This window comes from Deinococcus psychrotolerans (genome assembly GCF_003860465.1).
GTDB lineage: Bacteria > Deinococcota > Deinococci > Deinococcales > Deinococcaceae > Deinococcus > Deinococcus psychrotolerans.
This window is the reverse complement of the sequence record NZ_CP034183.1, coordinates 1,666,271-1,722,641: the sequence shown is the minus strand read 5'-3', so window position 1 is coordinate 1,722,641 and position 56,371 is coordinate 1,666,271. Positions and strand designations below refer to the sequence as shown.

Sequence of the window (56,371 nt, the reverse complement as noted above, 5' to 3'; positions counted from 1 at the left end):
TGCGCGGCAGCGTATTCGAGCGCGGCGTTTTGCTGATGCTGGACGAACAAAATGGAGCGCTGGGGGTCATGCTCAACCAACCCAGCGGCGTGCGTATTGGCGAGTTGCTGCCGGAGGCTGGGCCGTCCGCCGCCTTCCTCCCGGCCTACAATGGCGGCCCGGTGGAGCGCTCGGCGGGCTGGTGCCTTTACACCCAGCCGACGGGACAACTCCAAGAACATCAGCTGGCGGACGGGCTGTGGCTCTCGCGTGACCGCGACGTGCTGGCCGAGCTGCTTTCGGGCGATCAGGCGTTTTACCTGCTGCTCGGCTATGCGGGCTGGGCACCCGGCCAACTCAAGCGTGAGGAGCAAGAAGGCAGTTGGTTGTGGGGCGAAGTCAGTGCTGAAGATTTAGCCGAACTGCTGTGGCGCACTTCCGACGAAGCCAAATGGGACGCCGCGCTGAAACTTCTCGGTACGCCGCCGGAAAACGTGGTGGGTGGAGCGCAGGCTTAGCAGGCTTGGTCACAAAGGAGTGGCCAACTTGCCGCGCACTCCAGTTCTTATCACCACTTTGGGCGCAAGATTGAGCGGCACCAAGAGCAGAAAAAGGAGAGCAGATGACCTTAGAACAAATCAAACTGGGCACGCAGGGGCTGGTGGTCAGCCGTTTGGGACTCGGCTGCATGGGCATGAGCCAGTCGTACGGCACGGCGGCTTCGGGGAGCGCCGACGAGGCCGAGAGCCTGCGGGTCTTTGAAGTGGCGCTGGACGCGGGGCTGACCTTTTTTGACACCGCCGACATGTACGGCGTCGGCAAAAACGAAGAACTGGTGGGCCGGGCGCTCGGCAAAGTCAGAGACCGGGTCATTATCGCCACCAAGTTTGCCCTGATGCGCGGCCCTAACGGTGAAATGCTGGGCATCAACGGACGGCCCGAGTATGTGCACTCGGCAGTGGACGCCAGCCTCAAGCGGCTGAACATGGACTACATCGATTTGTACTATCAGCACCGGGTCGACCCCAACGTGCCGATTGAAGAGACGGTGGGCGCGATGGCCGAACTGGTGCAGGCGGGCAAGGTGCGTTACCTGGGCCTGAGCGAGGCCACCCCCGAGCAGATTCGCCGCGCCCACAAGGTTCACCCGATCACCGCCCTGCAATCTGAGTACAGCTTGTGGAACCGCCAGCCCGAAGAAGAAATTTTGCCCACCGTAACTGAACTGGGCATCGGTTTTGTGCCGTACAGCCCGCTGGGACGCGGCTTCCTGACCGGCGAACTCAAATCGCCGGACGATTTTTCCCCCGACGACTTTCGCCGCAATAATCCGCGTTTTCAGGGCGAGAACTTCCAGAAAAATCTCAAATTGGTTCAAGCGGTCGAACGGATGGCCAAAGAAAAAGGCGTCAGCACCGCGCAACTGGCTCTGGCATGGGTGCTGGCCCAGGGCCACGACCTCGCCCCGATTCCCGGCACTAAGCGGGTCAAGTACCTTGAAGACAACCTCGCTGCCCTGAAAGTGGAGCTGAGTGAGGGTGAGTTGCAGCGCCTCGCTGAGATCGCGCCGGTGGGTGTGGCGGCGGGAGCGCGGTACTGAGGAAAGAGAGTGGCAAGGGGGCGGAAACGGCAACTCTAAACTGACCCTTGAATTTTTCATCAATGGATTAAGTGCCGGGTTGCTGTTTTTTAACCTTCCCGCTTGAGAGGGGAAGTGAAAGGAGAGAGCGCCTCTCTCGCAAGACTTTGAAGACGTTTTTCACGTCCGGCGTACTCCTGCTGCCTGCCGCTCCGAACTGACGCCAAATGAGAGGATCGTCAGGCATTCGCCAGGCCGGGGCGGGGTATGCTGGAGGACGCTTATGGACGACTCCCAACATGCGACAGTGATGTACGGCGGCAACGCGGCTTTTGTGGAAGCGCTGTACGAGGCTTACCTCACCGACCCGGCCAGCGTGGATAGCGACTGGCGCAGTTATTTTGACGATGTGCGCGGCGGGATACGTGAAACCGCCCACACCGAAATTCAGCAGCGTTTCTATGACTTGGGCCGCAACCGCTTAAGAGCGGGCGCGGCACCCACCGAAAGCGGCGGCGAGAATCTCAGCGCGGCCCAGCAAGCGGCGGGCGCACTGATCAGCGCTTACCGCGTCTACGGCCACATCAGCGCTTCCAAAAACCCGCTGACCATTCGCCCGCCCGCCGTCGTGCCGGAACTGACGCCGGAGTATTACAACCTCAGCGCCCAAGATTTGATGACGCCGGTCAAGGAAGGCCACTTCAGCGGCAGCTTGCAGGGCGTCATCGATCAGCTCGAGCAAAGTTACTGCGGCCCAATTGGCTTTGAGTTTTCCTACCTGCCTTCCGCCGAGCGCGAGTGGTTTCAGCAGCGTATCGAAGCCTCCAAGGGGCGGGGCAGCTACACCACCGAGCAAAAAAAGCGCATCTACGACAAGCTCAACGCCGCCGAGGGTTTAGAAAAATACCTCCATCAGCGCTACGTGGGCCAGAAACGGTTTTCGCTGGAAGGCGGCGAAGCCTTTATTCCGCTGATGGACGCTCTGATTCAGGGCAGCGGCCTTCTGGGCATCAAGGAAACGGTCATCGGTATGGCCCACCGTGGCCGCCTCAACGTTTTGGTCAATATTTTCGGTAAAAAACCCGCCGACCTCTTCGACGAATTCGAAGGTAAAAAAGTCCTCTCGGATGACCCCGACGTGGCCGGTGACGTGAAGTACCACATGGGCTTTTCCAGTGACGTGCGAACCAACGGCGGCCCGATGCACCTCGCGCTGGCCTTTAACCCCTCGCACCTCGAAATTGTCTCGCCAGTCGTTCACGGCAGCGTCCGCGCCCGCCAAGATCACCGCGACGACACCGAGCGCAAGCAGGTCTTGCCAATCACCATTCACGGCGACGCGGCGGTGGCCGGGCAGGGCGTGGTCATGGAAACGCTCAACCTCTCTCGCCTGCGTGGGTTTTCCACTGGCGGCGCGGTTCGGATCGTCATCAACAACCAGATCGGCTTCACCATCTCCGATCCGCGCGATACCCGCAGCAGCCGCTACTGCACCGACATCGCCAAAATCGCCAACGCGCCGGTGATGCACGTCAACGGCGACGACCCCGAAGCGGTGGTGTACGCCGGTGAGCTGGCACTGGCTTACCGTCAGGAGTTCGGCAAAGACGTGTTCGTCGATTTGATCTGCTTTAGGCGGCACGGCCACAACGAAGGCGACGATCCGACCATGACCCAGCCGATCATGTACCGCGAAATCAAGACGCACCCCGGTACCCGCGCCCTGTACGCCAAAATCTTGGAAAAAGAAGGCGTGCTCAGAGCGGGTGAGGAAGCCGACATGATCACCAACTTCCGCGACAAGCTCGACGCGGGCGCGTCGGTGGTCACCGAAGTCGCCAACGAGGAGCAGAGCAAGCTGGCGATCAATTGGGGCCGTCACCTCGGCACCCATTGGACGGACGACGCCGAAACGCAGGTCAGCGCTGAGCGGATTGCCAAGCTGGGCGAATCGCTGAGCAGTGTGCCAGAAGGCTTCGTGCCTCACCGCGCGGTGGAGCGCGTGCTCAAAAACCGCCGTGAGATGAGCCTCGGTGAGCAGCCGGTGGACTGGGGCATGGGCGAAACTCTGGCCTACGCCACCCTCTTGGAAGACGGCTTCGACATCCGCTTGGACGGCCAGGACGCTGGGCGCGGCACCTTCGTGCATCGCCACGCCGTGCTGCACGACCAGTCGGCCACCGACACCCAAAACGAAGAATACATGCCGCTGGCGCATTTGCCCGGCACCACTTGCCGCATCGAAGTTATTGACTCCACCCTCTCGGAAGAAGCGGTGCTGGCCTTCGAATACGGCTACTCGACCAGTGCTCCCGAAAGCCTGGTGATCTGGGAAGCCCAGTTCGGCGACTTTGCCAACGGCGCACAAGCGGTCATCGATCAGTTTGTCAGTGCCGGCGAAAGCAAATGGCAGCGGCTCTCGGCCCTGACCCTGCTGCTGCCGCACGGCTACGAAGGTCAAGGCCCCGAACACAGCTCGGCCCGCTTGGAGCGCTATCTCCAGCTGTGCGCCCAGAAAAACATGCAGGTGGTGGTGCCCAGCAGCGCTTCACAGATTTTCCACTTGCTGCGCCGCCAGATGATCCGGGCTTACCGCAAGCCGCTGATTATCATGTCGCCCAAGAGCCTCCTGCGCAACAAAGCCGCCATGTCGCCGCTTTCTGACTTCACCGACGGCAAATTCTATGAAGTCATCGGGGACACCAGCAAGCCTGCCGCCCGCCGGGTGGTCATCAGCAGCGGCAAGCTGCACTGGGAGCTGACCGAAACCCGTCAGAAGGCCGAGGACGATGGTCAGCCGCTCGACGTGGCGCTTATCCGACTCGAGCAGCTCTACCCTTTCCCCGGCAAGCTGCTGGCGCAAGAACTTGAGAAATACCCCGGCGCGGACGTGATCTGGGCGCAGGAAGAACCACAAAATCAGGGCGCGTGGCTGATGCTCCGTGACGACTTGGACGCCGCCCTGCAACCCGGCCAGACCCTGACCTACGCCGGACGCTCCCGCAGCGCCAGCACGGCGGTGGGGTACAAGCAGATGCACGACAAGCAGCAGGCCCAACTGATTCGGGACGCTCTCGGCGCTCAGGTCGAAGTCGAGCAGAGCCGTCCCAAAAAAGAAGCCACGCCGCAGTCGTAAGGCTTACGCCGCCGCTCAGTCTTCACCCTATGAATGCGGGGGCTGAGCGCTGGTTTGCTGACGTATCATGGCTTCGCGCCGCCTTCAGAACCCGCCCCGACTTACCCAAGGAGTTTTCATGCCCGAGATCAAAGTTCCCGTTTTTTCCGAATCCGTCAGCGAGGGCACCCTGCTTTCGTGGAGCAAAAAGCCCGGCGACGCGGTGACACGCGGCGATATTCTGGCCGAAATCGAAACCGACAAAGTGGTGCTGGAAGTCACTGCCCTGCAAGACGGCGTGCTGGAGAGTATTGCCAAGCAAGAAGGCGACACCGTGCTGAGTGAGGAAGTCTTGGGCGTGCTGGGCGAAGCGGGGTCGGCTCCTGCGCCTGCCGCCGACCCTGAGTCCGGCCCGATTGCCGGTGAAACGAGCGCGGGTGGCACCGCCAGCCAACCCGATAGCCAACCGAGTGGGCAAGTGGCTGGAACGCTCGGCGGCACCGGCACTTTGCCGCCCGCTGTCCGCAAAATCGTGGCGGAGAACAATCTGGACGCCGCGCAGATTCAGGGCACCGGCCCCAAAGGCAACATCACCAAGCAAGACGCTGCGCTAGCATCGCAGGGCGGCGGCACCGACCAAGGCCCGCAGTCTGCGGCTGAACCCGCTTCGGCACGGGTCAGCGAAGCCAAAGCGCCTGCTGCTTCCGCGCCTGTTCCCAGTGGCCCCCGCGCCGAGCAGCGCGTGCCGATGACCCGCATTCGCCAGCGCATCGCCGAGCGCCTCAAGGAAGTCCAGAACACCGCCGCCATCCTGACCACCTTTAACGAAGTCAACATGCAGCCGAGCATGGATCTGCGTAAAAAGTACCAGGATCAGTTTGTGGCCAAGCACGGCGTCAAACTCGGCTTTATGAGCTTGTTTGTGCGGGCCGCCACCGAAGCGCTGAGGGCCTTCCCCAACGTCAACGCCAGCATCGACGGTAAAGACATCATCTATCACGGCTTTTACGATCTGGGCATCGCGGTGGCCTCTGAGCGCGGCTTGGTCGTGCCGATCTTGCGCGACACCGACGCCATGAACCTCGCCGACATCGAAAAAGCCATCGCTGCTTTTGCCGCCAAAGCCAAAGCCGGCAAGCTGACGATGGACGACATGTCAGGCGGAACGTTTAGCATCACCAACGGCGGGACGTTTGGCAGCATGATGAGTACCCCGATCATCAACCAGCCGCAGAGCGCCATTTTGGGAATGCACAACATCATCGAGCGCCCGATTGCCCAAAATGGCCAAGTGGTAATCGCCCCGATGATGTATCTGGCCCTCAGCTACGATCACCGGATCATTGACGGCAAAGAAGCGGTGCAGTTCTTGGTGCTGATCAAGAACTTGCTGGAAGACCCGGCCCGGATGCTGCTGGATTTGTAGTTTTGAGGAGTTAAAGCCGCCAACTGCTGAGTAGGGGTTGGCGGCTTTTTTGTGGATGTTTTGGGGTACGCTATTTGGCTCAAGTTGCCGCTCAGCGCCGCGCTCTATCCTGCCTGCATGACTGCGCCGCCCTTTGATCTCGCCCCACTTATGGCCCTCTACGGTCTGTTACATGCCCAAATCAGCGTCTTGCAACACGTCGGTGATCTGGTGATGAAAGTCGAAACGGTGGGCCAACGCTACAGCTTGCGCGTCCTCACGGCTGACAGTGATGAGACACGGCTAAAACTGGAATTGGCGTGGCTGAGCGCTTTGGCCCGCGATACGGAGCTGAATATTCCCTTGCCGCTGCACAATGTGGATGGCTGCCTGATCACGTACTGGACACCGCCCCACGAAACAGCGGCGCGGGCCTGCGTGCTGTCAAACTGGATTGAAGGCGAGCGGGCCAGCCGGCAGATGGGAATACCGCTCGCAAAGCAGCTCGGCCACCTCACAGCGCAGCTCCACCAACACGCCCGGCACCATCCCCAATTGTGGCAACACTACACGGGCCAGCGCTGGGACGCCGAGCGCTTTTACGGCCCAAATTCGTGGTGGGCGCGGCAAGCCCCACGCGATCTGGGGGAACACCACCAGGCGCTCATACCTGCCGTCAGCGCTTTGAAAGCGGCTTTAGCGCGGTTGGCTGAGACGCCCGAACAATTCGGCCTGATTCACGCTGACTTGCATTTTGGCAACCTCATCAGCGGCCCGCTCGGGCTGGGCGTGATTGACTTTGCTGAGGCTGCGCCGGGTTATTTCGCCTTTGACTTGGCGCTCACGGCAGGCGAACTGATGGATTATCCCGGAGGTGAGCAGTACGTCGAGGCCTTTTATGCCGCTTACCAGCAGGCCGCTGCCCCATACACCGGGCCGCTGACCGAGGTGGAAGTCTTTGGGGTGGCGACGGGCCTGGCGTTTCTGGCCTGGGTGTACGGATTGCCCGAAGGCCCGAAGCGGCAAGACAAATTGCGCTGGGTGCCTAACCTGATCTCCAAATTGCGAGATTTCGGGAACTCCTAAACCCTTCTCCCCGTATCTATCCCCGTGAACCAACCTCGCCTGACCGCCCGCCGCTCCCTATCCCCGCTGGGCCGTTTCCGCGCCGTGTGGCGAGACGCGCTGGCGCTGCTGCTCTCGCTGACCGACAAGCGCACTGGTGGCCAAGCCAAACTGATCGCGGCGCTGGCCCTGCTCTACGCCATCAGCCCGATTGACCTGATTCCCGATGGTATTCCGGTGCTGGGCGTCACCGATGACCTGCTGATCGTTCCGGCGGTGCTGGCCTTCGCTGCACGTAACTTGCCCGCGCCAGTGCTGTATCAGGCCAGAGGCAAAGTGAACCGGCTGCCTCGTATCTGGCCTTACGTCCTTGGCGCTGTGCTGGGAGTGGTGGCACTGTTCTACGGCTTAGCGTGGGTGCTGGCTAGAAACTAGCTCACGGCTGGTCGATTGTTGGTGTTGAGATTCGAGAAAAATGGCAATAAAAAATCCGCCTTCGCGGGCGGCTGCTTGCGTTTGATTGATAGGGAAACTATAGCGCGATATGCGCCGAAAGTCAACTTCATGCCTTTGAGCTTTGAGTTACATTGAATCGACTCAAAATTCGGTGTCTCAGACGCACTTTTCGCTCCTCTGCTCTCCTCGTAAGTGGTCAGGTCGAGGCGGCTTATGCAAGAACTCAAGCAATCAAATACTTGTCAGGAACTGCTTCAGCTCATCGGCGTTTCGTCTCATTTTGGACTCGTTGCCTCTGTCCGGCCAAGAACCCACCGCTTCCCGCTCCCAGTGCTACCCTGCGTTTCATGACTGGTCAGCAAAATGTGAGCTGGAACGCCGTTGTTCTTGGCGGAGGCGATCCCGGCGACGCTTTTGCCGCCGCGCACGAAGTAGACGTCAAACCCCTCATTGAAGTCGCGGGCCGTCCAATGGGGGAGTGGGTTTTGCGGGCGCTGCAGGAATCAGGCCGAGTCGCCCGCATCGCTTACGTGGGGCCGTTGGCGGGCGAGATGGCTGAACTGGTCAACGTGCGCGTGACCGACAGAGGCACCTTGATCGCCAACTTGGAAGCGGGCGTGGCCGCCCTGCGCGAACCCGGCAATGCTCCGCAGCGCCGCGTGTTGGTGGTCACGGCAGACATTCCCATGCTCACTGGCCAGCAAGTGCGGGACGTACTGGAAAGCGCCCCCGATTCGGGGTTGGTCTATCCGGTGGTCAGGAAGGAAGTCTGCGAGGCCGCGTATCCGGACGTGAAACGCACTTATGCCCGGCTCAAAGACGGCACCTTTACCGGCGGCAACCTGTTTCTCCTTGACCCGGCCCTGATCGGCAAATTTTTGCCGCGCCTTCGAGCAGTGCTCGACGCCCGCAAGCAGCCGCTCAAGCTGGCGGGCATCGTCGGCCCCGCTTTTCTGTTCAAGATGCTGCTGGGCCAACTCCGCATCAGCGAACTGGAAGCGCGGGTCAGTCAGATTTTGGGGGTGCAGGCGCGGGCGCTGATTACGCCGCACGCCGCTGTCGGCACTGACGTGGATAAAGAAGGCGACTTGGCGCTGGCTGAGAAACGCCTGGGTGGGGGCAAGGCTTAAGCCAGCGCGGGGTTGTGGGCTTTGGCCCTTGCCAAGCTGCGCCCAATCGGGCAATATGGCAGACATGACCCATATCATCACCAGCCCCTGCATCGGTGTCAAAGACCAAGCCTGCACCGAAGTCTGCCCCGTGGAGTGCATCTACGACGGCGGCGACCAGTACCTGATTCACCCCGACGAGTGCATCGACTGCGGCGCGTGCGTCCCGGCTTGCCCCGTCAGCGCCATTTTCCCCGAAGAAGACGTGCCGGACGGCGAAACCGCCTTCATCGCCAAGAACCACGAGTTTTTCGGGCTGTAAGAAAACCCATCAAAGAAGCGCTCATCCGAGATTTGGGATGGGCGCTTTTTTTGCTCACTCTTCCTCACTCCTCAAAAGTCAATCGGTGCTTTCTGATCATGTACAAATACAGCTCTTCTACTTTGGTTCTGGCCCAGGGGGTTTTGCGCAAGAACTTGAGGCTGCTGCCCACGCTGGGGTTGTCCTGAAAGCAGCGGATACTGACGCGCCGCCCCAGTTCTTCCCAGCCGTAGTAATCTGCGAGCCGCGTGACAATGTGCTCCAGCGTAACGCCGTGGAGGGGATTCGGGTTGGTCATGGCCCTGAGTGTATGATACCTGTCACCCGCGTGGGTTGACACTCGGCACTGCCCGGCGCACAGGAGCGGGCGTAAGCTCTGGGCATGAACGAATCACTCTCCAGCCAGCCCAGCGGGCGTCCACAAAACTTTGTCCCCGGCCTTTCAGGGGCGCTGGTGTTTCTGGTTCTGGCAGTGGCTTTCACGGTTGATGACAGCTTGGGTGACAGGGCAGGCGGTATTTATCTGCTCATTCCGCTGGCCGCCGTGCTGGGGCAGGCCATCAATTTGATGCTGAGGCTCGGCTATTTGCCCAGAAGCATGTACGGCGCTCTGTTCGGCGTTTGCATTCCCGCTGTCATCGGCCTGAGCATCATCTTCCCGTTTTCGCTGAATCATTTCTGGCTGCCCATACTGTTCGTGGGGCTGGCCTTTAGGCGGCTGATTCCTACTCGCCGCCTGCGCCGCTGAGTTCAGTTCCTGGATTGCCCAGCAGCGCCGAAAGTAAAGTGTCCATGCTCCGCTTGAGTGCGGGGCATGGACATCTGGCGTCGGTCATTCCTCTGTTGTGAAGGAGTCTCACGCCTCGGCGGCCACCAGTCCCAGCAGGCCGTCCAAGCTCAGCGCCAACAACGCCGCCAAGAGCGCTCCGATCACCACCAAGCCCGTGTTTTGCTGCGACAGCCCTTCAATAATCGGGGTGCCCAGCCCGCTCGCGCCCAGCGCCGCGCCGATGGTGGCGGTGCCGACGTTGTAGACAGTGGATGTCCGCACGCCCGCCAGCAAAATCGGCAAGCTCAGCGGCAATTCGACCCGCATCAGCCGCTGAGAGTCAGTCATACCCATGCCGCGTGCGGCGTCCAGCGTGGGTTTGTCCACGGCCAGCAGTCCGGCAATGGCATTGGACACCACCGGAACCAGACCGTAGAGCAGCAGGCCCAGCAAAGTTGGCTTGATCCCGAAGCCCAGCGCCGGAACTGCCAGCGCCAAGATCGCCAGCGTCGGCACGGTTTGGCCGAGGCCGGTCAGCGCTTCGGCCAGCCGCATCAGCGAGGCGCGGCCCGGACGGGTCACGGCCACCGCCAGCGGCACACCGATCAGCAGCACCACCGCCTCGGCACTCAGCACCAAGCCGAGGTGCCAGAGGGTCAGTTTCCACAGCGGGGTATCGAGTACCGGCACTTGCCCCGCTGACAGCGAGGACACGGCGCGGTTGAGCAGACCCGGAATCAGGCAGATCAGCAGCAAGGCGGGCCAGATGAAAACCGGCCAGATGGAGCGCAGGGGCCGCCGCGAACCGGGGGCGGCCAGGGTCACGCCCGCTCCGAAAGCTGGGCTCGCGGGGCAGTTTGCTCCAGATCATGAAACGACAGCACGCCGCTGATCTGGCCGTCCTCGCCGGTGACGGCCACCGCTTCGGCCCGCTCGCGTAGCATCACGCTCAGGGCGCTGCGGGCGTCGAGCTGGGCGCTGACCTGCGGCAGGCCGGTGCCGTCGCCTGCGCGGGCCAGTGTTCCGGCCCGCACGCCGGCCAGTTGGCGCAGCAGCGCGTCGTCGCCCAGAAATTGCCTCACGAAGTCGCTGTTGGGGCGGCGCACCAAGTCGTCGGGGGTGCCGAACTGCGCCAGCGATCCGGTGTTCAGCAGCGCCACCTTGTCACCGAGTTTGAGCGCTTCGTCAATGTCGTGCGTCACCATCACGATGGTCTTTTTGAGGTTGTGCTGAATCTCGCGGAAGGCTTCTTGGAGCTTGTCTCGGGCCAGTGGGTCGAGCGCCCCGAACGGCTCGTCCATCAGCATTACAGGCGGGTCGGCGGCCAATGCCCGCGCCACACCCACCCGCTGCTGCTGCCCGCCCGACAGCTCGCTGGGGCGCTTGTCGGCAAACTGGCCCGGCTCCAGACCCACCAGTGCCAGCAGTTCCCTGACTTTGGCGGCAGTCTGGGCTTTGGGCTGTCCCAGTAAGTCCGGCACGGTGGCCACGTTCTGAGCGACGCTCAGGTGTGGAAACAGGCCAATTTGCTGAATGACGTAGCCGATGCGGCGGCGTAGCACTTCGGGCTTCAGGCTCATGGCGTCTTGGCCTTCCAGCAAGATCTTGCCCGCCGTCGGCTCAATCAGGCGGTTGATCATCCGCAGCGTGGTGGTCTTGCCGCAGCCCGACGGCCCCAGCAGCGCCGTGATCTCGCCACTCGGAAAGACGATGCTGAGGTCTTTGACGGCGTAAAAGGGCTGGCCGGTCAGGGGGTCGTCGTAGCGCTTTTCCAGATGTTGCAGTTCAATCATGGTTCTCCATGCGGGCGGGCGTGAGGGTTGAAGCGGACACGCCTGTATGTATCTCCTTCACGCCCGCCCCAGCCGCTGCCCCAAAAACGTTTCCAGCCCGCGCAGGCCAGTGTCCAGCACGATGGCCAGCAGGGCGGCGGGCAGTGCACCGAGCAAGATGAGATCGGCGGCTCCACTTTGCAGGCCGCTGAAAATAAAGTAGCCCAGCCCGCCCGCGCCGATCAGCTGCGCCACGCTCGCCACACCGACCAGCATCACGGCGGCTTGCCGAATGCCGCTGAGCCACACCGGCAGCGCCAGCGGCAGTTGCACGCGCCAAAAGCGCTGATTGTCGGTCATGCCCATGCCGCGTGCCGCGTCGAGCACCCCCGGCAGCACGCCGCGCAGAGACACCACGCCGTTACGCAGAACCGGCAGCAGCGCGTACAAGGTCATGGCGGTCAGCGCCGGGGCCAGCCCGATGCCGCTGATGCCCAGACTTCTCAGCGCGGGCACGGCGTTGGCCAGCGCTGAGAGCGGCGCAATCAACAGGCCCAGCAGCGCCAAACTCGGCACGGTTTGCACGCCGCCCGCCAAGCCCAGCACCACGCCCGACACCCGGACACTGCGCGAGGCCCAGACGGCCAGCGGAGCGCCGATCAGGGTGGCCAGGCCCAGCGCCACCAAAATCAAATACAGGTGCCGCCCGAGTTCCTGTAAAAAGCGGTTGTGCTGCACGGTGTATTCGGCCACCACCGACCAACTGGCAAAATGTCCGGCGAGCGCCATCACCAGCACGGCGGGCAGCCACAGCCACGCCAAAAGCAGCCCCGCGCCGCCCATCCATCTCCCCACCAATCTGGCGGCGTACACCGAAATGCCCGCTCCGAGCAGCCACAGCCACAAACCGCTGCTGGCGCTGGCCCGCGCAAACTCGGCCTGGCCGCTGAGCGCCGCACCCGTGCGCGACCCCAACCACCACGCGCCCACACCGAGTGCGAGGCTGGCCAACAGGGGTACAGCCCTCGGCAAGAATCGGCCTGCCAAGGGCACGGCCAGCGCCAGCACCAGGCCCACGACAATGTCCAGCGCAGGCAAGTGCAGCGCCTCGCCCGCCGCCAAACGGTTGGGGCGCAGCAAGACCCACGGCAGCCAGCACGCCGCCAGCATCGGCACGGCTGCCAGCCACAGCGCCGCCGTCAGATCGGCTGGCAGCCCAAGGACAGACGAAGGGGCAGGGGAGACGCGCTCTCCCACTGCCCCTGCTGAAGGCCCGGCGTTCAACGGATTAACTCCGTGTAGACGCGGGCGATCAACTTCAGATCGAGTTTCATTACTTAATTAAGTTCTTGGATTTGAGATAAGCGCTGGCCACGTCCTGAGCGCTGCGGCCTTGCAGGGCCACTTCGCCGTTGAGCTTTTGCAAAGTGGGCTGGTCAATGCTGGCAAAAGCTTTGTTGAGAATGTCGGCAATTTGCGGATTGGCTTTGAGGATGTCCGTGCGGATGGTGGGCGCGGGCTGGTAGACCGCCTGAGCGCCCTTGGGATCGGTCAGGGCCACCAAATTCAGGGCGCTGAGGGTGCCGTCGGTGCCGTAGGCCATCGCCGCGTTCACGCCGTTGGTGCCGCTGGACGCCGCTTGCTGGGCCTGGGGCGGAGTGGCTCCGGCCAGCACCAGCTTTTGATCGGCGCTGAGCTTGAAGCCGTAGACGCTTTCAAACATCGGCATGGTGTCGGGGCGGTTAAAGTATTCGGGGCTGCCGGCGATCTTGAAGCTGCCGCCGCCTTTGAGGTAGCGGGCGAGATCGGCCACGCTCTTCATTTTGTTGTCGGCGGCCAGCTTTTGCGGCACGGCAATCACCCAGGTGTTGTTGACTTTGGCGGGCTTGAGCCAGGTGACGCCGTTTTTGGCGTCCAGCTTTTTGGCGAGGTTGTAAATGGTGCCGGAGTTGCCAGCCTGCTTGGAACCGATTTTGGCGTCGGGAAACAGGTAGACAGCGTTGCCGGTGTACTCGGGATACACGTCGATTTCACCGGCCATGATGGCCTTGCGGTTGACGCCGGTATCGCCGAGGGCAGTTTTGTCGGTGACCTCGAGGCCCGCATTTTTGAGGGTCAGGTAGATGATCTGGCCCAAAATCTGCGCTTCGGGGTCGAGTTTTCCGCCGACCACGATAGGTTTGGCGGCGGCGCTGCTGAGCAGGCCAGAGAGCGAAAGAACCAAAACACTGCCGATCAATTTACGCTGAGAAGCTTGAATCTTCATGGGGAAACCTCCAAATCAGGGACTGCACACTTCAGCTCGTAAAGGAGCAGGAAGGCTGACTTTATACAGCCTGTGGCGTGCCCGTTGTGTGACTTATCTTTAAGTTGTGGGCTGTGCCTGATTGACGACAAAACCACTTTACTCCCGACTGGAACGCCATGTTGCTCAATTCTGCTTAGCTTCAGCATAAGAATCTCAAAGGAATGCATAAAAGTTAAATGAGTGCGCTCTCTGCTTCATTTGTCTGTTGGACTTTTGTGGCGGCCTCTCTATGCAAAAAGCCGCCGCTTCCTCAACAGGCAAAGCGGCGGCTTAAGTGGGTGGGCGCTCTTGTTAGAGGTTGCCCTTGAGGGTGCTGGCGACTTTAAAGCGCACCTTTTTACCGGCGGGAATGGTGATCTTCTCGCTGGTGCCGGGGCGCACGCCTTGACGGGCGGCGGTTTTGGCCACGCTGAAGGTGCCGAGGCCGGGTAAACCGACGCTCTTGCCTTCTTTGAGGGCTTCGACCACGACATCGAGCATGACGGCCACGGACTCGCCGGCCTGCTTTTTGTTGAGGCTGGTGCGGTCAGCGACCATATCGATGATCTGGGTCTTGGCAATCTTTTCGCTGGTCTCGGCAGCAGCCTTAACAGGTGCTGGTGCTGCTTTGGCAGCGGGCGCAGGTTTGGCCGCCGCTTTGGTACTTTTAGCCATGGAAGACCTCCAAAAGTGAAGTTTGAGCAGGTTGTCGGCTCGGAACAGACACTAACACACATTTGGAAGTTTGTGAACGTCCCCGAAGCCCTCTAGCAGCGTCTTGAGCGTTCTTGGGCGCTGTTCCTGAGAGGACGAAACGCTGCTAAAATCGGAAAAACAGCGTTCCGGACGGCCTTTTATAGTGAGTAAATTATGTAAAAAGAGTTAATTTATGTCTGGGATGAAATTGCGGCCGTCAAGCGCACCACCCGCACACGGGCGCTCAGGGCGTCGTATGTCCACAGCCGATTGACAAGGGTGTCCGGTTGCCCGGTCAGCACCTTGAGGGCTTCCATGGCCATCACGCCGCCGATCACACCCAGCAGCGGCCCCATCACCCCGATCTCGTCGCAGGACTCGGCTCCGTCTGGGGTGGGAAAGACCTGGCGCAGCCCAAAAGTGGGGTCAAAGACGCTGACCATGCCTTCTAAGCCGCCCGCTGCGCCCCAGACCCACGGCAGTCCGGCGGCGGTACACAAGTCGTGGACGAGGTAGCGGGTGACGAAATTGTCGCTGGCGTCGATGACCAGATCAATGCCGCTCAGGAGTGCGGGGGCATTGTCTTGGCTCAGTGCGTCGCAGCTTTCGACCCTGACATACGGATTGACTTGCTGGGCGCGGGCGGCGGCAAGCTGGGCTTTGCTTTTGCCCACATCTAAGGTGGTAAAGAGTGTTTGGCGCTGCAAGTTGCTCAGCCCCACCGTGTCGCCGTCGGAGATCCGCAACGCGCCCACGCCCGCGCCCGCCAGGTAAGCGATAACGGGGCAGCCCAGCCCACCCGCGCCGATGACCAGCACGTGGGCGGCTTTGAGGTGTTCTTGCTGGCTGGCAAATTCGGGCAGCAACAGTTGACGTCCGTAGCGCCGCAGTTCGGTGCGGGTCAGTGCATTGGGGGCCGGGTCACTGCCAGAAACCGGGAGAGGAGAGGGCGGCGCAGTCATGCTGAGTAGTCTGGCGCTTGGCACCGGCGCTTTACTGTGCTGCTTGAACGGTAGAGGGAATTTGAAAGATCAGGCCCGTATGATGATGAGGTGATGAGTGATCAAATCGCCCAAGCCCTTCTCGTTCTCGACGCGCAGCGCGGCGACCACCAAGCGCTCGAAGACGCCGATCCCCGCGCCGCCGACGCCCGCTTGGGGATTTGGCGCAGGGCCGTGACGCAGGCCCGCGCGGGCGGCGTGCTGGTGGTGTTTTTGCAGCGCGACGGAGCAGTGGGCAGCGACCACGAACCGCTGACACGCGGCTGGACGCTGCACCCCGATTTCCGCGTGGAGGAGCGCGACGTGCTGCTGAGGGTGGAGAACGACGACGCCTTTACAGGCAGTCCCTTGATTCTCGAACTCCGCAGCCGGGGCGTGAGCCGCCTGAGCGTGCTGGCATTGCCGGGCAGCGCCGCCGAAGAAGCCACCCAGCAAGGAGCGCAGCAAGCAGGCTTTGCGGTGAGCCGCTGGCCAGAGGAAGGTCAATGATGAGCAATGAGCTCAGCGATTTCTTGCTTCAATTACTCAATACCCCCAGCCCGACGGGCATGACCGAGCAAGCCGTGAGTTTGATTGAAGCGGAAGTGAGGGCGCTCGGCGTAGAAACGCGCCGCAGCCGCAAAGGTGGACTGTCTTGGACGCTGCCCGGTGCGGACTCCGGCGCGGGGCATCTGGCCCTCAGCGCCCACGCGGATACCCTCGGCGCGATGGTCAAAGCGGTTTTACCCAATGGGCGGCTGCGCCTGACCCAGCTCGGCGGCTACGACTGGGCCAGCATCGAGGGCGAGTACGTGACGGTTCACGGCCAACACGGTGTCAGCGTCACCGGCACGGTGGTCAACGACTTCCAGAGCTTTCACGTGTTTGCTCCGCAACTGCGCGAACTGCGCCGCAGCGGCGATAACTTGGAAGTGCGGCTGGACGCCCTCACCTTCAGCCGCGAAGACACCCGCGCTCTGGGCTTGGAGGTGGGCGATTTCGTCAGCTTTGAGCCCCGCGCCGTGCTGACACCGGCGGGCTACCTCAAGAGCCGTCACATCGACAACAAAGCCAGCGTGGCCATTTTGCTGGAGGTGACCCGGCAACTTCTCAAAACCCCCGCGCCGATGACGGTGGGCTGCTTTATCACCACCTACGAGGAAGTCGGGCACGGAGCGGCTCCGGGCTTTGGCGAGGCCAGCGAAGTGATCGCGCTGGATATGGCGGCGGTCGGGCGCGGGCAGACGAGCAGCGAACACCACGTGACGCTGTGTGTCAAAGACAGCAGCGGCCCTTATGATCACGCGCTCGGCAACCGCCTGCGCCGGGCGGCTCAGAGTGCAGGCATTGACCTCAAGATGGACATTTACCCGTACTACTCCTCGGACGCCAGCGCGGCCTGGGGAGCCGGACACGACCTGCCCGCCGCGCTGATCGGCCCCGGCGTGGATGCCAGCCACGCCTATGAGCGCACCCACCTGGACGCGCTGGAGGCGACTGTGGCGCTGGTCTTGGCGTACTGTCATGCCTAAGGACTAGGCTAGAGGACATGACCAGTCCTGAAGTTCAACCTGAGCTGCGGCCCGCCCTCGCCGACGTGCAAGCCGTGTATTCGCGGGCGGCGTTGCGCGACCCTTACCCACTTTACGAACGTGCCCGCAGTCACGGCGAGGTCGTGCCGATACCGGAATGGAACGCGGTGGCGATTTTCGGCCACGAGGAAGTCTCTGCGGTGCTGCGCTCGCCCGCTGCGCTCTCGGGGCAACTGATGGCGGTGGAAGCCAACGCTGCTGCCCAAGGCCAGGTCAGCGAGGCCATGCAACTGCTCAGGCCAATGATGCTCTTTCACAACGGCCCCTCGCACGCCCGTCTGCGCGGCTTGGTGAGCGCTGCCTTTACGCCCCGAGTGGTGGCTGAGCAGGAAGAACTGGTGCGCGGTCTGGTGCGCGAGATTTTGGCGGCGCATCAGGGCGCTCCGTTTGACCTCGTCGACAAGCTGGCCGTGCCGCTGCCGGTGGCGGTCATCGCCGGAATGCTGGGCTTGTCCAAAGACGACGAGCAGCAGTTTCGCATCTGGACGCAGAGCGTGGCCGAGCTGCTGGGCGGCATCGACACCACCCCCGAACTGCTGGCCCGCATCGAGGCAGACGCCCGCGAGATGCGCTCCTACTTCCGCAGCCTTGCTGACGACCTCCGTGCCAAGCCGCAACCGGGCCTCCTGAGCGCCCTCGCCGCCGCCGAAGATGAGGAAGGCCGCCTGAGCAGCGACGAACTGCTGGCCAACGCGGTGCTGCTGCTGGCCGCTGGGCACGAAACCACCAGCAACCTGATCGGGCGCGGCGTGCTGGCGCTGCTCCAGCAAGAAGGCGCGTGGGCCGAGTTGGCCGCTCTACCGGAACTCACCAACACCCAAGCTGATGAGCTGCTGCGCTTTACCAGCCCGGTGCAACTGACGGGCCGCGTGCTGGGAGCGCCGCTGGAGATCGCTGGGCAGAGCTACCCTGCCGGAACCCACACCATGCTGCTGTTGGCCGCCGCCAACCGCGATTCTCGCACCTTCACTGACCCTGACCGTATCGATTTGACGCGGGCCAACGCGGGGCGGCATCTGGCCTTTGCCAGCGGGCCGCACTACTGCCTCGGCGCGAGCCTCGCCCGCTTGGAAACGCGGGTGGTGTTCGGTGAACTGGCCCGCTACCCGCAGATGCGCGTGCTGGAAGACAAGCCGCAATACCGCCCCAACATCGTGCTGCGCGGCTTGAGCAAGCTGATGGTGGAGCTTTAGGGATTGAGGTCGGAAAAGTAAACGACTCGCGCTCCCGGCCCAGCTTGCAGAATTTGACGTTCTTCTGTACTGAGGCCAGTGTGCCGCGCTTTGCGGGTGTCCGCAATTCTTTCACGGAAGGCATTGCAGCGCCGCACACAGCCGCACCTCACTTTCTGATCACTTGCTCAGTGCTGGCTCAGGGTCAGTTGAACGCCCCGGCCCGTCTTTCTCAGGTGGGCGAAGGCTCAGGCCCCAACAATGGAAGGGTAAAGCGCCCGTCGCCAGATCAGATGCGGCGCAAGGAGAATCCACCATGACCATGACCACCGATCAAGTGAACGATAAACTGCAATACCTCCTCGGCACGCTGCGCGACGGCGAAAAGGGCTTTAATGAAGCCGCCGAACATGCCCACGATGCCAGCCTCAAGCAACTGTTTCAGACCCGCAGTGCTCAGCGCTCCGAGATGATCAGCGCCATCGAAACCCACCTGATGCAGGGCGGTGAAAAGCCCAAGTCGGGCGGCAGCGTGGTCGCCGCGCTTCACCGCACCTGGATCAACGTGCGTGACGCCGTGACCGGCAAGGACGACACTTCGGTGATTGCCGAAACCGTGCGCGGTGAGGACGCGGCCATCAGCAACTACCAAGACGTGCTCAAAGAAACCGAGCTACCCAGCGAAGTGCGCTCGCTCGTCGAAGGCCAGTACGCCCAGATTCAGTCCAGCGACGCCGAGCTGAAGGCTCTCAAGCAGCAGTACGAAGCCAAGAGCTGATTTTACAGCTTCTCAAATAAACAACAAAACGCCGCGTCTCCTGATTGGGGCGCGGCGCTTTTTATTGACTCAAACAAATCAGATGACGAACTCGCCCGCCCGCATCACGGGTTCGCGGCTGCCATCTTTGGTAATCCCGTCCACGTTCATCTCCGGGCTGCCGATCATCCAGTCGACGTGCAGCAGCGAGTCGTTCCCGCCCTTGGCGTCAAAGGTGTCGCTGTTTTCCACGCCGCCCTCGATGTTAAAGCGGTAGGCACTGCCGATGGCGATGTGTGAGGCGGCGTTTTCGTCGTAAAGGGTGTTATAGAAAAACAAGCCGCTCTGGCTGATCGGTGAGGAATTCGGCACCAAAGCGACTTCCCCGAGGCGGTGGCTGCCCTCGTCGGTGTCGATGAGTTGCCGGAGCACGTCTTGCCCGCTCTCGGCGCTGGCTTCCACCACCCGCCCGCCTTCAAAGTGGACGCGAATGCCCGACAGCAGCACGCCGTTGTAGCTCAGCGGTTTGGTGCTGACCACCGTGCCCTCGGTGCGCAGGCGGTGCGGGGCCGTCCAGACTTCTTCGGTGGGCATGTTGGCAGTAAATTCGGTGCCGCTGGGCGTGAAACTGGTGCCGCCGCCCCAGATGTGGTCATCGGCGAGGCCCACTGTCAAGTCGGTTTCTCCCCCCTTGAAGTGCAGCGCCGCGTATTGCTTATCGGTCAGGATTTGCTTGCGGGCGTGCAGCTTGCCCAAGTGCTCTTTCCATGCGCCCACCGGGTCAGCTTGATCGGCGCGGGTGGCTTTGAAGATGGCGTCCCAGTACAGCTGGACAGCTTCTTCGGGGCTGGCTTCGGGAAAGATCAGCTGGGCGCTTTCCGGCAGCGGCGCGGTGATCAGGTTCCAGTTGAGCTGGTTGGTCATGACCTGCAGGCTGTACGGTTTGCGGTAAGTAGACAAGGCCCGCTGATGGGTGGCGAGGTTTACAGGATTTGCCCCCGCGTGCAAGTTGGGATTGGTGGCCCGAATGGCGATCACTGCGCCGCCCGCGTTGGCGGTTTCCAGCTCGGCGTCCACCCGCCACTTGCTGATTTCACCAAAGCTATCTTCTGGGGCGAGTTCAAAGCGGGCTTTTTGAACGTCGTCGTCGTCCCAGCGCACGTCGGCAAAGCTGGCTCCGGCCTTATAAGCGCTTCTGACGATGGCGCGGGCCAGGGGCGCACTGTCCACTGGCGACTGCACCAGCACCCGCTGGCCTGCGCTCAGGCCCAGTCCCACCTGCACGGCGAGGTCAGCGTAATTCTGAAGTTTTTGCTCGAAGCTCAGTTCACTCGAATTTGGTTGGGTCATGCTCGGCAGCATACGCCGCTTTGGGGGCAGCGTACCCCCAGCCCGCCTTCAGTTTGAAGTATCGCTCAATGGCCTCCCAGTAAGGCTGAAGGCAGATTGAAAACGGGGCCGCTTGACCCGGCTCCCAAACTCCGCTACACTGCCCGTCGCTGGTTTGACGAGGCGTAGCGCAGCTTGGTAGCGCACTACCTTGGGGTGGTAGGGGTCGCAAGTTCAAATCTTGTCGCCTCGACCAGCACGGAACTTCCTCTGAAAGGGGGGAGTTTTTTTGTGTTTGACGGATTTGGCTTGAACCGTATGGATCTTCAATTGGTGCCTTCACTCACTAAGCCATCCGGCGCACACTCACGCCCGCGCCCGCCTTTATACTGAGGGGCGTGCCGTTTGATGCCCACGCCCTAGAAACCTTAGATTATCCCCGCGTCCGCGCCGCCCTCAGCGAGCGGGCCGCCACCCGCATGGGCGTAGAGCTGGCCCAGCGCCTTTGTCCAGTCTCCGACCAGACGCAGATCAAGCGCGAACTCGACGAACTCGAAGACGCCCTGTTCGGTGTTGCCTTGTCTCTGGGCGGTATCGGCGACGTGCGCGAACTGCGCGAGCGGGCCAACGAAGGCCGGGTGCTGTCCGGCTCGGAGTTGCTCGAAGTCGCTTACGCCTTAGATGCCGCCATGTCGGTGCGCCGCAGCATCACCAGCAACTCGCGGGGGCCGCTGCTGCGGCTGGCCAACCTGCTCGGCGAACACAGCCTGCTGGTGCGCCGGGTGCTCGAAAGCCTAGACCGCGACGGTCAGGTGCGCGACGACGCCTCGCACAAGCTGCGTGAGATCCGGCGCAAAGTCGAGCCGCTGCGAACCCGCATCCGCGAGAGATTAACCAACAGTCTCGAAAAATGGGCCGACGTGCTGCAAGATAACCTGATCACCATCCGCCGTGACCGCTACGTGCTGCCGGTGCAGGCCAGCCGCGTTGGGCAGGTGCAGGGCATTATCGTGGACGCCTCGGCCACCGGGCAGACCTACTTTGTCGAACCGGCCAGCGTCACTCCGCTCAACAACGAACTGACCCGCCTGCTGCTCGACGAGGAAGCTGAGGTGCGCCGCATCCTCACCGAACTCAGCGGCTTGGTGGCCTCCGACAGCGAAATTGCCCTGACCATCGTAACGATTGGCGAGCTGGACTTGATCGCAGCTAAGGCAGCCCTGGCCCGCGACTGGCGGCTGAACCGGCCCGAAATTGCGCCCCAGGCCGTCTACGCCATGCAGGAAGCCCGACACCCCCTGATCGAAAATCCGGTGCCGAACGACCTGAGCCTGGGCGAGAACGGCACCAACTTGCTGCTGATCACCGGCCCCAACATGGGCGGCAAGACCGCCACCCTCAAAACGCTGGGCCTGGCCGTGCTGATGCACCAATCCGGCATGTACGTGGCCGCCAGCCGCGCCCGCCTCGCTGTCGTGGACGACGTGCTGGTGGACGTGGGAGACGAGCAGAGTCTGGAAGAGAGCCTGTCCACGTTTGCGGCTCACTTGCAGCACCTGCGTTACGTGCTCAAATATGCCTCGCCCAGTACCCTGATCCTGATCGACGAGCTGGGCAGCGGAACCGACCCCGCCGAGGGCGCGGCGCTGGCCCAGGCCATGATCGAGCAACTGCTGACCCAGGACACGCGGGGCGTGATCACCTCGCACCTCGCGCCGCTCAAGCTGTTCGCCTTGGAGACGCCCGGTCTCAAAAATGCCAGCATGGGCTTTGATCTGGAAGCGCTCGCGCCGACCTATCAGCTTCAGGTGGGACAGCCGGGGCGCAGCTACGCGCTCTCGATTGCCCGCCGCATGGGCATTCCCGGCAACGTGATGACCCGCGCCGAAACCATCCTGGGGCCGGAAGGCGGCTTACTGGAGCGCCTGCTGGAGAATCTGGAAGTCGAGCGTCGCCAGCTTTCACAGGAACTTGAGGTCGCCAAAACGGCCCGCCGTGAAGCGGTGATCGAGCGTGACCGGATGCACAGCCAGCGCCAGGACATCGAGACGCGCCGGGGTGAATTGCTGGCCGAGGCCTCGCAAAAAGCTGAGGCGGCGTATTCGCAAGCGCTCGAACAGGTGCGGGGCCTGCGTGCCCGCGCCCGTGACGAGTCGGCCCGTCCCCGCGTGATGCAGGAACTGCGCGATTTGCGCCGTGCTTCGCAGCAAGAGCGCCCCCAGCAAAGCCAGCCCCCCGAGCCGAAGGGCGATCCGCTGAAAGTCGGCAGCAGCGTCAACGTTCCGGCTTACGGCGCGGCAGGGCAGGTGATGGAAGTGCGCGGCGACGAACTGGTGGTGCAGCTCGGCGTGATGAAAGTCAATGTGCGCCGCCGCGATGTGCGCCTCAAAGAAGAAATCAACCCGGCGATTCTTGCCCGCAGCTTTAGTGGCCGCACGCCCAGTAACTTCCAGACTGAATTGCAACTGCGCGGCCAGCACGTCGAGGAAGCCATCGAGGAGCTTCGCAGCACCATCGGCGAGGCGGCGGCGCTGCGCGAAACGCCCTTGCGGGTGGTTCACGGCAAGGGACAGGGCGTTCTTCGCCGCTTAATCCGCGATTTCCTCAAGGCCGACAAGCGGGTGGAGAGTTTTCACGACGCCGAGCCGAATCAGGGCGGGCACGGCGTCACGATTGTCAATTTGAAGGTGTGAGTACTATTGATACAGGCAAAGATTCAGGTTGCTTTCAGCCAACGTAGACATGGAGGAGTATGTCCAGCACGGGGCATGCCCAAAGCGGGCAACTCAGATTTAAGTCGTTATCAATAGAGGCTGGACGGTGCCAATAGCCTAAGCGTTCAGCGTTCGCTTCTGCTGCCCCACCCCCCAGCCCCCGCCCCAGTGGGGCGAGGGAGCGAGTCGCTGCGCTCGGCATGGAGCTTCCGGTATTCCGGTAGGCCACTTGCGCCAACATTCCAGACTGTGGAGCGGTCAAGTTGTGGGCACTGTGGTCAACGGGTCGCCCAGCCAGCAGAGCTGGAAAGTGGTATTCGTTTCAGGTTTTTGCCTCTTCCGCTTGAGCGGGGAGGCTGGGACTCGTAGAGCTGCGAAGCAGAGGGGGTGAAACGTGAATGCCTTCTCACCTGCCGCTCTAAGCCTGCGGCAGCCGTGCCTCGATCTTGGTGCCGCGTCCTTCGCCGCTTTCTACTCGGTACTGACCGCCGCGCGTTTCGACCCGTTCGCGCATCTGGGTCAGGCCCAAGCCGCCCGCGCTGCTGACCCGTCCTGAAACCTGCGAGAAGTCAAAGCCCTGTCCGTCGTCTTCCACGGTCAGCCGGACGCTGTGGTTGCCGATCAAACTGACCACCACGTTGGCGGCTTTGGCGTGCTTGGCGACGTTGTTGAGACTCTCCTGCAAAATGCGGAAAATCACGGCCTCGTCGCCGGGTGCGAGGTGAATGTCACCTTGAATGTCGAGCTGCACTTTGACGCGGTGCTGTTCGCCAAAATCCAGCACATAGCGCCGCACCGTTTCGAGTAAGCCGTAGCGTTCTAAGTCGATGGGCCGCAGCGCGAATATGCTGCGCCGCACCTCCCGAATCTGCTCGCGCAGCAGCGCTCCGGCTTCCTGCACGCCCAGCAGCGCCTGAGCGGGGTTGCTGCTGATCTGGCGGCCCACCACGTCCAGCTTGATGGCGCAAAATGCCAGCGACTGCGCCACTCCGTCGTGAATTTCGCGGGCGATGCGGTTGCGCTCCTCACCGATGGCCAGCTCTTCCGAGTAGAGGTAAGCGCGGGCATTTCTAACTGCCAACGTCGCCTGTGAAGCCAGCAGCGCCAGCAGCGGCGTGCGCTCCTGCTCGAGGCCGTCACCGCCCAGCACGATCACGCCCACTAGGCCGTCTTCGGCGTGCAGGGGCAGGCCCAGCGCCGCCTTCACACCGGGAAACATCTCGGCCGCCTCTGCGGGGCTGGCTACACCTGGCTGCCCACCCTCGGCCACCCGCCGCACGAAATCGGGGAGCGGGCCGCCGCTGCGGATGACGCCGCTCGGGTCACGGGCATATTCGAGCCGCAGCACGCCGTCTTGATCCGTCAGAAACGCGGCGCGGGCGCTGGCCTGTACCCGTCCGGCGATGGTGCCGGTGACGCGGGCCAGTAAGCGCTGCATATTGCGCTCGGCGCGGATCGACTGATCGACTTCAAACAGGGTAATCAAATCGCGGGTACGCCGCTGGGTGCTGACCACCGCGCTGCCCAATTCCGAACTGATCGCCGAAATCAGTTCGCGGGTGTCGCTGCTGGGCGGGGTGTCAAAGCTCAGGGTCAGTTCGCCCAAGTGCTCGCCGCTGACCCGCAGGGTTTCGTTGACGAGGTAGCGCCCCCCTTCACCGAGTTGGCGGCTCAGTCCTTCCTGAGCGCTGCGGCTCGCCACGCCCTGCTCGTCTTGAACGTTGCCGCGCAGTTTGGCCTGCACCGACACCGCGCCGGTGGCTGCCTGAGTGCCGCGCACCGCCACGTCCAGTAAGCTTTCGAGGTCGGCAGGTTCGGAGACCTCGCGCATCAGGTGTTGCAGAGCGCTCATGCGCTGGTGCGAGGCGCTGAGCTCGGCGTACAGGCCGCGCAGCTCGCCCTCGGCTTGTTCGCGGGCCTGCACACCCTCGGCGATCCACTGAATGGTAAAAAAGGTGACCAGCGGCCCGGCGAGGCCGTAAAACGCCAGGTGTGCCAAGCGGCCAAAGTTGGCGTCGCCCAGCGGAATAAACCACTCCTCGTAAGTCACCACCACCAGCACGATCAAGAGCGGCATCAGGTTGCGGGTCAGCAGCACCGTGCGCGACAGCGGTGTGTGCTCGGCAGTTTCTAAACCGCTGGCAAGGTATTCGGGGGCAGAGGGAGGCACGCTCACCCCCCGACTCTACAGCGGCCCACTCGCCTTGACCGTAGCCGGGGCGCGTTCAGGATGAACTTTGTGGAGTTTCTGTTTGCGGCTCGGTGGGCGCGTCTTGCACTTCTTCTGGCTCGGCTCCCTCGGCCTGAACGCGCCCGACTTTCCACTGAACTTGCCGCAGCAGTCCACGGGCCAGCCGCACTTCCGCTGAGCTCAACGCGCCCCGGTCAAGCGCCACCCGCCAGAGCCGCAAAGTGTGCCGCGCCCGCACCGCGTCGGTATAGCCGGTGAGCATCATCACTTCTCGGAGGTGGCTGTACAGCCCTTCCATCTCGCTGCTCAGCGCCGTTTTGCGGCTTGGAAACGCTAGTGGAGTGTCCTCCTCCGTGAGTGTGGTGGGGCCAGCCACTCTGGGACGCTCGGCCTGCAAAAACTCGTAGCAGGTCAGCAGCACCGCTTGGGCGAGGTTGAGGCTGGCGTAAGCCGCTGTCGGCACCAACATCGTGACGCGGCAAAGTTCGAGGTCGGCATTGTTCAGGCCCGATTCCTCCGGCCCGAACACCAAAGCCGCCGACTGTGCGGCCAGCACCAGAGGCCGGACTTGGGCCGGGTGTTGCGGCGGGGCGAGGTCGGCGCGGATGCGGGCACTGGTACCCACCACCAGATCACACTCGGCCACCGCTTCTTTGAGGGTGGCGTAGATTTTGGCGCTGTCGAGCAGGGAGGCGGCGTGGACAGCCATCGCCCGGCTGGCCGAGTCTTTGTAATCGCAGCGGGGCGCGACAATTCTGAGATCGCTGGCTCCCATGTTGAGCATCGCCCGCGCCGCCGCGCCGACATTGCCTGAAGTTTTGGGAGAGACCAGGACGACGGCAAGGTTCAAGTTGGGCACAGTCACGCTGGGCATGGTAGCGCTTTGGGATTCCATTGGAATGGGTCTTTTCAAACTGGGCTGGAAGGCTATCTTCACGCTTTGGCTTTTGGTTTCCGCTTTGGCTTCCCCACCCCCAGCGGGCAGGGGGAGCAGGTCGCTGCGCTCGGCATGGAGCTTCCAGCATTCAGGCAGGCCGCTTGCGCCGACATTCCAAACTGTGGGGAGGTCAGGTTGTGGGCGCTGTGCAAAAGACCTGCCCATACTGGGCGAGCTGGAAGGCGGTATTCGTTTCAGGTTCTTTGGTCGCTCCCATTTGATGGGGGAGGTTGGGACTGACACGGCTCGCAGAGAGGGGGTGAGTGAGCGCCAGCAGTTGCTCTCCCATCTCCGCCCTACTCCGCCGCCACCTGCTGGTAAATCTCCAAGTAGCGCTTGGCTGGCCCCTTCCACGAAAAGTCTAATGGCAAGCCGCGTTTGGCGCGGGCGTTCCAGATTTTGGGCTTGCTGACAGCGGCCTCGGCCCGGCCCAGCGCTTCCAGAAAGGCGGCGGGGGTGGGGTCGTCAAACAAAAAGCCGATGTCCCCCGGTACGGTGTCAGCAAGCCCTCCGGTGCGGCGGGCAACCGGGGGAGTGCCGTAGCGCAGGGCGATCATCTGCGACAGCCCGCACGGCTCGAAGCGGCTGGGCATGGCAAAGGCGTGCGCCCCGGCGTACAGGCGGTGTGACAGGCTTTCGTTCATGCCTTTGACGTGCCGCACGCGGGGCGAACTTTGCGCCCACACCGAAAATGCGGTTTCGAGTTGAGTATCGCCGCTGCCCAGCAGCACCAGATTCCACTTTTTGACGATCTCCGGCATGGCCGAGAGCAAAATGTCGAGGCCTTTTTGGGTGGCCAGGCGTGAGACGCAGCTCAAGATTGGGGCTTCGTCGAGGTGAAACTCTTCCCTGAGGGCGGCGATGTTGGCTTCTTTGGCGGCCACCGTGCCGTAGGGCAAGACGTGGCCGTCGGTGCGCGGGTTCCAGCGTTCCTGATCGAGGCCGTTGATGACGCCGGAGAGCTTGCCCTCGGCCAACCGGTCTTGCAGCACGCCTTCTAGGCCCTCACCAAATTCGGGGGTGGTAATTTCTTTGGCGTAGGTCGGGCTGACGGTGGTGACGTGCCCGGCGTAGACCAGTCCCGCTTTCATCAGGTTGAGGTCGCCGTAAAATTCAACGCCCTCGGGCGTCTCGGTCCATTCGGGCAGGCCCGTCCAGCCGAAGCTGTCTTTGATGTTCCAGCGGCCTTGATACTGCAAATTGTGGATGGTAAAGACGCTGGGCATGTGGCGCAATTTGGCGTGGGCCACCACCAGTCCGGCAGCCCAGTCGTGGCCGTGCAGCACATCAAAGCGGATGCCCGCTGCGGCCAGAACCGGTAAGGCCAAGCGTCCCCACGCCGAAAAGCGCTCGACATCGTTGTTGTGGTAGATGCCGGGGCGCTTGAAAGCGGGCGTTTCCAAAAACAAAAAGCGCACGCCGCCCTCATTGATTTCGCCCAGCCGCACATTGCCGCCGCGCCAGATCTCGTGGGGCGTGCCGACGATGTCGGCGTACCAGGGTGACAGCACGCTGGCTTGGTGGCCCATGCGGGCGAGTTCGGCGGGCAGGGCAGCCATCACATCGGCCAGTCCGCCGGTTCGGGAAAATGGGTAAGCCTCAGAGGCCACGTGAAGGATATGCATAAAGGTATGCTACCCCGCTCGCCGCGCCGCTTTGGAACATCAGCTAGGCGGCGTGGAGGGGTGGCAGCGAGAAAGCGCCCATAGGTTTTGACAGCTCACGCTTTTCTTGCTAGTATTCATGCCGCTGGGAGAAACGGGCCATGCGCCCTGCCCCACACGGCGGCGCTGTAGCCAAGTGGTAAGGCAGAGGTCTGCAAAACCTCCACCACCGGTTCAAATCCGGTCAGCGCCTCCAAACTTCTGTGCCCCCTCTTTTAGGTTTAGATCCGTAGCTCAGGGGTAGAGCACTACATTGACACTGTAGGGGTCAGCAGTTCAAATCTGCTCGGGTCTACCAATCAAAGCGCTCCTAGAGGGCGTTTTTCTTTTTTGCAATCTTTCTATTGAAGTGCTGGCAGCAACGAGCAACAAAATGAAGTTATCCACAGCCTCAACTCAGGGCTGTGGATAACTTTTTGGCGACCTTCTTGCGTGGAAAGATCGCCTGATATGAGAACGGCCCCAGCACTCGTCTCTCAGGTCAGTGCTTGGGCTTACTGATCACTTCAGGTCGCTGGCATTCACTGTGGCGATCTTGGTCATCTTCGTTTGCAGCATGTCGTCATACTTCATCACCAGCACTGTCGATTTCTGGCGCTCTCCGGTGCTGCTGAATGCAATCGCTCCGCTGATGGTCTGGCACCTGCTCTTGTCCACGTCGAAGCAGGCTGGGAGATCGATGTTCCGCACAGCACCGCTTACCTGCATGCGGGTTGGAATACCTTTGGCGCTGATGACTGCTGCCTTCAATCCACCCAGCAGCGCTTCGGCAGCGTCGTAGGCGTAAGCGGCCACGCCACTCGCCGGAGTCTTGTAGCGAGCTTGGTAGCGGGCACTGAAGTCCCCGCTGTTTGAAAACAGTGAAAGCGGCCCGAAGACTGTCGTGTAGGCGATATTGGTCGCCCGACCCGAAACCTGCCGGATGAAATTGGGCGAGTCGATCCCGTCACTGCCCATCAGGTTGACTTTGACCTTGGCTGTGCTGAGTGCATTGACCAGCCGTCCGCCCACATCGTCTGTACCGCCGAAATACACGGTCTTTACGCCGCTGGCCTTGATCCGTTGGACGGCTCTAGCAATCTCGCTATCGGTGCTGACACCACCGTACCAAGCGACCTTGACACTGCTCCCTCCGAGCTGCTGCACCAGACTTTTGGTCAGGCCATTGCCGTAGGTGGTGTTGTCGGAGATGACGTAAATGGTTCCAGATTGCTGATCAATCAGGGCGCTGGCTGCCGCGACGCTCTGTGCGCCGTCGGGGGCCACCACCCGGTTGAAATGCGTCCAGCCGTTCTTGGTCAATTTGTCATTGGTGCTGATCGTGACGATGGCCAGCTTACTGGGCGCAAAAGCTTCGCCCAGCACGTTGGAGACACTGGAGTTGTATGCTCCGACGACACCCAAAATGCTTGGGTCGCTGGCAATCTTCTGGGCCAGCGGCTTGGCGGCGACGGGTGAACCCTGGTCGTCGAACGAGACGAGGCTCAGTTCATAACCGAGCGCCTTGAATTCCTGAAGATGATGCTCGACCGAGAGTTCCGCGCCGCGCTTGAGTTCGGTGCCGCTGCCAACCAAACCGCCGCTCAAGGGACTGACTGAAGCGATCTTGATAGGCGCTGCGCTGACAAGGGTACTCAGTAGATTCAAGGTGAGGACGGCCAGTGGTAAAGCAAGGCGGGATCTGAGCATGGGATTCTCCTTGGTCGAGAGGCGAGACAGGGAGAAATGCGCCAGATCATATGATCTAGAACAAGGTCAAGTGACTTACGCTCCTGCTTTGACCGCCAGTCTCCGACTTGCCATGTCACGCTGCGCTTACATAACAACTATTTTGGCCCGAATGGAAAAAGCTGCCGCTTAGCGTTTGCGATTTGACCGCTTGGGAATTAGGCATCCACATTTGCTCGTTTCTCCCCATACCTTCTGCTGCAGCAGGTTTTTCTTTTTGTACGCTCCTTACAGGGTGTACGAGCGTGATTACATCGTAGCGGCCAATGCCTTTGCCTCGCGCTCCGGCGGCAGCAGTTCCCGCGAGTCCAGCACACTGTCGGGGATGCCTGCCAAAGCGTCGGCCAGCACCTCTAGACCCGCGCCGTCCTTGAAGGCCCGCTCGCTGATGGTGCGCTTGTAGTGCCGCGCCCCGCTGTGTCCGGCAAACAGGCCCAGCGTGTGCTTCAGCATTCGGCTCAGGTACACGCCCTGCTCAAGTTGCTCGGCAAGGTAGGGTCTGAACGCCTCGATCGCCTCGCGGCGGCTGGGCGGCAGGGTGTCAGTGCCAAAGACATCGCGGTCAGCAGCGGCCAGCAGATACGGCGTTTGGTACGCGGCGCGGCCCAGCATCACCCCGCCGGCCCAGGTCAGGTGGTTTTGGGCGTCGTCCAGCGTTTGAATGCCGCCGTTCAGCACGAAGGTCAGCGCTGGAAAGTCGTCCGTGAGCTGGCGCACCAAGTCGTATCTCAGCGGCGGCACTTCGCGGTTTTGTTTGGGCGACAGGCCAGTGAGCCAGGCTTTGCGGGCGTGAACGATAAAAGTCTGGCAGCCCGCATCGGCCACCGTCTGAACAAAGCGGTATAGCAGCTCATAGCTGTCGAGGTCATCGATGCCGATGCGGTGCTTGACCGTCACGGGCAGATGGGTCGCGCCGCGCATAGCGTCTACGACGCGGGCCACCACCTCGGGTGTGGCCATCAGGCAAGCGCCGAAGCTGCCGCTCTGCACCCGGTCAGACGGGCAGCCGCAATTCAGGTTGATTTCGTCATAGCCCCACTGCTCAGCCATGCGGGCGCACTCGGCCAGTGCCAAGGGGTCGCTGCCGCCGAGCTGCAACGCCAGCGGATGCTCAACGGGCGAGAAGTCGAGGTGCTTTTTGGCGTCGCCGTGCAGTAGCGCTCCCGTGGTAATCATCTCGGTATACAGCAGCGCTCTCTTGCTGAGGGTGCGGTGAAAGACCCGGCAGTGGCGGTCTGTCCAGTCGAGCATCGGGGCGACGCTGAAAGTGTGGGGAGGCAGCAGGCCGGCAGTCATCTCAGCCGGAAAATATAGCGCTTATGGGCGGGTAACAAGGCGGTCTGGGCTGCTTTGCGGCGGTGCTTAGGCGCTGGAAACAGTTTCAGCGTCCATGTTTTTGTGGTCGGGAGGTTGAAGCCGTGAGCGCCGCTCAAAACGCTTCTGCTCAGTGCCACGCCGAACTTTGCTGGAGAGCGCTTAAACTGACTCCGTGACTTTGTTCGCTGCTCTGGCCGTGTTCGCCGCGACGCTGTTTTTGGTGATCGTCCGTCCCTTTAAGCTCAATATCGCGCTGGGCGCTGGGCTGGGCGCATCGGCGGCGCTGCTGCTGGGCTTGGTGCAGTGGGCAGACGTGTGGGTGGTCTGGCAAGCCACTTGGAATGCCACCTTCACCCTCATCGCGCTGATTGTCCTCAGTCTGCTGCTCAGCGAAGCGGGGCTGTTCCGCTTTGTAGCGCTGCACTTGGCGCGGTGGGCCGGTGGAAACATGGCGCGGCTGTTCGTGCTGCTGATCTTGTTTGGGGCGGTGCTGGCCGCTCTCCTCGCCAATGACGGCGCGGTGCTGATCCTGACGCCGGTTGCTCTGGAGTTATGTGAACTGCTCGAACTCAAGCGCCCGGCTGGGCTGGCTCTGCTGTTTGCCACCGGCTTTATCGTGGACGCCGCCAGCTTGCCCCTGATCACCTCTAACCTCACCAACCTCATCAGCGCCGATCAGTTCAAGCTGGGTTTTGCGGCTTACGTCGCTGTGATGGGGCCGGTCAATTTGGCGGCGGTGGCGGCGGGGTTGGCAGCGCTGTGGTGGCGCTTTCATAAAAGTTTGCCAGCCGGGTACGCCGTACAGGGTTTGCCTGCGCCCAACTCAGCGCTGCAAGACACAGCGGTATGCGGGGTGGGCGCGGGGTTGCTGGCAGCGCTGCTGATCAGTTTTTTTCTTGCGCCGCGCTGGGGCATTCCTGAAAGTCTGCCCGCGCTCTTGGCGGCGGCGGCGCTGCTGCTGACCGCTTGGGCACGGGGCCGTCCGGCGGTGGCCGTGCTCAAAAATGCGCCGTGGTCGGTGGTGGTCTTTTCACTGGGCATGTATTTGGTGGTCTACGGCTTACGCAATGCCGGAGTCACCGACGCGGCGGGAAGCGTCTTCGCGGCGCTGTGGCAGCGCGGTTCTTGGGCGCTGACCTACGGCCTCGGCGGGCTGATGACGCTGGCCTCAGCCGTGTCCAACAACCTTCCGGCCTTGCTGATCGGAGCGCTGGGCATCGAACAGGCCAAGTTGCCGCCACACGCCGAAACGCTGGCGGTCTACGCCAACATCGTGGCGGCCAACCTCGGCTCCAAACTCACGCCGCTGGGCAGTCTGGCGACGCTGCTGTGGCTGCGCCTGCTCGCGGCGCGGAAGTGGCAGGTGTCTTGGGGCGAGTATCTGCGGCTGGCTTGGGCCGTGACTTTGCCGACCTTGCTGCTGACCTTGTGCGCATTGGTGCTGCTGCACCATTGACGCGCCAAGTCAGCCATCCTGCGACCGCATGAGTCCGCTGCTGTCGCCACTCAATCAGATCATTGAGAGAGGCTGTAGAGCACACGTATGACGCGGCTGAATTTCCAACAGTCAAGCCGGAATGTTGAAGCGCCAGACGGCGGCTTTACTTGGTGTTTAGCAAACTCTGAAACGATTCCGGAGATGAACACAAATCAGCGTTTGAGTGCGGTTGTTCTGCTTGCTCTTTCCACCGCGCAGGCGGCTCCGGCTCCGTTTGCCGTTGCCTTTTCCGCTGGTGATACCGCTCTCAAGTGCGGCGCGGCCACCACACCTGTGCTCACGTTCTCCGGCACGCCGCCGAGCGGCACCAAAAGTTACGCCGTCATCTTCTGGGATCAGCGCTCCAGCGCACTCAGCGGAAGGTGGCTGATCTTCGACTTGCCGCTGGGAACGACTCAGCTCAAAGCGGCGTCGGCCCGTTCGCTCAGCGTCGCGGGCGGCAAAGCGGCCACCAACGAAGCCAACCAAGCCGGGTACACGGCGGTGTGCGCCAAAGGCCGACACGACCTTTATATTGATTACTACGCGCTGGATGTCGCCTCGCTCCACTTGCCTGCTGGTGCGCCGCTGCAAACTTTACACTCGGCCATCAAGCGCCACAAGCTGCAAGAAGCCAAAGCCCACTTGGTCTGGCCGGTCAAATGAAGCTTGTGCGGCGCTTGGCGGTGGTGCTCAGCTTAGCGGCGTTGAGTCCGTCACACGCCCTCAATCTCTACGCCCACACCGCTGCGGGAATGCTCAGCCCAGCCGTAAAGGGCATTCCCGCCCGCGTCTACGTGCCCAATGGTCTGGACAGCACCGTCAGCGTCATTGATCCCAAAACGTTCAAAGTCCTGTCCACCTTCCGGGTCGACACTGAGCCTCAGCATGTGGTGGCCGCGCACGACCTCCAGACGCTGTACGTCGTCAGCGACAAAGGGCGGCAATCGCTGACCCCGATTGACCCGCGCAGCAGCCAACCCGGTAAGCCGGTTCCCACGCCCGATCCTTACAACCTCTATTTTACGCCGGACGGTAAATACGCTTTGGTGGTGGCTGAAAATCAGGCCCGCTTGGACTTTCTGGCCGTCAAAACCATGACGCCCGCTTTCTCCATCGCCGTGCCGTGTCAGGGCGTCAACCACATGGATTTCAGCCCGGATGGTCAGCACCTTCTGGCCGCCTGCGAGTTCAGCGGCGACCTCATCAAACTTGACCTGACTTCCCGCAGCGTTACCGGGAAGCTGCACGTCGGCGGAATGCCGCAGGACGTGCGAATCGCGCCGGACGGTAAGGTCTACTACGTGGCGGACATGATGAGCAATGGGCTGCACGTCATTGACGGCTCAGGCCCGGTTCCGAAAAAGATCGGTTTCATTCCCACCGGCAAAGGCGCACACGGGTTGTATCCCAGCCGTGACGCGACCCGCCTGTTCATCTCCAACCGCGACGAGGGCAGTGTCAGCGTGCTGAATTTTGCCAAGCGCAAGCTGATCGCCAAGTGGAAGATTCCCGGTGGCGGCAGTCCCGATATGGGCAGCGTCTCGGCAGACGGCAAGCAACTGTGGCTGTCGGGTCGGCGCAGCAACGTGGTTTACGTTTTTGATACCCGAAGTGGCAAGCTGCTCAAGAAAATCAAAGTCGGCAACGGGCCGCACGGCTTGACCTTCTTTCCGCAGCCGGGCCGCTATTCGCTGGGTCACACTGGAAATTACCGCTAAGCCCGACACGAAACAGCCCGCTTCCACAATGTCTGGAAGCGGGCTGTTTCGTGTGGAGCGGTTTACATTTTCGGCATCAGTACCGTGTCAATGACGTGAATGACGCCGTTCGACGCTTTGATGTCGGTCTTGGTGACGTTGGCTTTGTCTAACATCACGTTTTTACCCATCACATTGATTTTGACGCTGGAACCTTCCAAGGTCTTGGCGGACTTCATTTTGACGACGTCAGCGGCCATCACGTCGCCGGCGACCACGTGGTAGGTCAGCACTTTGGTGAGTTCCTTTTTGTTTTTGAGCAGGGCGTCCAGAGTGGCTTTGGGAATCTTGGCGAACGCTGCGTTGGTCGGTGCGAACACCGTGAACGGCCCCTTACCGGCCAGCGTCTTGTCGAGGCCAGCTGCTTTGAGGGCCGCGAGCAGAGTGCTGAACTGCGCGTCTTTGGTGACGATGCTGGCGATGGTGTCTGTACCCTGAGCTGAAGCGCTGCCGAGAGCGAGGGCCGCAAAAAGAATTACAGTTGTATTTTTCATGGTGTCTCCTGTCCTGCTTAAGCAGTCTGAAGCTCTAAGATAAAATCTAAGTATATCTCGAACTCTTGTTACTCAGTATTGTTCGGTAGGATACGATTTCAATCTGGGTATCTTATGTTTAGCTCATGGAAGAGTTGAATGACTGAAATCAGAGCATTTATAAAACCAATGGCCCAGTTGAGGGAATTTCAATCGAACTTCCGCCATTTTTTTGACTATACCGTGCCTTAACCAAATGTTTTTAAGCTGGCCCTGAAGGTGCTGCCCACTGCTGAGCAGTCCAAAGGAGACCCGTATGAGCTTAGGAACCCTTGATCAGAACACCACCCTCAAAACCATGCTTTGCAAGGTGCCGGAAGTCACGCTGTTTTTCTGGATCATCAAGATTTTGTGCACCACCATCGGCGAGACAGCGGCGGATTTTTTGAATACCAATCTGAATCTGGGCTTGACCGGCACCACGCTGGTCATGGGCGCGGTGCTCGCGGCGATCTTGGTGGTGCAGTTCCGGTCGCGCCGCTATGTGCCGGTGGTCTACTGGCTGGCGGTGATGCTCATCAGCGTGGTCGGCACCCTGATTACCGACAACATGACCGACAATTTCGGCGTCAGTTTATGGGTCTCCAGCGGGATTTTCTCAGTGGCATTGGCTGCGACGTTTGCGGCTTGGTATGCCAGCGAGAAAACGCTGTCCATCCACAGCATTTTTACGTTCAAGCGCGAAGGGTTTTATTGGCTGGCGGTGCTGTTCACCTTTGCGCTCGGAACGGCGACGGGCGATTTGGTGGCTGAGAAGCTGGCGCTGGGCTACTGGCCTTCAGCGCTGATTTTTGGCGGTATTATCGCGCTGGTGGCGTTTGCCCACGCCTTCTTACGCTTGGGCGCGGTGCTGGCCTTCTGGATCGCTTACATCCTGACCCGGCCTCTGGGCGCGTCCATCGGCGACTTTTTGTCGCAGCCCAAAGATGCGGGTGGCCTCAACCTCGGTACGCTAACCACCAGTGCCATTTTTCTGGTTTTAATCGGCGCGGTGATTATCTACCTCACCACTACCCACCGAGACCAGATTCAAGCTGCCAGTACGTTCTAAACGGCTGCCGAGTCGGGTAGAAAGGCCAAACGAAAAAACCCGCACTGGGCGGGCTTAAATTTGGTGGGCGGTATAGGACTTGAACCTACGACCTCTCGCGTGTGAAGCGAATGCTCTACCACTGAGCTAACCGCCCATACTGTGTACGGCACGTCTTGGTGGGCCTTGCCGGATTTGAACCGGCAACCAATCGGTTATGAGCCGACTGCTCTAACCGTTGAGCTAAAGGCCCAGGGCGAAGCGAGTGGAATGATAGCAACGCAGTGGGGGGTTGTCAAACTGTCTACCTTGCTTCACTATATAGGCAAGCAAGGAAGTTGTGCTTCAGGAGGCGAGAACGTGGATACCAATAAGCTTAGAGGCCACCTTGATTTGGTGCTGCTGGCCACATTGGAAGGTGGGCCACTGTATGGCCTAAAGATCATTCAGGAAGTGCAGGGGCGCACCGAGGGCGCGTTTTCATTTAAGGAAGGCACACTTTATCCGGCGCTTCACCGATTGGAGAAACAAAAACTGATCGCGGCGAGTCAGCAGCCGAGCGATATTGGCGGCCCACCGCGCAAAGTCTACCGTTTGACCGAAAGCGGCGAGAAACGCCTGCGCGAAGAGCAAACCGGCTGGCGCACTTTTGCAAAGGCCATGCAGCCGTTTGGCGGCGTATGAACGAGGTTGAACGCTATCTCAAGCGGGTCACCAGAGGACTGGCACGTCGGCAACGGATAGAAGTCCGCGCTGAATTGGAAAGCCACATTGTTGAGCGGATGCAGGCACTCCAAACGCAAGGACTGGAGCCGGGTGACTTCGCAGCGCGGGTGCTGAGTGAGCTGGGATCGCCGGACGAAGCCAATCAAGCGCTCAGGCGAGTGCATTACGTTCATCCTGCGCTGAATGTCGTGGTCGCCGTCGGCGTGCTGGCAGTGACGTGGATGGGCTGGCAGTTGAGGATGATTTCGGCCTTTCCTATCACAGATACACCCAGCAGTTTCGCTGATCCCCGCTACCCACTCAGAATCGTTTCAAGTGGAGACTCCGGCGACCAGATAAAGAGTCTCCTGAGCTTCTCGGAAGTCGCGGGCATATTTAAAGGGACGCCCATAAAGATTGTTGGAAATGACGAACGCGCTCAACTTGTTTTTTCCAACCATGTCTCTTTAGATCTTGGTTCTGCGGTAAGACGTAAGGTTGAGGGGATGGAGCTTCCTAAAAAATACGGTTTTTACGTCACTCCACCTGCATTTGTCGACTTTAATGAAATGACGCTTTTGATCTTGAAATCGGCATGGCCAATTAGTATGGACATGTCTAACACCGCAGTGAAGATCTCGGTTGATGGCCAAGCTTTCAATATGCCATCTGAACTGGCTGGAATGAACACCTTTCCTTTCTTGGAGTTGTGGAATCAGCAGATTGCAGAATTATTGAGTCGACCGGTTCAAGGCAGTGGATTCATAGATTGGGATCCTCTCCTCAGCACGAAAGGGAAACACATTCCTTTGATTGTTCATGACTTGATTCCAAAACAAATCTACGCTCTGGCTATCAAGCGTATGAATATAAACGACAGTACTATGCCTAAAGGGAAATACGTCAGTTCGATGATGACTCACGCTGATGCTTCCGGCACATCAAATTTCTTCAATTTGAATTTCTCTGGCAAAACATTGATCAAAAGCTTTCATTTTGCCGATTCCGTTAAAGCTTGGCAAAAAGCTCCGGCAAATACGGCGATTCTTCTCAAGCTTGATCCGACGCTCAAGAGCCCACCCGAAGTCATCCCCAGAACAGGCATTCTCACTGCCAAATAGCCACAGATAAAAAGACTGCTGCCGACCCTACAGAGGTCGGCGGCGGTTCTGTAGTTATCTTACGCCCGCGTCTGATACCTTTCCAGCAACTCAGCCTTCAAGTCGTCGAAGCCCACGCCCTTGCGCTCCTTGTGGCCTTCCGGGGTGCGCTCACGCACGCTGACGGCCCGCTCCTCTTGCTCCTTGTCGCCCACGATCAGCATCACTGGAATCTTGGACAGTTCAGCCTGACGCACTTTGGCGTTCATCCGGTTGCTGGAATCGTCCACCTCAGCCCGGAGGCCTGCCGCGTGCAGCTCGGCGCGGAGTTCTTCGGCATAAGGATTGTGGCGATCCGCAATAGGGATGATGGCAATCTGGCGCGGGGCCAGCCACAGCGGAAAGTCGCCGCCGTAATGCTCGATCAAAATGCCCACGAAGCGCTCCAAGCTGCCAAACGGTGCGCGGTGAATCATCACGGGGCGGTGTTCCTGACCGTCCTCGCCGGTATAGCTGATGTCGAAGCGCTCCGGCAGGTTGTAGTCCACCTGAATGGTGCCGAGCTGCCACTCGCGCCCGATCACGTCGCGCACCACGAAGTCCAGCTTGGGGCCGTAGAAGGCGGCGTCACCCGGCTCGATGCTGTACGGCAGGCCCACTTCGCTCACCGCCTCGATAATCTGAGCCTCGGCAGCCGTCCAGTTTTCGTCGCTGCCCACGTACTTATCGCCCCCTTCGTCGCGGGTGCCCACGCGGAAGCGCACGTCGTTCATGCCAAAGGTTTTCAGCACCAGCACCGTCAAATCCAGCACGTTCAAAAACTCGGTCTTGAGCTGGTCGGGGCGGCAAAAGATGTGGGCGTCGTCTTGGGTAAAGCCGCGCACCCGCGTCAGGCCGTTGAGTTCGCCAGACTGCTCGTAGCGGTAGACCGTGCCGAACTCGGCCAGCCGCACCGGCAGATCACGGTAGCTGCGCGGCTTGGCGGCGTAAATGCGGACGTGGTGCGGGCAGTTCATCGGCTTGAGCATGTACTGCTCGTCGTCTACCGTGATCGGCGAGAAGTTGCTGTCGCTGTAGTTCTGATAATGGCCCGACACCTTGTACAGTTCCAAATTGCCGATGTTGGGGGTAATCACGCCCTGATAGCCACGCTGAAATTGCTGTTCGCGCAGGAAACGGGTCAGTTCCTCACGCAGCACCGTGCCGTTGGGCAGCCATAGTGGGAGGCCCTTGCCCACCAGCGGATCGATGGTGAACAGCTCCATTTCGCGGCCCAACTTGCGGTGGTCGCGCTTCTTGGCTTCTTCTAGGCGTTCCAGGTATTCGTCCAGCTCTTTTTGGGAAGCAAAAGCCACGCCGTAAATGCGCTGCAAGATCGGATTCTTTTCATTGCCGCGCCAGTACGCGCCCGAGGTGCTGGTCAGCTTGAAGGCGGTGGGCAGCTTGCCGGTACTCGGGAAGTGCGGCCCCCGGCACAAGTCTACATACTCGCCCTGCGTGTAGAAGGTGATCGGCTCGCCCTCGGGCAGCTCCGAGATCAGCTCGACTTTGTAAGGATCGTAGCTGAACTGCTCCAGCGCCGCCGCCTTGCCCACGTCGGCTCGGGTGATGTCCAAATTGCGCCCGATGATTTCGCGCATGATGGCTTCAATGTCCGGCAAGTCTTCTTCGCGCAGCGGCTCGGGCAAATCAAAATCTTGATAAAAACCATTCTCGATGCTCGGCCCCACCCCGCGCTTGACGGCTTCTTTGGGAAACCCCTTGCGCCCGTAGTATTCGCCCACCGCCTGACTCATGGTGTGGGCCAGCGAGTGCCGGAAGACGCTCTGGGCCTGTCCGGGGTTTTTCTTGGTAATCAGGCTGATCTCGGCCCCTTCGGGCAGCGGCGTGACCAGATCCGTCAGCACGCCGTTGGCAGTCGCGGCGAGGGCGTCTTGGGCCAGGCGCGGGCCGATGGCTCTGGCGGCGTCAAGCGCAGTGGCGTGTTCGGGCAGGTCGAGTTGTTTTCCGTCAGGTAAAAAAACGTGCATGGTAACTCCTGTTTGGCTTTCTGAAAAGGGGAACGGCAGCGCGACGCAACAAAACGCCTGAGAGCAAAGTGGCAGCTCTCAGGCGCAAAGAGTTCGCGTGACGGATTGTTGTGAACTCGACAGGCCAGCGCCGCGCATCATCAGGTTGGAATGATGGGGGAAGGGCCGCATGGCTTCAGTCTAGCAGAGGAGACCGTGCGGGGCGGTCACTGCGTTCAGTATTCGGCATCCCCGCTTTAGACGGCTGGGGCGAGATGATTCCGGCCACAGTCCCATCAGTTGAGCTGAGCATTGAGTCTGCTTAGCTTTTGTTTGCCAGTACCACCCCGAAAATCCCCTGCGGCTCCATCCAGCGTGCCCCTGACTTGAAGCCGCCTTCGCTGGCCCAGCTCTCGATCAGTTCGGCACTTCTCAGGCGCATCACCCACAGATCTCCGGTATTCGACGGCAGCGTGCGGGCAATAAATTCGACTTGCGGGTGGGTGGGCTGCAAGGTGTAAATCAGCGTGCCGTTGGGCTTAAGCACCCCGCTCAATTGCTTGAAATGCTGGTGAATCAGATCGTCGTTGGCCAGGATTTCGTGCAGACCCGAGACGATGGCAATGTCGATCAAGCCGCTTTCCGTCGCCTGTGCCAGGTCAGCGTCGCTGAAGGCGTCAGCCCGCTGGTAGGTCACGCCGCGCACCCCGAGCTTCTGGCCCAGAGCTTGAGCGCTGTCCACATTGACCTGAGCGTAGTCGCGCAGGGTGGCCTCGATCTTCACGTCGGGCCGCTTGTCTTGAAACTCCCGCAAGACTTCCAAATCGTAACGTCCGCCGCCGCAGGCCACGTCCAGCAGCCTCAGGGTACCGCCCTGTGCGGGGGCGTGCTGGTATAGCGCTGCCCGCAGGGCGTCCTTGACCAGTTCGCCGCGTGCCCGAATGCCGGTCCAGCCCGGCGAATTGAGGTACACCTTATCAATCAGCTTGCCGAGTGGCCCCGTGCCGGTGGGGATGTTCTGGTAGACGTGCTCCAGCATTACACCCGAATCGAAGCCGTGCTCGAAGCCGATGCTCAAGCCTTTGCTGAGTGGGCTGGCCAGCTTCATGATGCGGTGAACCGCGCCGTAATACCAACGCTTGGGGCTGATGAGGGGCAGTGGACGGGCCAGCTCTTCATAGGTTGGGGTCATGACTGAGCTTAGCAGTTGACAGAGTGTCAGCAATTGAGGCGAAGATAAAGGGGGCTTGGGACTTTCGTCCCGCTGATGGGTTGGCTGCTCAGTCCCACACGGCAGTGGGCAGCTCCGCGTCCAGCGCGTCAATCGCCGCTTCCACCGCCTGTGTAAAGGCCTGCTTGTTCTTGGGATCGGACTCCACCGCTTCACCAATCGCCGCGTACAAATTGAGCGGCACCGGAATCCACTCGCCTTTGGGCAGCGCGTGACCCAGCCCGCGCAGCGCCACCGGAATCACCGGCACGTCAGGATGGCGGCGGGAGAGGTGGGCCAGGCCCGTTTTGAACGCTTCACGCACTTCGGGCTTGCCGCGCGTGCCTTCAGGAAACAGCAGCACGATTTCGCCGCGCAGTAAGGCCGCGCTCAGCGGCGCGAGCGGGTCAGTGCGGCGGCCTCCCTCGGCGTGGCGCTCGATCAGGATGGCCCCGATCAGATTCTGGGTGACCCAGCGCACTGCGCCCGACTTGCCAAAATAATCGGCGGCGGCGGCGGGCCTGACCGTTCTGAGCGCCCCCAGCCGAAACAAGGAGAGCAGCAGCAAGGTGTCGAGGTGGCTGTTGTGGTTGGCGACCACGATGGCGGGGCCGGTTTGTGGCAAACGCTCCCGGTGCCGCACGCCCAGCCCGAACCCCAGCAGCAGCGCGGGCCGAATCACCGCCGCGAAAAAGAGCGGGCGCAACCACGGATGCGGGCCAGCCGAATCAGAGTCGGGCATCAGCGGTAAGGCCCGTAGACGAAGTAGTAGATGAAGTGGAAAAACACGGGAGCCGTGAACATCAAACTGTCGACTCTGTCCAGAATGCCGCCGTGTCCGGGGATCATGCTGGAGGCGTCCTTGACGCCCAGATCACGCTTGACCGCGCTCATGGTCACGTCCCCGATGAAGCCGACGGCGGGCAGCAGCACACCCAGAATCAGCGCTTCCCAAACGCTCAGCGGGGTAATGACCGGCGCGATCACCACTGCCAGCACTGCTGTGCAAATCAGGCCGCCGATAAAGCCTTCCCACGTTTTTCCGGGGCTGACCTGCGGCACGATTTTGTGTTTACCGAAACTCTTGCCGCTGACATACTGGGCCACGTCGTTGAACTGCGTCACCAGCACCACGTAGAGCAGCAGGCCCACTCCGCCCGCCGGATGCAGCGGCGGCAACACCAGCAAGTAAGCCAGGTGGCCGAGGCAAAAGACGGTCATCATCAGCCCCCAGTGCAAAGTCGAGCTGGCCCGCAAAAAGTTCTGGGTGATGCCGGTGAGCATCAGCCGGAAGGGCAGCAGCAAGAACAGGTAGACAGGCACGATGATGATGAACATGCCGTAGCGTCCGGTAAAGACCCACAGGTATTGCAGCGGAATGGCGAGGTAGGCCCACAGCAGCACCTTGCGGTCGGCGCTACGCTGCGGAATGAGGCTGAGGTATTCCTTGAGCGCCAAATACGACAAAAACATGATGAAGGCGATGCCCACCCGTTTGCCCACCAGCACCGCCAGCACGAATAGGCCCGCCATCACCCACCACGCCCGCACCCGCGAGATCAGTTCGGGGCTGCCAGCCCTTCCGCGCAACTTGGGCACCAGTTCGGAAATAAAAGTAGCGATCAGCAGCAGCAGCAAGATCAGGCCCAGGATCAGACCGACGCCGCCGCGCAAGGTTTCCAGGATGCCCTGCATCAACTCACTTCCCCCAGGCCGCGCTGCACCCGGTTGACGATGGTCAGCGCCGCAAGGACGCACAACACCGCCAGCACCACCGCCAGCCACACCCCCGGCGCGACTCCAAACCCCAGCAGTAGGGCCAGCAAGCTCAGCCACAGCGCCCGGTCACTTTTGCCCAGCGGGCCGTCATAGCGCCTTGTTCCGCCACTGACTTGCCCCAGCACTCCGGCCAACTCACTAGCGGCGCTGAGGGCCACTAGCATGGCGGCGGGCCAGCCGTAAGGCAGCAGCGCGAACGGCAAATATAGTGCCGAATCCGAAACCACGTCTCCCAGCTCGTTGAGGTACGCGCCGAGGCGGCTGACTTGGTGGCGTTCGCGGGCGATGAGACCGTCAATGGCATTGAGGGCCATGCGGGTCAGCAAAAACGCGGGCAGCAAAAAGAACACCCAGCGCCCGCCGCCCACGATAGTGATGGCCAGCCTCGCCCCCAAAGCCACCGACAAGAACATGGCGCTCAGCGTTACAGCGTTGGCGCTCACCCCCAGGTCGGCCAGACGGTAAGCCAGCGGGCGCAGCAGTTTTTGAAACGCGGGTTTGGCAGCGTATACGGTCATGGGTTGGAGCCTCCGGTGGCCTTAGCTTATGTCAGGGCGTGCTGGAGTGGGAGTTGATCTTTTGTTGCGGGGCGGCAAGGTAGGGAGCAAAACACTCGGGTCAAACACTCAAGTCACCGGCTGGCCTTCCGCCGCGTCTTCCTGGGCGGTTTCCTTGAGTTTCCCAGCGAGTGCAGGCAAGGTCAGTCCCTGCACCAACATGCTGAAGACCACCACCGCGTAACTCAGCACCAAAAAGGTGCCGCGCAGCGGATTGTCGGGCAAATTGAAGGCCAGCGCCAACGTCACGCCGCCCCGCAGGCCCGACCAGATCATGACCCGTTTGGTGTAGGGCGCAAAGGTTTCGCGGTTTTTGAGCAAAGTCACTGGCAGCCACACGCCAATGGCCCGCGCCACCAAATTCAGCCCGATCACCGCTGGAGCCAGCAGCAGCAGCAAAATATTGACTTTCAGGCTCAGCACTTCAAAGGCCATCACGGTAAACAGGGCGGCGTTGAGCAGGTAATCGATAAATTGCCAGAAGCCAAACAGCCGCGTCCGGGTGTCTTCCAATTGGCGGCGCTCGTCGCCCGACAAACTGCCCAACCAGCCGCTTTGTTTGGCCCGCCGCCGCCAGATTTGCAGCAGAGCCGAGAGGGTAAGGCCGCTGGCCGCCACCGTCACTGGCCCGCTGATGCCCAACCACTGCGCCAGGGCGTTCCCGCCCACCACCATCGCCAGCGTGATGGTCAGGCGGGTGTTTTCTTCGCGTGGCACTTGCTTGATTAGTAAAATAGCGGCCAGACCCAGCAGCGCTCCCACCAGCAAGCCGCCCAGCATTTCGCGTAAAAACAGCAGCGCCGTACTCAGCACCGTGACCGTTTGAGCGGCCTCTCCAGCAGCGGGCAAGGTGGCGGCCACCAGCACGGTAAAGGCCACCACGCCCACCCCGTCGTTGAACAGGCTCTCGCCAGCGATAAGCGTTTCTACCGTTTTGGGCACGCGGGCGGCTTGAAGCATCGGCAACACCGCCACCGGATCAGTCGGCGCGATAATCGCTCCGAACAGCAGTGCCAGCGGCCAGGTGATCGGCAAGCCCGCCCAGTTCAGCAGCCCGTAAAACCCGCCGCCGAGCAGCAGCATGGTGATCAGGGTGGTCAGCAGGGTCATGGCGATGACGGCCAGCCGCTTGCGAAACAGTAACTTCACATCAATTTGCAGGGCGCTGGAAAACAGCAAGAAACTCAGCAGCCAGTCGAAGACCAGTGTGCCGAACGGAATGCCCTGCACCAGATCTCGGACACGCCCGGCGGGGGGCCAGCCCAACGAGTCGGCCAGTGCCACTGCGCCTGCGATGACCAGGCCGCTGAGCAGCATGGCGATGGTGGGCGAGAGTTTCCAGAACCGGCTGTTGAAGTAGGACAGCGCCGAGATCAGCACCATGAAGACGCCGAAGAATTCGCTGGAGGAAAGGGCGTCAGGTGACATGCCGCAGTTTAAGGCGGCGGGGAGTGGGGGAGTAGTTAGAAGGGGAGTTCGCCCCAATTCAAGCTATGGGGTTGTTAATGTCTCTGGACTCAACATCGCTCTACCCCTAAACGGCGTGCAATGCTGAGCCCTAAGCAGAGGCTTGCGCTTCGAGCTGACGCTTGATGAGTTCCCAGTTGTCCTCAAAATCCTTCAGTTGTGAGGCGTCAATTCGGGCATCAAACGAGGCCGGATTATGTGGGCGCTGCCAGGGTATTTTGCGCTCGTCCATATAGTTCCGGTAGGTGGGAGCCACAATGCTCTGCACGTCGCGTTTGGTCAGAATAAAAAACCGATCTTTAAGATTGTCGCTCTGTTGGGCAGCGCCTCTTGGGGCAATGGCGACGAAAACAGAGATCAGGTTGGGATGATCAATCTCCTGATCGCCGCCGTCCTTCTGTTGGCCGTCTACAACAGTCAGTTGTATCCATGCATCCGCTCGGGAAGGCCACTGTGTCCCTCGTGCCGCCTTCACCTGAATAGGCACGGCGCGGCACTGCTCGTCGGCAACCAGTAGATCAAAGGCGGGCACATTTCCGGCGAAGGGAGTTGCGACCATATCCAATTGCCGCCCTATTTCGGCGCATACCAAAAACTCTCCAATCTGCCCGGTCAGCTTGTTGCTCAGGCCGCTTGCCACTTCACTCGCCGCTCAGCAAAAACCGGAGCGCCCCCGGCAGCCTTACTCTCCAGGCTGTCTCTCTATGAATCCCTGCCGGGTCGGCTTGAAAGCGCAGGCGTTCGCCCATTCCCTTTTCCAGCAGCAGATCGCGCATGGCATGGGCGTCGTCCCAGTAGGCCTGCTCCTGCTCCGGGTGGTCGGTGCCTTCCTTGCCGCCGATGTCTAGCCAGATTTTGCCCGTAATCGGCGGATTGCTCCTGACCCGCCCGAACGCCTCGCCTGCACAGGCCCAGAACGCCGGACTCATCACGCCCGCGCCGCCGAAAACCTCCGGATGGGTCAGCAGGGCGTGGAGGCTGATCAGCCCGCCCATGCTGGAGCCGAGCAGTGAGGTGTGCGCCGCGTCCGGCAAGGTTCGCAGATAGGTGTCCGCAAGCGGCTTGACCGTGTCGATCAGGAAGTCGATGTACTCGTCGCCGCCTCCGCCCAGAGCCTCCGGTGGAAATCCGGGATGGCGCACCGGGCTGTACTCGTGGTAGCGCCGCTCGTTGGCGTTGGGAACGGCGACGGCGATGGGTTCCAGCCCCTCAGCAGCCAGTTCGGTCAGCGTCTCGTCGGCTCCCCACTCGCTGATGTTGTAACTGGTGGCCGCGTCAAAGACGTTCTGGCCGTCGTGCAGGTAAACCACCGGGTAATGCCTGTCCGGCTGCGCCGCATACGAGGGCGGCAGCCAAGCCAGGATGGTGCGCGGCGCGTGGTTGGCGTCACCCACTCCTTCCCACTGAAGCAAAGTACCGGTCACGGTGCTGTCTGGCAAAGCGGCATACGGTTCCCAACTCACTGTTCTGCCTCTTTCATTGGCCCACCTCCTCGACCAGAAATTCCATGGCAAACCTGTACCCGGCAAAGCCCAGGCCGCTGATCTTGCCTTTGCAGACCGCCGCCGTCACCGATTTGTGCCGGAACTCCTCGCGGGCGTCCACATTGCTGATATGCACTTCCACCACCGGCACATTCTGTCCGCTGATGGCGTCGCGCAGGGCGTAGCTGTAGTGGGTCAGCGCACCGGGATTGATCACGATGCCGGTAAAGCCGTGTTCTTCAGCGTCGTGAATCCACTCCAGAAGCTGACCCTCGAAGTTGCTCTGGCGGCACGTCACGGTGGTGCTGAGTTCACTGCCCCACAATTCGCATTGCCGTTCCAGTTCTTCCAGCGTCAGGGTGCCGTAGACGCCCGGTTCGCGCTTGCCGAGGCGGTTGAGGTTGGGGCCGTTGAGGATCAGGAGCATACGGATACCTCGGTTGGGGGGATGGGGTGTTGGGAGCGGATGAAGCAAGCAGCGCGAATGGTTTTAGAGCGTTACTTCCTCCAGCCACACCCTAAAAGCCCGACGCAGCACTTCTTCCGGCACCCGCGCCAGATAAGGCTGTGCCAAATCGCAGAGCAGCACGAAGCGCACGCCCTCGGCGTCGGCTTTTTTGTCGCGGGCCATGTAAGGCCAGACTTGTTCAAAAGTGAGCGGAGGCAGCGGCTGGGGCTTTTGGTACTTCAAAAAGGCCCGCGTGTAATCGGTCAAGTCTTTGCCGCCCATTTCGCGCGACAGTAGCGCGGCGTAGTGCATGCCGTAGCCCACCGCTTCGCCGTGCGTGACCGCTTGGTGGGTGACTGCTTCCAGCGCGTGCGCCAGCGTGTGCCCGAAGTTGAGGTACGCCCGCTCACCCTGCTCGGTCAAATCACGGGTGACGACTCCGGCCTTGACGGCAATCGCGTCGGCGATGGTTTGCGGCAAGCTGGCATGGCCCGGCACGAACTCAGGCGAGAGCACCCGCGCAAGCAGGCTGGGATCGGCGATCAGGCCGTGCTTGTAGGCCTCGGCAGCGCCCTCACGGAAGGTGGCGGGGGGCAAGGTCGTCAGTGTGTCCACGTCCACCCAGACTTGCTTGGGCGGCCAAAACGCGCCCACCAGATTTTTGCCTTCCGGCAAGTTGACTCCGGTTTTGCCGCCCACTGCCGCGTCCACCATACCCAACAGCGTGGTCGGCACCGAGTAATAAGCCACCCCGCGCAGGTAACTCGCCGCCGCGAAGCCTGCCAGATCGGTCACGGCCCCGCCGCCGAGACCCACTACGGCGCTGTCACGGGTCAGGTTGGCTTGAGCCAGTTTGGAGAGCACGCCTTCGAGCACGCTCAGCGTTTTGCAGGCGTCGCGGGGCGCAACCACGATCATCACGGCAGGGGAGAGGGCAGTCTGCACTTGCTCAACGAACTGCTTGGGCAAATCACTGGGATAGATCAGCGCCACTTGCTTATGCGGCACTTCAAGGTGGGCCAGTAAACCGGAGCCGACTTCGACGCGGTAGGGCAAAGCGCCGCCGACTTCCACGGTCAGAACTTGCCCAAGCGGCTCAGTCGCAGGCACGCTCCACCTCCTGCCAGTCCAGCGCCGTTCGTTCGGCGTCGGCTTCGTGCTGGGCGTCGGTTTGGGTGTCTTGCCAGTCCCACAGCCGCTCCACGATTTCGGCCACGATCTCCTCTGAAGGCCTCCCGTCGCTGTGAACGTGAATGGTGCCGTGCTGGTACGCGCCTTCGCGCTCGCGCATCAGTTCGGTGATGCGGGTCAGGGGATCGGGGACGCGTAGGAGTGGGCGATCCGAATTCTTGGTGCGGGCGTAAACCGTTTCGGGCGTCGCGGTCAGCACCACCACGGGGCCGCGCCGCAGCAGTTCGCGGCGGTTGCTCTCGTGGATAAAGGTGCCGCCGCCGAGACTGACCACCGCGTAATCTAAGCGGGTCACGCGGCGCACCACTTCCGATTCGCAGGCACGAAAAAAGCCCTCGCCGCGCTCCGCGAACACCTCGGGAATGGTTTTGCCGACCACCCGCGAAATCAGTTTGTCGGTGTCCACAAAATGCAGCGAGAGTTCGCGGGAAAGCTCCCAACCGATTCGGCTCTTGCCCGTCCCCATAAAGCCCGCCAGCGCGATCCAGTTCGCGGGGCGGTCAATCAGGCTGGGCAAATTCATGCTTTGCAGTCTAGACGATGTGCCCGCTTCAAAACCCCCAGTTCGCTCACCCTCTGCAAAGAGAGTGGAGCTGAGCTGGGCCTGCAAAACTTCTTCCGGCACTTCCTTGAGGTGGGCGGCCAAACCCAGTTCCAGCGCCGATTCGGAAATCAGCGGTAGCGGATGGGGAGTCACCGGCCCTAGTAGTGTTGCGCGTAGTTTCGCGCCGCTTGAACCCGCTCCAGAAGTTCGGGGAGGCTATCGCCGCCGAACCGCTCCATCACCGCGTCGGCCAGCACCCAGCCGATCACCGCGTGCAGCACGATTCCGGCGGCAGGCACGGCGGAGGTGTCGCTGCGCTCTTTGGCGGCGTCGGCAGGTTGGTGACTTACCACGTCCACGGTGGGCAATGATTTCATCAGCGTGGCAATCGGCTTCATGGCCGCCCGCACGATCAGATCTTCGCCGTTGGTCATGCCTGCTTCCAGGCCGCCTGCGCCGTTGGTTTCGCGGCGGTAGCCGTGCCCGCCCTCGCCCACATACACGGCGTCGTGGACTTTGGAGCCGGGCACACGGGCATTTTCAAAGCCGGTGCCGATTTCCACGCCCTTGATGGCCTGCGTGCCCATCACGGCGGCGGCGATGCGCCCGTCGAGTTTGCGGTCCCAGTGGACATAGCTGCCCAGACCCGGCGGCAAGCCCCGAAAACGGATTTCCACGATGCCGCCGAGGGTGTCGCCGTCTTTTTTGGCTTGATCGATGCCGCTCCGCATCCTTTGCTCGGCGTTCTTGTCCAGCGTCCGCAGATCAGACGCTTCGATTTCGTCTAATCTGTCCCAGCCGAACGCGCCGAGGGCGTCCACGCCGCCAAGGTGGGTCACGTAGCTGACCCCGTCGATGCCCAGTTCGCTTAGCAGCTTGAGGGCCACTGCGCCCACCGCCACCCGCGCCGTGGTCTCGCGGGCCGAGGCGCGTTCCAGCACGTCGCGCAAATCCTTGTGGCGGTATTTGATGCCGCCGGTGAGGTCGGCGTGGCCGGGGCGGGCCTCGGTGAGCGCTTTTTTGCGCGGCTCGCCGCCTTCTTCAGGCGACATGATTTCTGTCCAGTTGCGGTGGTCTTTGTTCTCGATCACCAGCGTCACGGGCGCTCCGGTGGTGCGTCCGGCCCGCACGCCGCTCATGATCTGGGCCTCGTCGGTTTCGATGACCATCCGCCGCCCGCGCCCGTAGCCGCCCTGGCGCTTGCGCAGCATCGGATCGATATCGGCCTTGAGTAGCGGCAATTGGGAGGGCAGGCCCTCGATGATGGCCGTCAGTTGCGGCCCGTGCGATTCTCCAGCGGTCAAAAACCTCATGTCTCCAACTTTATCAGAGCCGGGGAGCGCGGTTCTGGACGCTGCCCAGACGACAGGGCACAAAACGAAAACAGACCCAGCGCACGGTGGCGGCGGGTCTGTTTTCGTTGAAGAGGCTGGGTAGGTTTACTTCACTAAAGCGTTACTTCACTACAGTGCCGGTGATGACCACCATCAATTGACTCTGGGTTTTGGAAGTGGACTTCTGGCCGAAAGCCGCGCCAATGATCGGCAAGCTGGAGAGGTAGGGGGTGCCGCTGGTGGTGTTGGATTCGTTGCTGCCGAGCAGGCCGCTGAGCAGTAAAGTCTGGCCCGATTTGAAGGTAATCACGCTCTGGGCCTCGCTGTTGCTGAAATCGAGCAAGTTGGGCAGTGTTGAGCCGGTAATGGCGGTTTTGGGCTGGTTGATCTGGCCGCGTACCCGCAAAGTAATGGAGCCGTCGGGCGCGACCTGTGGATCAAAGAAGTCCAGATTGATGCCGTAATCGATTTGCCTGACGATATTGCCGCTGGCCGAGGGGATATTGAGTTCCAGCCGCCCGCCGCTCTTGATGCTGGCCGCCGCGCCGCTGGAAGCATTGGTGCTTGCGCCGCCGCCCAATGAGCGTTGTCCGCTTTGCATCGTGACCGAACCGTCATAAATGCGCTTGGTCTGGGTTTGGTTTTCTAGGGCGTTGAGCGTAGGAAGTAGGTTAAAGCCGCCGACCAAAGCGCGGGTTGGATCAAAGCTGGCGGCCAAGCCGCTTGGGCCAGAGCTGACATTGAAGCCGCCAAAGCCGACTTTCCAGTTCAGGCCCAGCGTGCGGGCGGCGTCTTCAGTAATTTCTTGGATGCGGACTTGCACATTGACCTGAGGCACGACCTGATCAAGGCTGGGAATCAGGACGGCGACCTGCTCTACTTGCTGCGCTGTACCGCGCACAATCAGGGTGTTGGTGCGCTTATCGGCAATGATGGTGGCGGCAGTGGGGTCTTGCATCACCGGCGCAGTGGCAGTAGGAGCCGCTGAAGAATTGGCCGCCGCATTGGGCACCGAGACGGTAGTGGCTTCGCCGTTGGCCCCAATTGCCGTTACTGGCACATTGGGCAAAGCGGCGGGCGCGTTGTTGGTGGCAGCGGTCAAAGCGGTTTGTAGGGTGTTGTCGAGCACTTTCTTGAGTTCTTCCGCGCTCGCGTTCACGAGCTGAAAGACTTTTTGCTGAATATCGGGGCCGCTCGAGACGGTGACGGCTTTGTCCACCTGACTGAGAAGCGCGGCGGCAGCGTCGAGCTGGTCTTGGGTGCCGTTGAGAACCAGTTGACCCGTTGTTCCAACAGGGGTGATCTTGAGTGCCGGAAACTGCGCGGTCAGCAGCGCGGCGATGTCTGTTTGGCTGCCCTTCACGCCGTACACCTGCTGGCGCACATCCGGGTTTTGCTGCACCGAAGGAGCGCGGTCAACTTGTGTCAGCAGTGTCAGGGCCGCGTCAATCTGGGCCTTCTGGCCGCTCAGAATCAGTTGGCCCGTTTTGCCCACTGCCGTGACAGCCAGGCTGGGGTACTGATCTTTGATCAGGGCCACCGCGTCGTCCTGAGCACCTTTGACGTTGTAAATCGACTGAATCACCGGACTGACCGGCACCACCACTTTGGCGAGTTCCGGCGGCTGGGAAGCGATAATTTCTTTGACCAGCGCTTCGACCTGCGAGACTTCTTGGTTGTTGCCGCGAATAATCAAGCTGTTGGAAATCGGTTCGCCGACGATTTTGAGGGTGGGCGAGTCGAGAACGATGTCACCGCCTGCCGTCTGGGGAGCGGGGCTGCCCGTTGTGACAGCGACCGGCGCTGACATTTGGCGCGTTCCGAAGGCCAACTTGACGCGCTCTCCCACCAAGCTGGCGTCGAGTGTTTTGGGCAACACGACGATCCGCTGAATGGGGTTTTTGCCGACGCGCAGCACTTCGCTGCTGCCGAGTTTGACCACGTCATAGTTCAGGCCGTACACGTCCATCAAAAAGGGCCAGACCTGATTGAAGGGTTTGCTGGCAAAATCGTAAGTGAGCTGTGTTGCAGAGACGCCGGGTTGAGCGGCCTGAGGCGTGGCCGCGTCGCTGGTCACGCCTGAGCCGCTGCCGACGCCAGGGGTAATCAGGCTGTCGAGCGCCGGGTCGAGAATCAGTTCGTAGCCTGCCGACTTGGCCACAGCCGTCAGGAGCGCCATCAAGCCGGTGCCGTCGCGCACGATTTTGAAGGTCACGTTGGCTTTCGACAAGCGGGTATCGGCGCTCACGGCGTTGCCGGGTTGGGCGCTTTGGGCGCTGGCGGCGCTCAGCGCGAGAGTTAAGAGCAAAATCAGGCTACGGTTCTTCATGGCTCACCTTTTGTCGAGTTGGAGGGTTTTGGCGGTGTTGTCGAGGGCCAGCGTGGCGCTTGAAGCACTCACTTCGCGCACATTGATGTTGGTATCGGGAATATTCTGGCCCACCGAGACGACCACAAAGCCCCGGTCGGTCTTGAAGACGGCGGTGTTGAGCGGCCCCAGCACTGCCGAGTTGAAGCTGAGATTGCGCTCCTGGATGTAGCGCTCCAAGGTATTGAGCGGCGCGGCAGAAGTCGGCGCGGGCGCTTGTGCGGTGGAGTTGGCGACGGGAGCGGCGTCATTGAGCTGGGTAATCACGCCGGGGGCCGCGCTGCTGGCCGTACCGCCGGTTGTGCCTGCCGCACCGACCAGCGGACTGGCACCGGGCAATTGCAGTCTCGGCGTTTGGCTCACGCCTGGCACGCTGATACTGGCCTGAGCCTGAGCGCGGGTCTGCGCCGCTTTGATGTCGGCTTCGCGCTTGGCTTTTTGAGCGGCGGCCAATTTGGCTTTGGCTTCAGCGATGGCCTGCGCCTTGGCCACTTTATCGGCCTCGGCTTTTTGAGCGGCGGCCAGTTTGTCGGCCGCAGCCTGCTGCGCTTTGGCGGCTTTGGCCTGCTCCGCTTGGGCCTTGTCGGCGGCTTGCTGAGCGGCTTTTTGGGCTTTGGCGGCGTCGAGTTGCGCCTGCTTTTGGGCGGCGGCTTGCTGGGCAGCGTCACGCTGGGCCTGTGCGGCCGCCTGCTGAGCTGCTTTTTGCTGAGCTTTCTGCGCTTGCTGAGCAGCGTCGCGCTGAGACTGAAGTTGTGCCTGCTCGGCCTGCGCCGCTGCCTGTCCAGCTTGACCTTGAGCGCCTTGCTGGCCAGTCTGTCCGCGTGCGCCGGTCTGGCCCTGAGCGCCGTCAGGGCCTTGAGTAGCGACTGGCGCTCCGCTTTGGATATTGGGCTGCGGCAGGATGCCGCCGATGCGCGGGCCGCTGGACAAGCCGCTGCTTCCGGAGCGGCTGCCCGTGGCATTTCCAGAAGTGTTGTCGGCTATCACGATCGGAGCGCTGGGCAGCACGCCGGTGGTGCGGACTGGTGAGGCAATCGGCGAGGTGGGGGTGGGGCGTACTGGGGTGGCCGTGGGCGCAGTGGCGACCGGTGCGGGCTCACCCGAGGAGTTGGCATCCGGCACCACGTTCAGCGGGCTGAAAGGATTGACCGTCGGCACGCTGGCCAGCGGCTCATTGGGATTGATCCCCGAAGGCGGGCGCTGCACGTCGGCGTTGGTTTCGGTGGGCGTGCTGGCGGCAGGATCGGTGCTTGTGGCCGCAGCGTCACCGGCCGCACTGCTCAGCGGCGGAATGCTCAGCACGGCGCTGGTGCGGGCCGGAGAGATGGTCGTGCTGGAAGGGGTCGGTGCTTGTGGACTGCTGGCCGTTTCCGAGCCGCCCTGAGCGGTAGGCAGCCCCGAGGGCGAGCTGCCCAGCGTGGGCGCAGCGCTCAAGCTGGGCGCAGTGGAGCCGGAGGCGGTGGGCTTGGGTGTCGCAGGCTTGACGGCGCTGGGCAGCGACTTGTTGGGCTGGATGGTGGTACCAGAAGTGGCAGCCGTCGCCGCAGCTGGGTCGGCTTTGCCAGTGGCGTTGGCCGTGCCTGAATCTGGCGTAGCGCCCGGCACGGTGGCGGTCGGCGAAACTGGAGCTGTGGCGGCGGGCACGTCGCTGGGAGCCTGAGCGCTGGCATCGCGTCCGGTATTCCAAGTGTACCAACCGCCCACCAGGGCGACCAGCACCAATACCGTCAGCAAGATTCTCATTTCGGGTGAGAGTTTGAGGGGCGCTTTCACGAATTGCCTCCCGCAGGAGCGCTGGGCGCGTTCGGCGTCGTTGGGGCCGCGCCGGGTTCGCCTGCGGGCGTGGCCTGCGTGGTGCCCGGATCAAAAGTGTAGACGGTCATGTTGATGACGCTGTTGAGGTTGGGATCCGTGTCATTGGGCGCGGGCAACGTCATATTGACGCTGGTGATCTTGGAAAAGCGGCCCATCGTCTCCACCGAGCGCAGGGTGCGGAACGTCGGTGCGAAGCGGCCCTGCACGTTGACATTGAGGTTGACCGCTTGCACGCCAGCAGGCAGATTGGCTTCGGCGCTGCTGGCCACCGTGATGCCGTCGATCTTTCCTCCTGCTGCGCTGGCACTGTCCTGCACGTCGCGGATGACTTGTCCCATTTTGACGGTGCTGGGCAGGGCGCGGACGAATACTTCTTGTTCTTGCTCCAGCGCCCTGACATCGGTGCGGAGTTGAGGGAGTTGGGCCTGCTGGCCTTGTAAGGTGGCGAGCCGGGTGTCGGCGTCATCTAGGCTGGTTTGCACCGCCTGAATTTCTTGTTGCCGGGCTTGAAAGCGCAGGAAGTACCACATCACCAAAGCGATCAGGCACAGGCCAACCACGATAAAAAACAGGTCGCGGGGTTTGAGTTTGGGCATGGCCGCGTTCATTGGGTGGCTCCACTAGTCGGTGCGGCGGGGGCCGCAGGGGCGGGGGTCGTGGGCGTCGCGTTTGCCGGGGTGCCGTTGGCAGGTGTGGCGGCCGTGGTCGTGGCCGCCGCGCTGACCGGCGTGCCTGTCAATTGGCCGATGCTGGCGGTAAAGTCAAAATTGTTGGTTGTGGTATTGCGCTGGGTGTTTTTGAAGTTCACGCCGTAATTGTCTTGGTCGTAAGCGTCCAAAAAGCTGACCAATGTGCTGGTACTCAGCGCCGTGCCGCTCAAATCGTATTCTTTGCTGGCGGGTTTGCCGTTGTAGAGCGTGTTGACAGCGGCTTGGTGCATGTTGAGACTGCTCAGCGCCACTCCGCCGTTTTGCGGCAACTGTGCCACGAACTGAGCGAGGTCGGTTGACCAGTAGGTTTTGCCGCTGCTGAGGCTCGTGGCGGTTTGGCTGATGGCGGTCAGGCGGGCTTTGTCGGCGGTCAGGCGGCGAAACTCAGGAGCGTCCTTTTCTTCTATGCCGCTGATCTGGCCGTTTTCATCGTCGAGCCGTTTTTGTAGATTGCCGACCTGAGTGCCCACCACGATTTCGGGAATGGCCACCGCCAGCAAAGTGACGGCCACCGCCGCGACGCCCGCATACAGCCAAACGTTCGGCTCGGTGCGCCTGCGGTACTGCGGCGGCAGGAGGTTGATCTCAACCACGTGAATTCACCCCCCTGAGCGCCAAGCCCAGCGGCACGGTAAATTCCGGCGCGTTGGTCTGGAGGTAGCCGGTGTCCACGCTGGCCTGATCGGTCTGCACCGTCAGCCAGGGGCTGGCCACCTCGACCCTGAAGCCCAGCGCGTCGCTGATGGCCGGGGCCAGCCCGCGCAATTTGGCTCCGCCGCCCGCGAGGAAGGTGCGGTCGATGACGATGTCGCCGGACTGCACCCGGTAAAACTCCATCGAGCGCCGCACCTCGGTAATCAGTTCGCCCAGCACGGGCCGCACCACTTCAAAGACGCGGGCGGGGCTGTACTGTTCACGGGCCATGTCGAAGTTGAGCAAGTCTTCTTCATCCTCGGTGGGAGTGGTGGCGGTGGCGTACCCGATCTTGATTTCCTCGGCGGAGGAAAAATCGAGGTCGAAGGCTTTCTGGAGGGCGGTGGTGAAATCGTCGGCGGCCACGTTGATGTTGCGGGCCATCAGCATCCGGTCGCCGCGCACCAAGCTGATCACGCTGCTGCTCGCGCCGATTTCCATCACGAGGGCCACCTCGTTGCCCTCCGTGTAATTGGTGCCGGTCAGGGTGCTTTTGGTCAGGTGTTCGCCCAGCAAATTACCGCGCAGCGCACGCAAGGTGGCAAATGACTTGAGGTCGATGACGGTAGGCTCTAAGCCTGCCAGGCGCAGCACTTCGACTTGGCGGGCAATCGCCTCGGTGGGCGCGGCGGCGATCACCACTTCCATCTGTCCGTCGTCGTTCGCGCCGGGAATGTCGTCGAGCACATCAAAGTCGAGGCTCACGTCGTCGATCGGGTAAGGGATATAGCGCTCGGCTTCCCATTTGATGGCTTCCTTGAGCTCCTTCGGATCCATTTTCGGCACCATGATGTTGCGCGTCACGGCCTGCTGATTGGGCACGGCCGTGACGGCGTATTTGGTGGTGATGCGGTACTGGGCCAGTAAGCGCTTGAGTTCGCTGGCCACTGCCTGCGGCTCGATCACGAGGCCGTCACGCATGCTGCCAATCGGAGTCGGAACCATGACGGCGTGCTGGAGTACGGGCGGCGAACCGGGCTTGAGCACCACCACTTTGATGGAGCTGGTGCCGATCTCGACCCCGATGGCCACTGGTTTTGAATTGATGAGCCGTTGTAGAAAACTCGACATGCTTCCTCCAGGAGTTGCGTTGATTTTACCATTTCCTCATGAACATCATCATGAAGCGGTCACTCCTGCGTCTAGAGGGTTAAGAGCGGGAAGGGGGCGCGACAATGGCATCAGATCATGCAGGCGCTTTCAATTTTCTGACAGCTTTTTT

The 56,371-nt window shown here is 61.5% G+C and carries 51 protein-coding genes and 5 tRNA genes (1 of these 56 only partly in view); 23 read left to right on the top strand and 33 right to left on the bottom strand.

The features are described 5' to 3' along the window. The 8 genes from EHF33_RS08400 to EHF33_RS08365 all read left to right on the top strand — a co-directional run. A protein-coding gene (locus tag EHF33_RS08400; RefSeq protein WP_124869987.1) for a YqgE/AlgH family protein crosses the window boundary here: on the top strand, positions 1-497 show its 3' portion. 34 nt of this gene lie to the left of the window's left edge; only the last 497 of its 531 coding nucleotides appear in the window; its start codon lies off the left edge, out of view; its stop codon occupies positions 495-497. Positions 498-601: 104 nt separating this feature from the next. Further along, positions 602-1,579, top strand: a complete 978-nt coding sequence (locus tag EHF33_RS08395) for an aldo/keto reductase (RefSeq protein WP_124869984.1) — start codon at positions 602-604, stop codon at positions 1,577-1,579. A gap of 262 nt (positions 1,580-1,841) precedes the next feature. Next, positions 1,842-4,694, top strand: coding sequence for a 2-oxoglutarate dehydrogenase E1 component (locus EHF33_RS08390; RefSeq protein ID WP_124869982.1), 2,853 nt, complete (start codon positions 1,842-1,844; stop codon positions 4,692-4,694). Between the two features lie 118 nt (positions 4,695-4,812). Beyond that, positions 4,813-6,099, top strand: a complete 1,287-nt coding sequence (gene odhB / locus EHF33_RS08385; protein WP_124869978.1) for a 2-oxoglutarate dehydrogenase complex dihydrolipoyllysine-residue succinyltransferase — start codon at positions 4,813-4,815, stop codon at positions 6,097-6,099. A gap of 117 nt (positions 6,100-6,216) precedes the next feature. Further along, on the top strand, positions 6,217-7,164 hold the full coding sequence (locus EHF33_RS08380) for a phosphotransferase enzyme family protein (protein ID WP_124869975.1): 948 nt from the start codon (positions 6,217-6,219) through the stop codon (positions 7,162-7,164). Between the two features lie 24 nt (positions 7,165-7,188). Then, positions 7,189-7,578 carry a YkvA family protein gene (locus tag EHF33_RS08375; protein ID WP_241191102.1) on the top strand — a complete coding sequence of 130 codons (390 nt, stop codon included), beginning with the start codon at positions 7,189-7,191 and terminating at the stop codon, positions 7,576-7,578. Between the two features lie 368 nt (positions 7,579-7,946). Further along, positions 7,947-8,729 carry an NTP transferase domain-containing protein gene (locus EHF33_RS08370; RefSeq protein ID WP_124869972.1) on the top strand — a complete coding sequence of 261 codons (783 nt, stop codon included), beginning with the start codon at positions 7,947-7,949 and terminating at the stop codon, positions 8,727-8,729. A 64-nt stretch (positions 8,730-8,793) separates the two neighbouring features. Next, entirely contained in the window at positions 8,794-9,030 is a 237-nt protein-coding gene (locus tag EHF33_RS08365; protein ID WP_124869970.1) for a ferredoxin, read from the top strand. A 64-nt stretch (positions 9,031-9,094) separates the two neighbouring features. Here the strand turns inward: EHF33_RS08365 and EHF33_RS08360 are convergent, their stop codons facing one another. After that, positions 9,095-9,328, bottom strand: coding sequence for a VF530 family protein (locus EHF33_RS08360; protein WP_124869967.1), 234 nt, complete (start codon positions 9,326-9,328; stop codon positions 9,095-9,097). Between the two features lie 84 nt (positions 9,329-9,412). Here EHF33_RS08360 and EHF33_RS08355 point away from each other — a divergent pair, with 84 nt between their 5' ends. Continuing rightward, positions 9,413-9,778, top strand: a complete 366-nt coding sequence (locus tag EHF33_RS08355; protein ID WP_124869964.1) for a hypothetical protein — start codon at positions 9,413-9,415, stop codon at positions 9,776-9,778. A 108-nt stretch (positions 9,779-9,886) separates the two neighbouring features. Here EHF33_RS08355 and EHF33_RS08350 read toward each other — a convergent pair whose 3' ends face one another. The 6 genes from EHF33_RS08350 to EHF33_RS08325 all read right to left on the bottom strand — a co-directional run bounded on the left by EHF33_RS08350 (position 9,887) and on the right by EHF33_RS08325 (position 15,516). Continuing rightward, a complete protein-coding gene (locus tag EHF33_RS08350) occupies positions 9,887-10,624 on the bottom strand; it encodes an ABC transporter permease (RefSeq protein ID WP_241191101.1) in 738 nt (245 codons plus the stop codon). Next, a complete protein-coding gene (locus EHF33_RS08345; protein WP_124869961.1) occupies positions 10,621-11,592 on the bottom strand; it encodes an ABC transporter ATP-binding protein in 972 nt (323 codons plus the stop codon). Before EHF33_RS08345 ends, EHF33_RS08350 begins: the two co-directional genes overlap by 4 nt. 57 nt (positions 11,593-11,649) lie before the next feature. Further along, entirely contained in the window at positions 11,650-12,828 is a 1,179-nt protein-coding gene (locus tag EHF33_RS08340) for an ABC transporter permease (RefSeq protein WP_338135010.1), read from the bottom strand. A gap of 76 nt (positions 12,829-12,904) precedes the next feature. After that, positions 12,905-13,837 (bottom strand): glycine betaine ABC transporter substrate-binding protein, encoded by a 933-nt coding sequence (locus tag EHF33_RS08335; RefSeq protein ID WP_404825750.1) that lies wholly within the window; start codon positions 13,835-13,837, stop codon positions 12,905-12,907. A gap of 333 nt (positions 13,838-14,170) precedes the next feature. Then, the gene (locus tag EHF33_RS08330; protein WP_124869959.1) at positions 14,171-14,533 is read right to left on the bottom strand and encodes an HU family DNA-binding protein; all 363 of its coding nucleotides are present in this window, start codon (positions 14,531-14,533) and stop codon (positions 14,171-14,173) included. Positions 14,534-14,745: 212 nt separating this feature from the next. Continuing rightward, positions 14,746-15,516, bottom strand: a complete 771-nt coding sequence (locus tag EHF33_RS08325; protein WP_124869956.1) for a HesA/MoeB/ThiF family protein — start codon at positions 15,514-15,516, stop codon at positions 14,746-14,748. A gap of 93 nt (positions 15,517-15,609) precedes the next feature. Here EHF33_RS08325 and EHF33_RS08320 point away from each other — a divergent pair, with 93 nt between their 5' ends. The 4 genes from EHF33_RS08320 to EHF33_RS08305 all read left to right on the top strand — a co-directional run bounded on the left by EHF33_RS08320 (position 15,610) and on the right by EHF33_RS08305 (position 19,076). After that, the gene (locus EHF33_RS08320) at positions 15,610-16,044 is read left to right on the top strand and encodes a cysteine hydrolase family protein (protein WP_124869954.1); all 435 of its coding nucleotides are present in this window, start codon (positions 15,610-15,612) and stop codon (positions 16,042-16,044) included. Then, entirely contained in the window at positions 16,041-17,066 is a 1,026-nt protein-coding gene (locus tag EHF33_RS08315; protein WP_124869951.1) for a M42 family metallopeptidase, read from the top strand. Before EHF33_RS08320 ends, EHF33_RS08315 begins: the two co-directional genes overlap by 4 nt. Positions 17,067-17,083: 17 nt before the next feature. Continuing rightward, on the top strand, positions 17,084-18,319 hold the full coding sequence (locus EHF33_RS08310) for a cytochrome P450 (protein ID WP_124869948.1): 1,236 nt from the start codon (positions 17,084-17,086) through the stop codon (positions 18,317-18,319). A 295-nt stretch (positions 18,320-18,614) separates the two neighbouring features. Then, complete coding sequence (locus EHF33_RS08305) at positions 18,615-19,076, top strand: PA2169 family four-helix-bundle protein (RefSeq protein WP_124869945.1); 462 nt, start codon at positions 18,615-18,617, stop codon at positions 19,074-19,076. Between the two features lie 78 nt (positions 19,077-19,154). On the opposite strand, the gene EHF33_RS08300 is transcribed toward EHF33_RS08305, so the two are convergent. Further along, positions 19,155-20,405 carry an aminopeptidase gene (locus tag EHF33_RS08300; protein ID WP_124869942.1) on the bottom strand — a complete coding sequence of 417 codons (1,251 nt, stop codon included), beginning with the start codon at positions 20,403-20,405 and terminating at the stop codon, positions 19,155-19,157. A 158-nt stretch (positions 20,406-20,563) separates the two neighbouring features. On the opposite strand from EHF33_RS08300, the gene EHF33_RS08295 reads away from it, so the two are divergent. Both EHF33_RS08295 and EHF33_RS08290 read left to right on the top strand, forming a co-directional pair. Next, positions 20,564-20,640: transfer RNA gene (locus tag EHF33_RS08295), tRNA-Pro, on the top strand. A 142-nt stretch (positions 20,641-20,782) separates the two neighbouring features. Next, entirely contained in the window at positions 20,783-23,077 is a 2,295-nt protein-coding gene (locus tag EHF33_RS08290) for an endonuclease MutS2 (protein ID WP_124869939.1), read from the top strand. A gap of 439 nt (positions 23,078-23,516) precedes the next feature. On the opposite strand, the gene EHF33_RS08285 is transcribed toward EHF33_RS08290, so the two are convergent. The 3 genes from EHF33_RS08285 to EHF33_RS08275 all read right to left on the bottom strand — a co-directional run bounded on the left by EHF33_RS08285 (position 23,517) and on the right by EHF33_RS08275 (position 27,851). Further along, a complete protein-coding gene (locus tag EHF33_RS08285) occupies positions 23,517-25,274 on the bottom strand; it encodes a sensor histidine kinase (protein WP_338135009.1) in 1,758 nt (585 codons plus the stop codon). A gap of 49 nt (positions 25,275-25,323) precedes the next feature. Continuing rightward, complete coding sequence (locus EHF33_RS08280) at positions 25,324-26,163, bottom strand: RNA methyltransferase (RefSeq protein WP_420889934.1); 840 nt, start codon at positions 26,161-26,163, stop codon at positions 25,324-25,326. 359 nt (positions 26,164-26,522) lie between these two features. Further along, positions 26,523-27,851, bottom strand: a complete 1,329-nt coding sequence (locus EHF33_RS08275) for a glycogen synthase (protein ID WP_124869936.1) — start codon at positions 27,849-27,851, stop codon at positions 26,523-26,525. Positions 27,852-28,012: 161 nt separating this feature from the next. On the opposite strand from EHF33_RS08275, the gene EHF33_RS08270 reads away from it, so the two are divergent. Together EHF33_RS08270 and EHF33_RS08265 are read left to right on the top strand one after the other, a co-directional pair. Continuing rightward, a tRNA-Cys gene (locus tag EHF33_RS08270) sits at positions 28,013-28,086 on the top strand. Positions 28,087-28,113: 27 nt separating this feature from the next. Continuing rightward, a tRNA-Val gene (locus tag EHF33_RS08265) sits at positions 28,114-28,188 on the top strand. Positions 28,189-28,391: 203 nt separating this feature from the next. Here the strand turns inward: EHF33_RS08265 and EHF33_RS08260 are convergent. Further along, positions 28,392-29,579 carry a branched-chain amino acid ABC transporter substrate-binding protein gene (locus EHF33_RS08260; RefSeq protein ID WP_124869933.1) on the bottom strand — a complete coding sequence of 396 codons (1,188 nt, stop codon included), beginning with the start codon at positions 29,577-29,579 and terminating at the stop codon, positions 28,392-28,394. 288 nt (positions 29,580-29,867) lie between these two features. Further along, positions 29,868-30,914, bottom strand: coding sequence for a tRNA dihydrouridine(20/20a) synthase DusA (gene dusA, locus EHF33_RS08255; protein WP_124869930.1), 1,047 nt, complete (start codon positions 30,912-30,914; stop codon positions 29,868-29,870). Positions 30,915-31,107: 193 nt separating this feature from the next. Between dusA and EHF33_RS08250 the strand changes: the two genes are divergently transcribed. The 3 genes from EHF33_RS08250 to EHF33_RS08240 all read left to right on the top strand — a co-directional run bounded on the left by EHF33_RS08250 (position 31,108) and on the right by EHF33_RS08240 (position 34,133). Further along, positions 31,108-32,391, top strand: coding sequence for an ArsB/NhaD family transporter (locus tag EHF33_RS08250; RefSeq protein ID WP_241191100.1), 1,284 nt, complete (start codon positions 31,108-31,110; stop codon positions 32,389-32,391). Between the two features lie 201 nt (positions 32,392-32,592). Beyond that, positions 32,593-33,078, top strand: coding sequence for a YbhB/YbcL family Raf kinase inhibitor-like protein (locus tag EHF33_RS08245; RefSeq protein ID WP_164473440.1), 486 nt, complete (start codon positions 32,593-32,595; stop codon positions 33,076-33,078). Continuing rightward, on the top strand, positions 33,075-34,133 hold the full coding sequence (locus EHF33_RS08240) for a YncE family protein (protein WP_124869924.1): 1,059 nt from the start codon (positions 33,075-33,077) through the stop codon (positions 34,131-34,133). Before EHF33_RS08245 ends, EHF33_RS08240 begins: the two co-directional genes overlap by 4 nt. A 62-nt stretch (positions 34,134-34,195) precedes the next feature. On the opposite strand, the gene EHF33_RS08235 is transcribed toward EHF33_RS08240, so the two are convergent. Continuing rightward, positions 34,196-34,666, bottom strand: a complete 471-nt coding sequence (locus tag EHF33_RS08235) for a fasciclin domain-containing protein (protein WP_124869921.1) — start codon at positions 34,664-34,666, stop codon at positions 34,196-34,198. Between the two features lie 295 nt (positions 34,667-34,961). Here EHF33_RS08235 and EHF33_RS08230 point away from each other — a divergent pair, with 295 nt between their 5' ends. Next, a complete protein-coding gene (locus tag EHF33_RS08230) occupies positions 34,962-35,756 on the top strand; it encodes a COG4705 family protein (RefSeq protein ID WP_206431573.1) in 795 nt (264 codons plus the stop codon). Between the two features lie 61 nt (positions 35,757-35,817). On the opposite strand, the gene EHF33_RS08225 is transcribed toward EHF33_RS08230, so the two are convergent. Then, a tRNA-Val gene (locus EHF33_RS08225) sits at positions 35,818-35,892 on the bottom strand. A gap of 20 nt (positions 35,893-35,912) precedes the next feature. Further along, positions 35,913-35,988 (bottom strand) — tRNA-Ile (locus EHF33_RS08220). 107 nt (positions 35,989-36,095) lie between these two features. Between EHF33_RS08220 and EHF33_RS08215 the strand changes: the two genes are divergently transcribed. Further along, positions 36,096-36,419 (top strand): PadR family transcriptional regulator, encoded by a 324-nt coding sequence (locus EHF33_RS08215; protein ID WP_241191099.1) that lies wholly within the window; start codon positions 36,096-36,098, stop codon positions 36,417-36,419. Continuing rightward, on the top strand, positions 36,416-37,561 hold the full coding sequence (locus EHF33_RS08210) for an HAAS signaling domain-containing protein (RefSeq protein WP_124869915.1): 1,146 nt from the start codon (positions 36,416-36,418) through the stop codon (positions 37,559-37,561). The genes EHF33_RS08215 and EHF33_RS08210 overlap by 4 nt, the downstream gene beginning before the upstream one ends. 59 nt (positions 37,562-37,620) lie before the next feature. Here the strand turns inward: EHF33_RS08210 and thrS are convergent, their stop codons facing one another. The 17 genes from thrS to pilM form a co-directional block, all read right to left on the bottom strand. Continuing rightward, entirely contained in the window at positions 37,621-39,570 is a 1,950-nt protein-coding gene (gene thrS / locus EHF33_RS08205; RefSeq protein ID WP_124869912.1) for a threonine--tRNA ligase, read from the bottom strand. A gap of 301 nt (positions 39,571-39,871) precedes the next feature. Next, complete coding sequence (locus EHF33_RS08200) at positions 39,872-40,741, bottom strand: class I SAM-dependent methyltransferase family protein (RefSeq protein WP_124869909.1); 870 nt, start codon at positions 40,739-40,741, stop codon at positions 39,872-39,874. A gap of 88 nt (positions 40,742-40,829) precedes the next feature. After that, a complete protein-coding gene (locus EHF33_RS08195; RefSeq protein ID WP_124869906.1) occupies positions 40,830-41,501 on the bottom strand; it encodes a lysophospholipid acyltransferase family protein in 672 nt (223 codons plus the stop codon). Beyond that, positions 41,501-42,454 carry a phosphatidate cytidylyltransferase gene (locus EHF33_RS08190; protein ID WP_124869903.1) on the bottom strand — a complete coding sequence of 318 codons (954 nt, stop codon included), beginning with the start codon at positions 42,452-42,454 and terminating at the stop codon, positions 41,501-41,503. Before EHF33_RS08190 ends, EHF33_RS08195 begins: the two co-directional genes overlap by 1 nt. Further along, complete coding sequence (locus tag EHF33_RS08185; protein ID WP_124869901.1) at positions 42,454-43,056, bottom strand: CDP-alcohol phosphatidyltransferase family protein; 603 nt, start codon at positions 43,054-43,056, stop codon at positions 42,454-42,456. The genes EHF33_RS08190 and EHF33_RS08185 overlap by 1 nt, the downstream gene beginning before the upstream one ends. A 108-nt stretch (positions 43,057-43,164) precedes the next feature. Then, positions 43,165-44,523: a cation:proton antiporter gene (locus EHF33_RS08180; RefSeq protein ID WP_241191098.1), complete on the bottom strand. Its 1,359-nt coding sequence runs from the start codon at positions 44,521-44,523 to the stop codon at positions 43,165-43,167. A 130-nt stretch (positions 44,524-44,653) separates the two neighbouring features. Then, positions 44,654-45,202: a hypothetical protein gene (locus EHF33_RS08175; RefSeq protein WP_124869898.1), complete on the bottom strand. Its 549-nt coding sequence runs from the start codon at positions 45,200-45,202 to the stop codon at positions 44,654-44,656. Between the two features lies 1 nt (position 45,203). After that, positions 45,204-46,025: an alpha/beta hydrolase gene (locus tag EHF33_RS08170; protein WP_124869896.1), complete on the bottom strand. Its 822-nt coding sequence runs from the start codon at positions 46,023-46,025 to the stop codon at positions 45,204-45,206. 13 nt (positions 46,026-46,038) lie between these two features. Further along, positions 46,039-46,473 carry a type II 3-dehydroquinate dehydratase gene (gene aroQ / locus EHF33_RS08165; RefSeq protein WP_124869893.1) on the bottom strand — a complete coding sequence of 145 codons (435 nt, stop codon included), beginning with the start codon at positions 46,471-46,473 and terminating at the stop codon, positions 46,039-46,041. A gap of 63 nt (positions 46,474-46,536) precedes the next feature. Further along, positions 46,537-47,604 carry a 3-dehydroquinate synthase gene (aroB, locus tag EHF33_RS08160; RefSeq protein ID WP_124869890.1) on the bottom strand — a complete coding sequence of 356 codons (1,068 nt, stop codon included), beginning with the start codon at positions 47,602-47,604 and terminating at the stop codon, positions 46,537-46,539. Next, positions 47,591-48,382: a shikimate kinase gene (locus EHF33_RS08155; RefSeq protein ID WP_241191097.1), complete on the bottom strand. Its 792-nt coding sequence runs from the start codon at positions 48,380-48,382 to the stop codon at positions 47,591-47,593. Before EHF33_RS08155 ends, aroB begins: the two co-directional genes overlap by 14 nt. A gap of 5 nt (positions 48,383-48,387) precedes the next feature. Then, on the bottom strand, positions 48,388-49,542 hold the full coding sequence (aroC, locus tag EHF33_RS08150) for a chorismate synthase (RefSeq protein WP_124869887.1): 1,155 nt from the start codon (positions 49,540-49,542) through the stop codon (positions 48,388-48,390). A gap of 142 nt (positions 49,543-49,684) precedes the next feature. After that, complete coding sequence (locus EHF33_RS08145; protein ID WP_124869884.1) at positions 49,685-51,892, bottom strand: type II secretion system protein GspD; 2,208 nt, start codon at positions 51,890-51,892, stop codon at positions 49,685-49,687. Positions 51,893-51,895: 3 nt separating this feature from the next. Beyond that, entirely contained in the window at positions 51,896-53,704 is a 1,809-nt protein-coding gene (locus tag EHF33_RS21090; protein ID WP_164473439.1) for a hypothetical protein, read from the bottom strand. Further along, positions 53,701-54,354 carry a type IV pilus inner membrane component PilO gene (locus EHF33_RS08120; RefSeq protein ID WP_124869872.1) on the bottom strand — a complete coding sequence of 218 codons (654 nt, stop codon included), beginning with the start codon at positions 54,352-54,354 and terminating at the stop codon, positions 53,701-53,703. The genes EHF33_RS21090 and EHF33_RS08120 overlap by 4 nt, the downstream gene beginning before the upstream one ends. Next, complete coding sequence (locus EHF33_RS08115) at positions 54,351-55,049, bottom strand: fimbrial assembly protein (protein ID WP_124869869.1); 699 nt, start codon at positions 55,047-55,049, stop codon at positions 54,351-54,353. The genes EHF33_RS08120 and EHF33_RS08115 overlap by 4 nt, the downstream gene beginning before the upstream one ends. After that, positions 55,042-56,220: a type IV pilus assembly protein PilM gene (gene pilM, locus EHF33_RS08110; RefSeq protein WP_124869866.1), complete on the bottom strand. Its 1,179-nt coding sequence runs from the start codon at positions 56,218-56,220 to the stop codon at positions 55,042-55,044. The genes EHF33_RS08115 and pilM overlap by 8 nt, the downstream gene beginning before the upstream one ends. Positions 56,221-56,371: the final 151 nt, after the last annotated feature.

Excerpts from the sequence above, each read along its gene's own strand:
- EHF33_RS08395 (WP_124869984.1), top strand. The coding sequence starts at position 602 with ATGACCTTAGAACAAATCAAACTGGGCACGCAGGGGCTGGTGGTCAGC.
- EHF33_RS08390 (WP_124869982.1), top strand. The coding sequence starts at position 1,842 with ATGGACGACTCCCAACATGCGACAGTGATGTACGGCGGCAACGCGGCT.
- odhB (WP_124869978.1), top strand. The coding sequence starts at position 4,813 with ATGCCCGAGATCAAAGTTCCCGTTTTTTCCGAATCCGTCAGCGAGGGC.
- EHF33_RS08380 (WP_124869975.1), top strand. The coding sequence starts at position 6,217 with ATGACTGCGCCGCCCTTTGATCTCGCCCCACTTATGGCCCTCTACGGT.
- EHF33_RS08370 (WP_124869972.1), top strand. The coding sequence starts at position 7,947 with ATGACTGGTCAGCAAAATGTGAGCTGGAACGCCGTTGTTCTTGGCGGA.
- EHF33_RS08365 (WP_124869970.1), top strand. The coding sequence starts at position 8,794 with ATGACCCATATCATCACCAGCCCCTGCATCGGTGTCAAAGACCAAGCC.
- EHF33_RS08360 (WP_124869967.1), bottom strand. The coding sequence starts at position 9,328 with ATGACCAACCCGAATCCCCTCCACGGCGTTACGCTGGAGCACATTGTC.
- EHF33_RS08355 (WP_124869964.1), top strand. The coding sequence starts at position 9,413 with ATGAACGAATCACTCTCCAGCCAGCCCAGCGGGCGTCCACAAAACTTT.
- EHF33_RS08345 (WP_124869961.1), bottom strand. The coding sequence starts at position 11,592 with ATGATTGAACTGCAACATCTGGAAAAGCGCTACGACGACCCCCTGACC.
- EHF33_RS08335 (WP_404825750.1), bottom strand. The coding sequence starts at position 13,837 with ATGAAGATTCAAGCTTCTCAGCGTAAATTGATCGGCAGTGTTTTGGTT.
- EHF33_RS08330 (WP_124869959.1), bottom strand. The coding sequence starts at position 14,533 with ATGGCTAAAAGTACCAAAGCGGCGGCCAAACCTGCGCCCGCTGCCAAA.
- EHF33_RS08325 (WP_124869956.1), bottom strand. The coding sequence starts at position 15,516 with ATGACTGCGCCGCCCTCTCCTCTCCCGGTTTCTGGCAGTGACCCGGCC.
- EHF33_RS08320 (WP_124869954.1), top strand. The coding sequence starts at position 15,610 with ATGAGTGATCAAATCGCCCAAGCCCTTCTCGTTCTCGACGCGCAGCGC.
- EHF33_RS08315 (WP_124869951.1), top strand. The coding sequence starts at position 16,041 with ATGATGAGCAATGAGCTCAGCGATTTCTTGCTTCAATTACTCAATACC.
- EHF33_RS08310 (WP_124869948.1), top strand. The coding sequence starts at position 17,084 with ATGACCAGTCCTGAAGTTCAACCTGAGCTGCGGCCCGCCCTCGCCGAC.
- EHF33_RS08305 (WP_124869945.1), top strand. The coding sequence starts at position 18,615 with ATGACCATGACCACCGATCAAGTGAACGATAAACTGCAATACCTCCTC.
- EHF33_RS08300 (WP_124869942.1), bottom strand. The coding sequence starts at position 20,405 with ATGACCCAACCAAATTCGAGTGAACTGAGCTTCGAGCAAAAACTTCAG.
- EHF33_RS08280 (WP_420889934.1), bottom strand. The coding sequence starts at position 26,163 with ATGCCCAGCGTGACTGTGCCCAACTTGAACCTTGCCGTCGTCCTGGTC.
- EHF33_RS08275 (WP_124869936.1), bottom strand. The coding sequence starts at position 27,851 with ATGCATATCCTTCACGTGGCCTCTGAGGCTTACCCATTTTCCCGAACC.
- EHF33_RS08260 (WP_124869933.1), bottom strand. The coding sequence starts at position 29,579 with ATGCTCAGATCCCGCCTTGCTTTACCACTGGCCGTCCTCACCTTGAAT.
- dusA (WP_124869930.1), bottom strand. The coding sequence starts at position 30,914 with ATGACTGCCGGCCTGCTGCCTCCCCACACTTTCAGCGTCGCCCCGATG.
- EHF33_RS08240 (WP_124869924.1), top strand. The coding sequence starts at position 33,075 with ATGAAGCTTGTGCGGCGCTTGGCGGTGGTGCTCAGCTTAGCGGCGTTG.
- EHF33_RS08235 (WP_124869921.1), bottom strand. The coding sequence starts at position 34,666 with ATGAAAAATACAACTGTAATTCTTTTTGCGGCCCTCGCTCTCGGCAGC.
- EHF33_RS08230 (WP_206431573.1), top strand. The coding sequence starts at position 34,962 with ATGAGCTTAGGAACCCTTGATCAGAACACCACCCTCAAAACCATGCTT.
- EHF33_RS08210 (WP_124869915.1), top strand. The coding sequence starts at position 36,416 with ATGAACGAGGTTGAACGCTATCTCAAGCGGGTCACCAGAGGACTGGCA.
- thrS (WP_124869912.1), bottom strand. The coding sequence starts at position 39,570 with ATGCACGTTTTTTTACCTGACGGAAAACAACTCGACCTGCCCGAACAC.
- EHF33_RS08200 (WP_124869909.1), bottom strand. The coding sequence starts at position 40,741 with ATGACCCCAACCTATGAAGAGCTGGCCCGTCCACTGCCCCTCATCAGC.
- EHF33_RS08195 (WP_124869906.1), bottom strand. The coding sequence starts at position 41,501 with ATGCCCGACTCTGATTCGGCTGGCCCGCATCCGTGGTTGCGCCCGCTC.
- EHF33_RS08190 (WP_124869903.1), bottom strand. The coding sequence starts at position 42,454 with ATGCAGGGCATCCTGGAAACCTTGCGCGGCGGCGTCGGTCTGATCCTG.
- EHF33_RS08185 (WP_124869901.1), bottom strand. The coding sequence starts at position 43,056 with ATGACCGTATACGCTGCCAAACCCGCGTTTCAAAAACTGCTGCGCCCG.
- EHF33_RS08180 (WP_241191098.1), bottom strand. The coding sequence starts at position 44,523 with ATGTCACCTGACGCCCTTTCCTCCAGCGAATTCTTCGGCGTCTTCATG.
- aroQ (WP_124869893.1), bottom strand. The coding sequence starts at position 46,473 with ATGCTCCTGATCCTCAACGGCCCCAACCTCAACCGCCTCGGCAAGCGC.
- aroC (WP_124869887.1), bottom strand. The coding sequence starts at position 49,542 with ATGAGGTTTTTGACCGCTGGAGAATCGCACGGGCCGCAACTGACGGCC.
- EHF33_RS08145 (WP_124869884.1), bottom strand. The coding sequence starts at position 51,892 with ATGAAGAACCGTAGCCTGATTTTGCTCTTAACTCTCGCGCTGAGCGCC.
- EHF33_RS08120 (WP_124869872.1), bottom strand. The coding sequence starts at position 54,354 with ATGAACGCGGCCATGCCCAAACTCAAACCCCGCGACCTGTTTTTTATC.
- pilM (WP_124869866.1), bottom strand. The coding sequence starts at position 56,220 with ATGTCGAGTTTTCTACAACGGCTCATCAATTCAAAACCAGTGGCCATC.